Source organism: Pectobacterium peruviense, assembly GCF_002847345.1.
Classification (GTDB): Bacteria; Pseudomonadota; Gammaproteobacteria; order Enterobacterales; family Enterobacteriaceae; genus Pectobacterium; species Pectobacterium peruviense.
This window is the reverse complement of record NZ_LXFV01000010.1, coordinates 57,672-115,342: the sequence shown is the minus strand read 5'-3', so window position 1 is coordinate 115,342 and position 57,671 is coordinate 57,672. Positions and strand designations below refer to the sequence as shown.

At 52.6% G+C, this 57,671-nt stretch carries 48 protein-coding genes (2 of these 48 cut by a window edge); 31 read left to right on the top strand and 17 right to left on the bottom strand.

Annotated elements, in window-relative coordinates:
* A protein-coding gene (nfuA, locus tag A0G03_RS09085) for a Fe-S biogenesis protein NfuA (protein WP_048262834.1) crosses the window boundary here: on the bottom strand, positions 1–100 show its start. The gene continues 476 nt to the left of window position 1, outside the view; 100 of the gene's 576 nt are visible here — the first part of the coding sequence; it begins with the start codon at positions 98–100; its stop codon lies off the left edge, out of view.
* A 60-nt stretch (positions 101–160) separates the two neighbouring features.
* A complete protein-coding gene (gene gntX, locus A0G03_RS09080; protein WP_048262832.1) occupies positions 161–862 on the bottom strand; it encodes a DNA utilization protein GntX in 702 nt (233 codons plus the stop codon).
* 102 nt (positions 863–964) lie between these two features.
* On the opposite strand from gntX, the gene bioH reads away from it, so the two are divergent.
* The 9 genes from bioH (at position 965) to A0G03_RS09035 (ending at position 11,673) form a co-directional block, all read left to right on the top strand.
* Positions 965–1,732 (top strand): pimeloyl-ACP methyl ester esterase BioH, encoded by a 768-nt coding sequence (gene bioH / locus A0G03_RS09075; protein ID WP_048262830.1) that lies wholly within the window; start codon positions 965–967, stop codon positions 1,730–1,732.
* Between the two features lie 305 nt (positions 1,733–2,037).
* On the top strand, positions 2,038–5,148 hold the full coding sequence (gene acrD / locus A0G03_RS09070) for a multidrug efflux RND transporter permease AcrD (protein WP_048262829.1): 3,111 nt from the start codon (positions 2,038–2,040) through the stop codon (positions 5,146–5,148).
* A gap of 323 nt (positions 5,149–5,471) precedes the next feature.
* Positions 5,472–5,951, top strand: coding sequence for an Hcp family type VI secretion system effector (locus A0G03_RS09065; protein WP_048262828.1), 480 nt, complete (start codon positions 5,472–5,474; stop codon positions 5,949–5,951).
* Between the two features lie 30 nt (positions 5,952–5,981).
* Positions 5,982–6,683 (top strand): hypothetical protein, encoded by a 702-nt coding sequence (locus A0G03_RS09060; RefSeq protein ID WP_048262827.1) that lies wholly within the window; start codon positions 5,982–5,984, stop codon positions 6,681–6,683.
* Between the two features lie 60 nt (positions 6,684–6,743).
* On the top strand, positions 6,744–7,082 hold the full coding sequence (locus tag A0G03_RS09055) for a hypothetical protein (protein WP_241771520.1): 339 nt from the start codon (positions 6,744–6,746) through the stop codon (positions 7,080–7,082).
* 288 nt (positions 7,083–7,370) lie between these two features.
* A complete protein-coding gene (locus A0G03_RS09050) occupies positions 7,371–9,116 on the top strand; it encodes an alkaline phosphatase (RefSeq protein WP_048262822.1) in 1,746 nt (581 codons plus the stop codon).
* Between the two features lie 12 nt (positions 9,117–9,128).
* On the top strand, positions 9,129–9,608 hold the full coding sequence (locus A0G03_RS09045) for a hypothetical protein (RefSeq protein WP_048262821.1): 480 nt from the start codon (positions 9,129–9,131) through the stop codon (positions 9,606–9,608).
* An 8-nt stretch (positions 9,609–9,616) separates the two neighbouring features.
* Positions 9,617–10,309, top strand: coding sequence for an ABC transporter ATP-binding protein (locus tag A0G03_RS09040; RefSeq protein WP_048262819.1), 693 nt, complete (start codon positions 9,617–9,619; stop codon positions 10,307–10,309).
* Positions 10,306–11,673, top strand: coding sequence for an FtsX-like permease family protein (locus A0G03_RS09035; RefSeq protein WP_048262817.1), 1,368 nt, complete (start codon positions 10,306–10,308; stop codon positions 11,671–11,673). Before A0G03_RS09040 ends, A0G03_RS09035 begins: the two co-directional genes overlap by 4 nt.
* Positions 11,674–11,815: 142 nt before the next feature.
* On the opposite strand, the gene A0G03_RS09030 is transcribed toward A0G03_RS09035, so the two are convergent.
* The 5 genes from A0G03_RS09030 to A0G03_RS09010 form a co-directional block, all read right to left on the bottom strand.
* Complete coding sequence (locus A0G03_RS09030; RefSeq protein ID WP_048262815.1) at positions 11,816–12,865, bottom strand: asparaginase; 1,050 nt, start codon at positions 12,863–12,865, stop codon at positions 11,816–11,818.
* 300 nt (positions 12,866–13,165) lie between these two features.
* Positions 13,166–14,002 (bottom strand): 5-dehydro-4-deoxy-D-glucuronate isomerase, encoded by an 837-nt coding sequence (gene kduI, locus A0G03_RS09025; RefSeq protein WP_048262813.1) that lies wholly within the window; start codon positions 14,000–14,002, stop codon positions 13,166–13,168.
* An 11-nt stretch (positions 14,003–14,013) separates the two neighbouring features.
* Complete coding sequence (gene kdgT / locus A0G03_RS09020; protein WP_048262811.1) at positions 14,014–14,970, bottom strand: 2-keto-3-deoxygluconate transporter; 957 nt, start codon at positions 14,968–14,970, stop codon at positions 14,014–14,016.
* Positions 14,971–15,331: 361 nt separating this feature from the next.
* On the bottom strand, positions 15,332–16,120 hold the full coding sequence (locus A0G03_RS09015) for an IclR family transcriptional regulator (protein WP_048262808.1): 789 nt from the start codon (positions 16,118–16,120) through the stop codon (positions 15,332–15,334).
* Positions 16,121–16,347: 227 nt separating this feature from the next.
* A complete protein-coding gene (locus tag A0G03_RS09010; protein ID WP_048262806.1) occupies positions 16,348–18,681 on the bottom strand; it encodes a Tex family protein in 2,334 nt (777 codons plus the stop codon).
* A 350-nt stretch (positions 18,682–19,031) separates the two neighbouring features.
* On the opposite strand from A0G03_RS09010, the gene A0G03_RS09005 reads away from it, so the two are divergent.
* The gene (locus A0G03_RS09005; protein WP_048262804.1) at positions 19,032–20,315 is read left to right on the top strand and encodes a citrate synthase; all 1,284 of its coding nucleotides are present in this window, start codon (positions 19,032–19,034) and stop codon (positions 20,313–20,315) included.
* Between the two features lie 93 nt (positions 20,316–20,408).
* On the opposite strand, the gene A0G03_RS09000 is transcribed toward A0G03_RS09005, so the two are convergent.
* Positions 20,409–22,076, bottom strand: a complete 1,668-nt coding sequence (locus A0G03_RS09000) for a methyl-accepting chemotaxis protein (RefSeq protein WP_048262802.1) — start codon at positions 22,074–22,076, stop codon at positions 20,409–20,411.
* Positions 22,077–22,531: 455 nt separating this feature from the next.
* Positions 22,532–24,247, bottom strand: a complete 1,716-nt coding sequence (olsF, locus tag A0G03_RS08995; protein WP_048262800.1) for a bifunctional ornithine lipid synthase OlsF — start codon at positions 24,245–24,247, stop codon at positions 22,532–22,534.
* A gap of 174 nt (positions 24,248–24,421) precedes the next feature.
* Between olsF and greB the strand changes: the two genes are divergently transcribed.
* Positions 24,422–24,901, top strand: coding sequence for a transcription elongation factor GreB (gene greB, locus A0G03_RS08990; protein WP_048262798.1), 480 nt, complete (start codon positions 24,422–24,424; stop codon positions 24,899–24,901).
* 68 nt (positions 24,902–24,969) lie between these two features.
* Here greB and A0G03_RS08985 read toward each other — a convergent pair whose 3' ends face one another.
* A complete protein-coding gene (locus tag A0G03_RS08985) occupies positions 24,970–25,851 on the bottom strand; it encodes an HpcH/HpaI aldolase/citrate lyase family protein (protein WP_048262796.1) in 882 nt (293 codons plus the stop codon).
* Positions 25,852–26,101: 250 nt separating this feature from the next.
* Here A0G03_RS08985 and A0G03_RS08980 point away from each other — a divergent pair, with 250 nt between their 5' ends.
* The 8 genes from A0G03_RS08980 to A0G03_RS08945 all read left to right on the top strand — a co-directional run bounded on the left by A0G03_RS08980 (position 26,102) and on the right by A0G03_RS08945 (position 36,891).
* On the top strand, positions 26,102–28,003 hold the full coding sequence (locus tag A0G03_RS08980; protein WP_080965270.1) for an IucA/IucC family protein: 1,902 nt from the start codon (positions 26,102–26,104) through the stop codon (positions 28,001–28,003).
* Positions 28,004–28,084: 81 nt separating this feature from the next.
* Positions 28,085–30,307, top strand: coding sequence for a TonB-dependent receptor (locus A0G03_RS08975; RefSeq protein WP_048262794.1), 2,223 nt, complete (start codon positions 28,085–28,087; stop codon positions 30,305–30,307).
* A gap of 41 nt (positions 30,308–30,348) precedes the next feature.
* On the top strand, positions 30,349–31,752 hold the full coding sequence (locus A0G03_RS08970; protein ID WP_048262792.1) for a Y4yA family PLP-dependent enzyme: 1,404 nt from the start codon (positions 30,349–30,351) through the stop codon (positions 31,750–31,752).
* A gap of 13 nt (positions 31,753–31,765) precedes the next feature.
* The gene (locus A0G03_RS08965; RefSeq protein WP_048262789.1) at positions 31,766–32,782 is read left to right on the top strand and encodes a PLP-dependent cysteine synthase family protein; all 1,017 of its coding nucleotides are present in this window, start codon (positions 31,766–31,768) and stop codon (positions 32,780–32,782) included.
* A 10-nt stretch (positions 32,783–32,792) separates the two neighbouring features.
* A complete protein-coding gene (locus A0G03_RS08960; RefSeq protein ID WP_048262788.1) occupies positions 32,793–33,950 on the top strand; it encodes an NAD/NADP-dependent octopine/nopaline dehydrogenase family protein in 1,158 nt (385 codons plus the stop codon).
* A 73-nt stretch (positions 33,951–34,023) separates the two neighbouring features.
* Positions 34,024–35,274 carry an MFS transporter gene (locus A0G03_RS08955; protein ID WP_048262786.1) on the top strand — a complete coding sequence of 417 codons (1,251 nt, stop codon included), beginning with the start codon at positions 34,024–34,026 and terminating at the stop codon, positions 35,272–35,274.
* Entirely contained in the window at positions 35,267–36,418 is a 1,152-nt protein-coding gene (locus A0G03_RS08950; RefSeq protein WP_053075326.1) for an ABC transporter substrate-binding protein, read from the top strand. Before A0G03_RS08955 ends, A0G03_RS08950 begins: the two co-directional genes overlap by 8 nt.
* Positions 36,419–36,480: 62 nt before the next feature.
* The gene (locus tag A0G03_RS08945; protein WP_048262784.1) at positions 36,481–36,891 is read left to right on the top strand and encodes a ParB N-terminal domain-containing protein; all 411 of its coding nucleotides are present in this window, start codon (positions 36,481–36,483) and stop codon (positions 36,889–36,891) included.
* On the opposite strand, the gene A0G03_RS21865 is transcribed toward A0G03_RS08945, so the two are convergent.
* Positions 36,888–37,046, bottom strand: a complete 159-nt coding sequence (locus tag A0G03_RS21865) for a hypothetical protein (protein WP_157860055.1) — start codon at positions 37,044–37,046, stop codon at positions 36,888–36,890. The two genes, A0G03_RS08945 and A0G03_RS21865, sit on opposite strands and share 4 nt — an antisense overlap.
* A 177-nt stretch (positions 37,047–37,223) precedes the next feature.
* Here A0G03_RS21865 and ompR point away from each other — a divergent pair, with 177 nt between their 5' ends.
* On the top strand, positions 37,224–37,943 hold the full coding sequence (gene ompR / locus A0G03_RS08935) for an osmolarity response regulator transcription factor OmpR (RefSeq protein ID WP_005969424.1): 720 nt from the start codon (positions 37,224–37,226) through the stop codon (positions 37,941–37,943).
* The gene (envZ, locus tag A0G03_RS08930) at positions 37,940–39,301 is read left to right on the top strand and encodes a two-component system sensor histidine kinase EnvZ (protein WP_048262782.1); all 1,362 of its coding nucleotides are present in this window, start codon (positions 37,940–37,942) and stop codon (positions 39,299–39,301) included. The genes ompR and envZ overlap by 4 nt, the downstream gene beginning before the upstream one ends.
* A gap of 385 nt (positions 39,302–39,686) precedes the next feature.
* Here envZ and pckA read toward each other — a convergent pair whose 3' ends face one another.
* From pckA to A0G03_RS08905, 5 genes are all read right to left on the bottom strand, one after another.
* A complete protein-coding gene (pckA, locus tag A0G03_RS08925) occupies positions 39,687–41,306 on the bottom strand; it encodes a phosphoenolpyruvate carboxykinase (ATP) (protein WP_048262780.1) in 1,620 nt (539 codons plus the stop codon).
* Between the two features lie 197 nt (positions 41,307–41,503).
* Entirely contained in the window at positions 41,504–42,373 is an 870-nt protein-coding gene (gene hslO / locus A0G03_RS08920; protein ID WP_048262778.1) for an Hsp33 family molecular chaperone HslO, read from the bottom strand.
* Positions 42,374–42,399: 26 nt separating this feature from the next.
* Positions 42,400–42,810, bottom strand: coding sequence for a ribosome-associated heat shock protein Hsp15 (gene hslR, locus A0G03_RS08915; RefSeq protein WP_048262777.1), 411 nt, complete (start codon positions 42,808–42,810; stop codon positions 42,400–42,402).
* Positions 42,811–42,926: 116 nt separating this feature from the next.
* The gene (gene yrfG / locus A0G03_RS08910) at positions 42,927–43,613 is read right to left on the bottom strand and encodes a GMP/IMP nucleotidase (protein WP_048262775.1); all 687 of its coding nucleotides are present in this window, start codon (positions 43,611–43,613) and stop codon (positions 42,927–42,929) included.
* Between the two features lie 117 nt (positions 43,614–43,730).
* Positions 43,731–45,878 (bottom strand): intracellular growth attenuator family protein, encoded by a 2,148-nt coding sequence (locus A0G03_RS08905; RefSeq protein ID WP_048262772.1) that lies wholly within the window; start codon positions 45,876–45,878, stop codon positions 43,731–43,733.
* Positions 45,879–46,315: 437 nt separating this feature from the next.
* Between A0G03_RS08905 and nudE the strand changes: the two genes are divergently transcribed.
* Together nudE and A0G03_RS08890 are read left to right on the top strand one after the other, a co-directional pair.
* Positions 46,316–46,873: an ADP compounds hydrolase NudE gene (gene nudE / locus A0G03_RS08895; protein WP_048262770.1), complete on the top strand. Its 558-nt coding sequence runs from the start codon at positions 46,316–46,318 to the stop codon at positions 46,871–46,873.
* A gap of 232 nt (positions 46,874–47,105) precedes the next feature.
* The gene (locus A0G03_RS08890) at positions 47,106–48,530 is read left to right on the top strand and encodes a DUF1593 domain-containing protein (protein ID WP_080965269.1); all 1,425 of its coding nucleotides are present in this window, start codon (positions 47,106–47,108) and stop codon (positions 48,528–48,530) included.
* 128 nt (positions 48,531–48,658) lie between these two features.
* Here the strand turns inward: A0G03_RS08890 and mrcA are convergent, their stop codons facing one another.
* Positions 48,659–51,214, bottom strand: a complete 2,556-nt coding sequence (gene mrcA / locus A0G03_RS08885; RefSeq protein ID WP_048262768.1) for a peptidoglycan glycosyltransferase/peptidoglycan DD-transpeptidase MrcA — start codon at positions 51,212–51,214, stop codon at positions 48,659–48,661.
* A gap of 111 nt (positions 51,215–51,325) precedes the next feature.
* Between mrcA and pilM the strand changes: the two genes are divergently transcribed.
* The 8 genes from pilM to A0G03_RS08845 form a co-directional block, all read left to right on the top strand.
* Positions 51,326–52,177: a type IV pilus biogenesis protein PilM gene (pilM, locus tag A0G03_RS08880; protein WP_048262766.1), complete on the top strand. Its 852-nt coding sequence runs from the start codon at positions 51,326–51,328 to the stop codon at positions 52,175–52,177.
* 2 nt (positions 52,178–52,179) lie between these two features.
* Entirely contained in the window at positions 52,180–52,749 is a 570-nt protein-coding gene (locus tag A0G03_RS08875) for a PilN domain-containing protein (protein WP_048262764.1), read from the top strand.
* The gene (locus A0G03_RS08870; protein ID WP_048262762.1) at positions 52,742–53,329 is read left to right on the top strand and encodes a hypothetical protein; all 588 of its coding nucleotides are present in this window, start codon (positions 52,742–52,744) and stop codon (positions 53,327–53,329) included. Before A0G03_RS08875 ends, A0G03_RS08870 begins: the two co-directional genes overlap by 8 nt.
* Positions 53,326–53,715 (top strand): DNA utilization family protein, encoded by a 390-nt coding sequence (locus A0G03_RS08865; protein WP_048262758.1) that lies wholly within the window; start codon positions 53,326–53,328, stop codon positions 53,713–53,715. Before A0G03_RS08870 ends, A0G03_RS08865 begins: the two co-directional genes overlap by 4 nt.
* 90 nt (positions 53,716–53,805) lie before the next feature.
* Positions 53,806–55,080, top strand: coding sequence for a DNA uptake porin HofQ (gene hofQ / locus A0G03_RS08860; protein WP_080965268.1), 1,275 nt, complete (start codon positions 53,806–53,808; stop codon positions 55,078–55,080).
* 351 nt (positions 55,081–55,431) lie between these two features.
* The gene (aroK, locus tag A0G03_RS08855) at positions 55,432–55,953 is read left to right on the top strand and encodes a shikimate kinase AroK (RefSeq protein WP_048262755.1); all 522 of its coding nucleotides are present in this window, start codon (positions 55,432–55,434) and stop codon (positions 55,951–55,953) included.
* 51 nt (positions 55,954–56,004) lie between these two features.
* Positions 56,005–57,090: a 3-dehydroquinate synthase gene (aroB, locus tag A0G03_RS08850; RefSeq protein ID WP_048262752.1), complete on the top strand. Its 1,086-nt coding sequence runs from the start codon at positions 56,005–56,007 to the stop codon at positions 57,088–57,090.
* A gap of 150 nt (positions 57,091–57,240) precedes the next feature.
* On the top strand, positions 57,241–57,671 hold the 5' end (the start) of the coding sequence (locus A0G03_RS08845; RefSeq protein WP_048262750.1) for an SPOR domain-containing protein. 586 nt of this gene lie beyond the right edge of the window; 431 of the gene's 1,017 nt are visible here — the first part of the coding sequence; the start codon lies at positions 57,241–57,243; its stop codon lies beyond the right edge, outside the window.

Sequence of the window (57,671 nt, the reverse complement as noted above, 5' to 3'; positions counted from 1 at the left end):
TACCTGGATTGATGACAAATACGCGAATCTGTGTGCCTTCTTCCTGTTTTGCCAACAGTTTCAGGAAATGCTCCTGAGCAGCATCGGTAATACGGATCATAATAGTAAGCTCGATAGTTGACTGCACTTATCGGTTATAATACGCCCATCCTCCCCCCGACTACAAGGTTCGGCACAAACACCAGACTTGAACCCCCGCCGCGCCTTGAGCCAGCAATAGCCTGCTGATTTCGGCTGCGGTACTGCCCGTCGTGACCACGTCATCCAGTAACACCACTTGCTGTCCGGACAGCGATACGTCACAGGAAAATGCACCTCGCAGATTTCTTCGCCGCGCGCTGGCGCTGAGCGTTTGCTGTAACGGTGTGCGTCGCGTGCGCTGCAACTCGCGTGGATCGTAAGCGCAGTTCAGCCAGTGAGCGAGAGGGCGAGCGAGCAGTTCGGTCTGATTGAAACCACGATGCCACTGGCGATTTCGGTGCAGAGGAACGGTGAACAGGCGGTCGGGGCGGAATAGGGGTACTTGCCCAATGAGCTTTCGCTCGCGATAGGTCATCTGCCAGCGTAATAACAGCTGTCGTGCGAGTACGGCTGCCAGCTCGGTTTTACCGTTAAACTTGAAATGCTTAAGCAGTGTGTTGAACGGCGGTGCGTAGTCGCTGATAAAGGTCATCGATTGCCAGAACGGCGGATTTTTCAGGCAGCGTCCGCACTGACGCGTGGTGTCGCTTGCGGGCAAACCACAACGTGGGCAGCAGGTGGGCAAACGGGGAAAATGGCGCTGACAGTACGAGCAAATTCCCTGCTGGCTGCGATGAAGCGGCAATAAACATAGCCAGCAACGTGCGGCGATGGTTAACATATTTTTCCCTAAATACGGTGTCCCCTAAATAGGGGCTTTTCCCTGAAATATATTGACCCCTTCGTATGCGTGAAGGGGTTTCCTGAGGAAGGAAGATAACTGATGGCATCGTTGTATTGGCAGACCGAAGGCGCAGGAAATACGGATCTTGTGTTGCTGCACGGATGGGGATTGAATGCGCAGGTATGGCAAAGCATGGTTGTGCGACTCGCTCCGCATTTTCGTCTGCATCTGGTCGATCTGCCGGGCTATGGTAGAAGTCAGGAATTCGGGCCGATGTCGCTGAGTGATATGGCGAACATTGTGCTGACGCAGGCACCGGAACGTGCCGTCTGGCTGGGGTGGTCGCTGGGTGGATTGGTTGCCAGTCAAATTGCGCTGAGCGCTCCTTCGCGGGTGGAAAAGCTGATTACCGTGGCTTCGTCGCCCTGTTTCAGCGCACAGGAAGGCTGGCCGGGTATCAAGCCGGACGTATTACAGGGCTTTCAGCAGCAGCTCAGTGAAGATTTTCAGCGCACGGTCGAGCGGTTTCTGGCACTGCAAACGCTGGGAACGGAGAGCGCGCGGCAGGATGCAAGACTGCTAAAAAGTGTGGTACTGGAACAGCCGATGCCGTCAGTTGACGTGCTGAATGGCGGACTGGAAATCTTGCGTGAAGCGGATTTACGTCAGCCGTTAGTCGATTTGTCCGTGCCGCTCCTGCGGCTCTATGGTGCGTTAGACGGGCTGGTGCCGCGTAAGGTCGCGGGCTTGCTGGATGACCAATGGCCGAATTCGACGTCGGTGGTGGTGCCAAAGGCCGCGCATGCGCCGTTTATCTCGCATCCTGATGCCTTTACCGAGCAGGTGATCGCGTTCGCTCAGGCGTAGCCGACGATAATTTACATTTTCTCCTCAATTTCTCCACGATTTAGCCGACGCTGGCAGTTAAGGTAATTCAGCACCCTGTATGCATAATGTCGGTCGTTTCAAGATCGAGATACCGGGGCGACCACGGTGTGAGGCATCCCTACGGGAACCTCACACCGTGTTTCCCCCTAAATCCATGCTGAAGTGAGCAGCATTACCTTGTATGCAGGGTTTTCTCTGGGTTGAATGAACCCGATTCTGTTCGATTATAAGTAGGCTGCTCATGAAGCAGCCACATTAAAATATGGCTGAGGAGTGTAGAAGCGATGGCGAACTTTTTTGTCGACCGTCCTATTTTTGCGTGGGTGCTGGCTATCCTTCTCAGCCTGTGCGGTATGTTGGCGATCAAGTCATTACCGCTAGAACAGTACCCTGACCTGGCTCCGCCCAGCGTAAGGATCACGGCTAGCTACCCCGGCGCGTCGGCGCAGACGCTGGAAAATACCGTGACGCAGGTTATCGAGCAGAGTATGACCGGGCTGGATAACCTGATGTACATGTCCTCGGACAGCAGTAATACCGGGCAAGCCCGAATCATGCTGACCTTCGAAGCGGGCACCGATCCCGATGAAGCCCGTCAGCAGGTGCAAAATCAACTTCAATCCGCTACCCGTAAGCTGCCGCAGGAAGTGCAGCAGCAGGGCGTCACCGTAAGTAAAACTGGCGACACCAATATCCTGATGGTCGCGTTTGTCTCTACTGATGGCAGCATGGACAAGCAGGATATCTCCGATTATGTCGCGACGAATATTCAGGAGCCGATCAGCCGCATCAGTGGCGTGGGCGAGGTCGATTCCTACGGATCGCAGTATGCGATGCGCATCTGGTTGGATCCGGCCAAATTGATGGATTACTCGCTGACGACCAGCGACGTCGTACGGGCTATCGAATCGCAAAATAGTCAGGTCTCGGTAGGGCAAGTCGGCGGCGTACCGTCGGTGGATAATCAGGCGCTCAACGCCACGATCAACGCACAATCTCTGCTACAGACGCCGCAACAGTTCCGTGATATCACGCTGCGCGTCAATCAAGATGGCTCTGCCGTCACGCTGGCCAATGTTGCGGAAGTGGAACTCGGTGCCGAACGTTATGATTTTCTCAGCCGCTTTAACGGTCAGGCTGCATCTGGGCTGGGCGTTAAGTTAGCGTCTGGCGCTAACGAACTGGAAACTGACAAGCGCGTCAGAGAACGTATCGAAGAGTTGTCGCATTACTTTCCCCACGGGCTGGAAGCCAAAATTGCCTTCGAAACGTCCCCTTTTGTTAAAGCCTCCATTACTGATGTGGTGAAAACGCTATTTGAAGCGGTGCTGCTGGTCTTTTTGGTGATGTACCTGTTCTTGCAGAATTTCCGCGCCACGCTGATTCCCACGATTGCAGTACCGGTGGTGTTGCTCGGTACGTTTGCCGTGCTGTATGCCTTCGGCTTTAGCCTGAACACGCTGACGATGTTCGCGATGGTGCTGGCGATTGGCCTGCTGGTGGACGACGCCATCGTGGTGGTGGAGAACGTAGAGCGGGTGATGAGCGAAGAGGGACTCTCACCGCGGGAAGCGACGCGAAAATCGATGGGGCAGGTGCAGGGGGCGTTAGTCGGGATTGCGCTGGTGCTGTCCGCCGTGTTTGTGCCGATGGCCTTTTTTGGTGGTACCACGGGGGCGATTTACCGTCAGTTCTCCATCACGATTGTCACATCAATGATTCTGTCGGTGCTGGTGGCGATGATTCTGACGCCCGCACTGTGTGCGACGCTGCTCAAGCCGCTCGCCAAAGGCCAGCACCACGGTCGTAAAGGATTTTTCGGCTGGTTTAACCGGAGCTTTACCCGTACGTCGCTGGGCTATGAGCGTGGCGTCGGCAAGATATTGGTAAACAGCGGACGCTGGCTGCTGCTTTATATGGGCATCATCGGGATTATGGCTTTCCTGTTTTTCCGACTGCCAACCTCGTTTTTGCCACAGGAAGATCGGGGCGTGTTCACGACTCAGGTACAGCTTCCACCTGGGGCGACGCAGCAGCAGACCTTACAGGTGGTCAACAAGATTGAGCAGTATTACCTTACGCAGGAAAAGAACACCGTGACGTCCGTGTTTTCCACCATCGGCTCAGGGCCGGGCGGAAATGGGCAGAACGTGGCGCGGCTGTTTGTGAGTCTTAAAGACTGGAACGAACGCACCACGCCGGAGAGCAGTTCGTTTGCCGTCATCGAACGCGCCACCAAAGAATTTCGCAAGATCAAGGAAGCACGCGTGTTCGCCAGCAGCCCACCGTCTATTAATGGTTTAGGCAGCGCTGCGGGTTTCGCTATGCGGTTGCAGGATCTCGGTGGGCTGGGGCACGATGCGCTGATGGCCGCGCGGGATCAACTGCTGAATATGGCTGACAGTAACCGCGAACTGACGCGTGTGCGCCATAACGGTCTGGATGACAGTTCGCAACTGCGGATTCATATCGATCAGCGCAAAGCACAGGCGCTGGGTGTGTCGATAGACGACATTAACAGCACGCTGAAAACGGGCTGGGGGTCGACCTATGTGAATGACTTCCTTGACCGTGGCCGAGTGAAGAAAGTCTACGTGCAGGCGGCAGCGAAGTTCCGCATGCTGCCGGACGACATCAGTAAATGGTATGTGCGTAACAACAGCGGCGGTATGGTGCCGTTCAGCGCGTTTGCACAAACCGTCTGGGAAACCGGATCGCCGCGCCTTGAGCGCTACAACGGCTATTCGTCGCTGGAGATTGTCGGCGAGGCGACGCCGGGCGTCAGTACCGGTACGGCGATGAATATTATGGAATCGCTGGTGGAGAAGCTGCCGGAAGGCTTTGGGTTGGAATGGACGGGGATGTCCTTGCAGGAGCGCCTGAGCGGGGCGCAGGCTCCGGCGCTGTATGCGATTTCACTGCTGGTGGTGTTCTTGTGTCTGGCTGCACTGTATGAAAGTTGGACGGTGCCGTTCTCCGTCATGCTGGTAGTGCCGATGGGCGTACTTGGCGCGCTGGTGGCGACCTGGGCACGCGGTCTGGAAAATGACGTCTATTTTCAGGTTGGGCTACTGACGGTGGTCGGGTTATCGGCGAAGAACGCCATCCTGATTGTAGAATTCGCCAACGAGATGAATCAGAAAGGGAAGGATCTGGTTGAGGCCACGCTGGAGGCTTCCCGCCAGCGGCTGCGACCAATATTGATGACATCGCTGGCGTTTATCTTCGGCGTATTACCGATGGCGACCAGCAGCGGTGCAGGCTCAGCCAGCCAGCATGCGGTAGGAACGGGCGTGATCGGCGGCATGCTCGCCGCCACCTTCCTCGCCATCTTCTTCGTGCCGCTGTTCTTTGTCGTCGTGCGCCGCCGCTTTCCGTTGAAGGAGAAAGTATGATGGAGCTACAGTAGTTGCCTTCGTCATTAATAAAGACGAGTAATGCACTTATCTGACTACTCTCTTAACGGTGCGTGGTCAGACAACAATTTCATCGTCTGTGTGTGATGCAATTAACCTGAAACTGGTGAGTACATTCATTACAGCGTGCTACCAAATAAATATGTGTGAAATTATTTATTCCGTATTTCATAATCATGCGTATTAGATATACGGCTGCTAAGTAAAAGCAGTAATGATATTATCTTTGATCTCTAAAATAATTTATGATAAAAGTTTAGTTAGGATGTATTAACTTTCAAGGGAATGAATAGGAGTAGTAAATGGCTAGTGTTATCTATTTAAAAATTAACGGTGAGAGACAAGGCCTCATATCGGCAGGCGCATCCTCTGTAGATTCGATTGGCAATAAATATCAATCAGGGCATGAGGATGAAATTTTCATATATGAGTTAATGAATCAATTTACGCGACTGGAAAATGTATCTCTTCATCCTGTTGATATAAGAAAACCAATAGATAAATCCACGCCGCTTTTAGCCCAGGCTTTGAATGATAAAGAAAAATTAAATTGCGAATTTTTATTGTATAGAACGTCATCCTTAGGTGGGCATGAAGTTTTTTTTAAAATATCTTTAAAAGATGCGATCGTTAACGATATTCGTTATTTTTATCCCAACTCATTGACGGATAATGATGGTCAACCTCAGGAAAATGTATCATTTAAGTTTTCATCAATAACACTGGAGCATGTTATTGCTCGTACGAGTAGTTATATGCTGTGGAGTGATTCAATTTATTGATTTTTAGAAATCCAAGGACGGATAAAGTAAATGAGTAAGCGATCAGAAATATTGGATGTCAATCAGGTAATATCAGCGAAGTATGGTATCATTTACACCGAAATATTAGGTTGGGTAGATTTGGGGCATGCATCAGGTGATGACATCAGGCGTATTTTGTCTCAAATGGAATTAGGTGAAAGTAAACTCGATAAGTTTTATCATATTCGTTATGAACAAAACATGTTCGTTAAACGAAAGCTGGCAGGTACTGCTAAGTACAGTCTTTGGAAAATACGCCGAGGACGCTTACTATCTGAACGACATAGTATCGCTCTTGCTATGATGATGAGAACTGGCATGGCATTTGAAGGAATGCAAGATAGTTGGCCTTTTAGCTGGGCTACAGACAGTGGCTTTAGTGGAGAAGACCTTGTGTCCGATTTGCTTGGGTTTTATCGAGCAATCCATGGTAAAAATTATCTTTCGGACTTAAAACCTGTTAGCAAAAGTGAGTCAATTAAACGATGGGATTATTATGGCGCTATTGGCAACTTTAAGAATAAAGGGTTTAAGCCTTTGTTGTTTCCTGATCCATCAAAATCACCAAACGCGAGACCTTATCCAGGTGAATTACCCAGTTTTATGAAATCAGTGAAGCCATATTCAAATTTCGACTCTGGGGATGTTACCATTATCAATGACAGTGATTCTGGAATATATTTAAACGATAGGAGAGTGTATGGGAGTTAATAATAAAATCGTTTTTTTTTTACTTCCATAGCGATAATAGTATGTGTTTTTTTCAAATTATTGACTATTGATAGTATTTCTTACAAAAGAGAAAATTGGTTTTATGACTGTTTCTTCTCAATGGAAGTGATAAGGGAAGTTCCCCTTGTCTCCCAGAACTACGCTATAACTTATTCAGCCCGTGATGGTAACAAACCTGAGACGAACATACTGTTTTTTACGGGAGCGAGCGATCGGTTTGAGCTTGAAAAATACTTAATAGCTAAGCGGTTTGTGCCTGAAGTCATCGACGTTAATACGGTTCGTTGGCATTCGCCAGATTATAGTGAATATGATGTTTACCTGAGTTTTTACCCTGATAAAGAAGAAATTATCATGGCGGCAGTCAGCCTTGACTAGGGGCATTGAATATATATCCGCAATAATTAACGCTGTATGTGCGTTGGCTTTCCCGATTACCATCTTAGTGGGTATGATTGGTGCAGTTTGTGTGGATACGACCAGTGGAAACTGGAACGTGCACGTATGTGAAACTTATTCGCTGTGCTCATCCAGCGAGCTAACGCCTGTGCTTCGTCACCACGCCTTTGTAGCGTTTTTATTACAAATTTTGTATTTGAGTCATCAAACTGTAAAAAAAGGTAACTACGTTATGTCCTGCTAAACTACGCAACCAAGGACATAACAATGAAAGCTCGCTGGTTACTGCCTTTACTGATTTCTGCTGCGCTGCCAGGAATGGTGCAGGCTCAGGCCATTTATCCCATTGACCGCGCCACCATGTTGGCGGGCGGGAAATTCGATTTTAAAGTCGAGTTTGATGAAGTACTCAAGCCGGAAGATATTCGCATTCTGATCAACGGCAAAGATTACCAGCAGGTGCTGGGCAAAACGGCCTCATTTGTTGAGCGTGAAGATGGCGGCAACGTTTCCACTGTCTGGCTGCGAGACGTAAACCTGCCAGAAGCTGGCAAGTATGTGGTAGAAGCGGAAGCCAAAGGCAAAAAGACCCAGGTGAACTGGGACGTCTATTCAGCGTCTGGTACGCGTAAAGCCAAGAACGTCATTCTGTTCATCGGCGATGGCCTGTCCGTTGCGCACCGTACTGGCGCGCGCATCCTGTCTAAAGGGGTGACGGAAGGGAAAGCGGATGGTCGTCTGGCGATTGATGACCTGCAATATATGGCGTTTGGCGGTACTTCCAGTACTGACTCCATCGCGGCCGACAGCGCCAACACCATGAGTGCTTACATGACCGGTCACAAATCCGGTGTGAATGCGCTGGGTGTGTACGTCAGCCGTAGCAAAAATTCACTGGATCACCCGAAGCAAGAAACGTTGGGTGAACTGCTGACCCGTTCTACCAAGATGTCTGTCGGCGTGGTCAGCGATGCTGAACTTCAGGATGCCACGCCAGCCGCAGTCGTTTCTCACACTCGCCGTCGCGCGGATAAAGCCGAAATCGTCGAGATGTTCTACAACGTGCAGCCTACGGTCATGTTGGGCGGCGGTTCTGCCTACTTCCTGCCGAAAAGCACGCCGGGTTCAAAGCGTAAAGACGAAACCAACTACGTTGAGAAATTCCAGCAGGCGGGCTACTCACTGGTTACCGATGCGGATTCACTGAAGAAAAACGCGTCACAGGCCACCAAGCTGCTGGGGCTGTTCCACACCGGCAATATGGATGGTGTGATGGATCGCCGTTTCCTGAAAAACGACGTAGCCAAGAAATTCCCCAACCAGCCTGACCTGACTGAAATGACGCAGGCGGCGCTGGATGTGCTGTCCAAAAACAAAGACGGCTTCTTCCTGATGGTGGAATCTGCGCTGATCGACAAAGCGTCTCACCCGCTGGATTGGGAACGTGCGTTTACTAACACCATCATGCTGGATCAGTCTGTCGCGATCGCCAAGAAGTTCGTGGAGAAAAACCCAGATACGATGATTATCGTAACGGGCGACCATACGCACGGTCTGTCTATCATCGGTACAGTCGATGACAGCAAACCAGGCACTGAGATGCGTGAGAAAGTCGGCGTGTATGAAGACGCAGGCTATCCGAACTATAAAGACGACAACAAAGACGGCTACCCGGATGATTTGAACGTCTCTAAACGTCTGGCGGTGTTCTTCAACAACTACCCAGACTATTACGAAACGTTCCGTCCGAAGCTGGATGGTCAGTTCGTTCCTGCTATCAAGAACGAAAAAGATGAATACGTTGCTAACAAAGCCTACGAGAAAGTGCCGGGTGCGGTGTTCCGTGAAGGGATCCTGCCACGTTCTTCCGACACGGGCGTTCATGCCGTTGATGATATGGTGATTCAGGCTAGTGGCCCGGGTGCAGAGCGCATTCGTGGTTACATGGAAAACACCGATCTGTTCCGCGTGATTGTTGATGCACTGGCGGTGAAACCGCAAGACAAGAAGTAATCCTACGACGCTATGAATAATGCGAAATGTAGCAAAGCGGGGGCAACCCCGCTTTTATTCTCTTGGCTGCGTGCGGTGCTGATGCTCCTCCTCCTCGGTGGTATCGCCCCAGTGAAAGCCGCGCAGTCTGAACTCTCCTTCGATAAGCTGTATGCCTCTTACGGTGTGCTGGGTCTGGAATTCTCCAATGACGTCAAAGCACTCTCCGGTAAACGGGTAAAGATGCACGGCTTTATGGCACCGCCGCTCAAGGCTGAGTCACAATTCTTTGTATTAACTAAAATGCCGATGGCGCTCTGTCCCTTCTGCTCGTCTGATGCGGACTGGCCCGAAGATATTGTCGTCGTCTATCTCGCCAAACGTCAGACCTTCGTACAGAACAACACCATGATTGAGGTGGAAGGTGTGCTGGAGCATGGATCGTGGACCGATCCTGAAACGGGTTTTGTCAGCCTGCTGCGACTGCGTGAAGCCACGTTCGATACCCTTTAGGAGCGCTGATGGCTGAGTTATTGATTCAACACCTGAGTGTGACCTTCCCCGATACGTCAGAGGCCGTGCTGGATATTCCCGCGCTGTCGATTCGTTCTGGCGAACGGGTGGCCGTGATGGGGCCTTCTGGCTCCGGTAAGACCACGTTGGTGAATGCCATTACTGGCATGGATCACAGCGGAACGGGTCAGGTGCAGTGGGAAAAGCAGGACATTTGGCAGTTGAAAGAAGCGGAACGCGACCGCTGGCGGGCAAAACATATCGGGCTGGTGATGCAGGATTTCCACCTTTTTCCCGGCCTGAATGCGATAGAGAACGTCTTGCTGCCCGCGCAGTTTCACTACTGGCGGATACCTGCATCGCTCAGGCAGCGGGCGGGAGATTTGCTGGCACAAGTCGGACTGGATACGGGAAAACGTCCGGTTGAGGTGTTATCACGCGGCGAGAAGCAGCGGGTTGCGGTCGCGAGAGCCTTGCTGAGAAATCCAGATATCATTGTCGCCGATGAACCGACGGCGAGTTTGGACGCACAGAGCGGTGAGCAGATCGCTGATCTGCTGGTGACGCTGGCGCGCGAGAGTCGTGCGACGCTCATTGCCATCACGCACGATGCACGTTTGGCATCGCAGATGTCGCGCTGTATTCAACTGGAAAAAGGACGCCTCGTGGCGGACACTCTGTATCAGGAGGATCGTGCATGATTCCATGGCGTCTTATCTGGGTAGACTGGCGTCGGCTCTGGCCGGGCGTGCTGGTTGTCGTATTGCTGATCGCGATGGCGACAGCGTTAAGTATTTCGGTGAGTTTGCAGGAAAGAGCATTGCGCATGGGCAGTGCCAAAGCGGCCGATCGTTTCGATTTGGTGATTGGTGCGCCGGGAAGCGAAACGCAACTGGTGCTGTCGTCCGTGTTCCTGCAACCGTCTGCATTGACGTTGATTCCTGCGCAGGTGTTGACGGATTTGGAGAAGAACCCGCTGGTCGCGTGGGCGGCTCCGGTCGCGTTCGGTGATTTCTATCAGGGGATGCCGATTATCGGCACCACGCCGCCTCTGGTCACGGATAACGGCAAGCGACAGCTCACCGCCGGACGCGTGTTCAACGACGGCTTTGAAGCGGTAGTCGGCGCGCAAACGGGGCTGACGGTGGGGAGTAAATTTAGCCCTATTCATGGTCAGGTGGGAACGGAAGGGGCGCACGCGCACGATGACGTTAGCTACACCGTTGTCGGTGTGTTACCTGCTGACGGCAGTGCGTGGGATAAAGCGATTCTGGTGCCGGTAAATGCCGTGTGGCGAGTGCACGGGATCCATCCACCGCATGATGCAGATGATGCGCATCACGATGAACATGACGGGCATACGCATGATGAAACCGCACATGCGGAAGGCGACCAACATGCCGATGAACATCACAATGAAGCCCATCCAACTGAAGATGGCGATCATCATGATGATATCGCGCATCCGGCTGCGGCAGCACATGATGACGATCATAGTGATGCGGAAGCACATGAGCACAAACACCAGGCGGGATTGCCTGCGATTGTCGTGAAACCGAAAACGATCGCTGGCGCTTATCAACTGCGCTCGCTGTATCGCAGCAACACGACGCTGGCCGTGTTCCCCGGTGAAGTGTTGGTGAGGCTCTATTCGATGCTGGGCGATATTCGTGAACTGCTGACTTACATCTCGCTAGGGACGCAGGGATTGGTGGGGGTCGCTGTTGCGATGGTGGCGGTTATCCACCTGCGGCAGCGGCAGAAACAGATCGGTGCACTCCGTGCATTTGGCGCACCGCGCTACGGCATTTTTACGCTGATTTGGAGCGGGCTGATGTCACTGGTGAGCGTTGGCGTGCTAGTGGGTGTCGGTCTGGGCTACCTTGCTGCACAGGCTATTGCTGTGGTGATGAGCGAGAAAAGCGGTTTTGTCCTGCCGGTGACGCTGGAATGGGAAGATATCCACTTCGTCCTGCTCCTGTTGCTGGTTGCCGCTGTTGTCCTCACCATTCCGGCCATGCTGTCTTATCGTCAGTCTCCGGCAACGGCACTGCGAGGGGAATAAGTGTGTAGCAGGTAATTGCGGCGTGCACCGTCGGAAATGACGGTGCACGTGTGCATCCATACTGAAACTAATACGTTGTTTTAAAAGGTATCTCGCAGATTGGCGCTGCGGGATACCCCCATTATTACGGTTTACTCTGCTCTTACTGCTCGAAATAGGTGCGGATTTTTTCGATGTCGTCGCCGTTAGATAACGCCAGCGAAAGCAGAATGCGTGCTTTTTGCGGGTTGTAGAATCCGCTGCCGATTGCCCCGTCTTTCTTCTTATCGGTTACATAGCCGCTGCCGGTACGCGTACTGATCACTACCGGAATGCCTTTCGCTACCGCTTTCTTGATGTCTTCTTTGATTCGTGTAGGCGTCGCGCCGTTGCCGCTACCCGCGATAATGATGCCTTTTGCGCCCTGTTCAATGGCGGCATTCAGCAGACCACTGTCTTGATCCTGATAGCCGTAGAGAATGTCGACCTTCGCCAGAGTTTCTTTATTGCTTACGTCAAAGAATGGTTTGTTCTCAGGGGCAGCAGGCTGGTAAAAGAAGCGCGGAACGCCGCCGTAGAATGCGCCCAGATAGCCTTGTTCATTGGCTTTGAACGTGTCCAGCGCCGTGGCATTGGTTTTGGTGGTGTAGAATGCGGAGCCGATGCGATCGTTCAGCAACACCAGCGCGCCGCGTTTTTCCGCGTTCCTGCTGGTTGCCAGCGTGACGGCTTCCAGCAGGTTCATAGGACCATCCGCGCTGATGGCAGTGGCGGGACGCATTGCGCCGACGACAACCACCGGTTTCTCGCTTTTTACCGTCAGATCCAAGAAGAACGCGGTCTCTTCCAACGTGTCGGTGCCGTGAGTAATGACGACGCCGTGCGTATTTGAATCGCTTAGCTGTTTGTTAATCGCTTTGGATAGTTTTAACAGGATCGCTTGATCGATATTTCCGCTGGCGGTATTGGCGATCTGCTCGCCTGTCACCGTAGCGACATCGGCAATAGGCGGTACCGCGTTCAATAATTCCTGGATGCCGATAGCGCCCGCTTTATAACCTGTCGTCGCCGTATTGGATTCTGCCTTTCCGGCAATAGTGCCGCCAGTCGCGTAGATAGTGACGCCAGGTTTGACGTCATCGGCCAGCAGTGCATGAGATGACAGCATCAGGCAAGCGGCAGTGATAGTGCGGGTGATAAATGAGAGTTGCATTTGCAGGTCCTTGTTTTTTGGTATGGGAATACAAGAACAAAAGCAACTTCTGTACCAATGTTAACTCATCTGTTAGTCAGCTAATTAATTGCGGATAGTCTTTGGTTTGGTGCACGGCGTGGGGCGCTGGCGGCTGTATTGCACCGCAATGGTGAAGGCTGCGGCATCGACGTGGAATGAGCGGTGCTGCTAAACGACAGGACGGCTCCGTGCCGGTAGAACGGGATTACTGAAACCAGATAAAGAAACAGGGTGAACGGGATTCACCCTGATTTACTCTATCGACACAATGCCAGAGGCTTAGCGTAAATCCCGCATCGCGATATGGTCCATATCGTCAAACGTCAGATTTTCGCCGATCATGCCCCAAATAAAGGCGTAGTTTTTAGTGCCGACGCCAGTGTGAATCGACCAGCTTGGGGAGATAACTGCCTGTTCGTTATGCATCACCAGATGACGCGTTTCATGCGGCTCGCCCATCATATGGAAAATAATGGTGTCTTCCGCCATATCAAAATAGAAGTAAACTTCCATTCTGCGTTCATGAGTATGCGTCGGCATTGAATTCCAGTTGCTGCCTTCCGCCAGACGCGTTAACCCCATGCTCAACTGGCAGGTTTCCACCACTTCCGGCACCAGATATTTGCAAATCGTCCGTTTGTTGCAGGTCGTGACGTCTCCCAACGGTGCTTTGATGGCGTCATCTTGTGTGATAATGCGTGTCGGGTAAACGGCATGAGCCGGTGCGCTGTTGTAGTACAGTTTTGCTGGTTTAGCCTTGTCCAGACTACTAAATGCTAAGGCTTTGGCTCCTTTGCCGACATAGAGCGCTTCCTCGTTGCCAACCTGGTAGCTTGTGCCGTCGATAACGATTTTTGCCGGGCCGCCGATATTGATCAGCCCCAGTTCGCGCCGCTCAAGAAAATAGTTCACGCCAAACTGTTTGCCGATACCGTCATCAAACGTTATCTCGCCATCTACTGGCATAATCCCACCCACAACAATGCGGTCAATGTGGCTGTAAGTCATGGTGTAGTGGTTTGGCGTGAAGATTTTCTCAATGAGAAATTTCTTTCTCAGCTCGGTAGTATCAAGCGTTTTCGCATGTTCACTGTGTACACTCTGTCGTACGTCCATTCTGTTACCTTCTATGCGTGTTTAGGTGAAAAGCGTTTTGCCCATAATGCCGTAATGATGGGCACCAATACTGACGTCACAATGACGCTGGTGGCGACTAACGCTGTCGCCTGTTGAGCGACTGGCGCGAACTCTGGAGCCATATTCGCGATCAGAAGGGGAGTGGCGACGGCGGCACCTGCGCTGCTGGATGCGGCCACGCCTGCGGTTCCATTACCGCCGCCGATAAATTTATCCGCGATAATCAATGGAATACCGGTAACAATAATCACCAATACGCCGAGGAAGATACCTGCGAAGCCCGTTTGGAGGATCACCGATAAGTTAATGGTGTTGCCTAGCGCAAAGGCGAAGAAAGGGATCAGCGTTTGTACTGAATTGCCGAACAGCTTTCTCAAGTCCGGGTCCAGGTTGCCCAGCGTAAAACCAATCAGGAAAGGCAGTACGGCACCGACAAATAACTGAGGTTCAAAAGTAGCGATACCGCTGGCACCCAGAATGACCATCGTCATCAACGGACCCGATTCCAGAGACATCAGCACGAAGGCACCGGCTTCTTCTTTCGAACCGTATTGGTTCATCAATGCGGCGTACAAACCACCGTTAGTCATGTCCATTGCTGCGACCAGCGCAAGAACGGAGATCCCAGCCAGCAAACCATTTTGGATACCGTCTCCTGGCAAGAATGTACCCGCGAACAGTGCAACAACCCAGGCCGTAGCGAGTTTTGTCACTACCAGAACGCCTGATTTTTTCAGCATCGTTCCTGTCGCTTTAAGCTCAATGGATGCGCCCATGCAGAAAAACCAGACTGCCAGAATAGGGATAGTACCAGTAATAAGACCGTTGCTGAAAGAACCTAAATATTTCCCAGCCCCCGGCGTAAAGGTATTACAGAACGCGCCCAAAAAGAGCGGGACCAGCATTAATCCCCCAGGGATTTTATCAATAGCTTGTTTGATTTTCATAAAATTTCTCATCGTAAAAATAGGAATATGTTCAGCCCACCGTCAATAAAGACAGAGAGATTGTTTGTATAAAGTAATAAACAGAGGGGAATAATAACTAAGGTGTTATTACCCAATTTAATTAATTATTGAAGATGGTCATCCTTATTATAAAGTTGATCGTTAATGTTTTTCTTAACCGTAATGTTTATGCGTTCTTTCTGTATTTTGGTGATGGAAAGCCTTCCCGTAATGCTTGGCTAGCTTTTACAGGTAATTATATCGTGACGTATCCGTCACGCTGATATTTTCATGACTATTGCTATGCGAATTTCAATTAATTATGAATTGAAATTCACCATGTCTATTTAAGTGAAATATATTATTTAATATCAATATTCCGACTGTTGATATGTGCGGTGATAGCTTTGCTGGTTTTAATCAGGCTTGCCAGATGCTTCTCTTTTTTTCCGTTAGCATATTGCGATTGCATACCGTTAACGCCGATAGCAGCAATGACGTCGCCATTTTGGTTAAAAATCGGCGCGGCCATGCAGCAGATTTCTTCTATATCTTCGCCGTCGTCTATTGCCCAGCCCTGTTCCTTGACGGTTTTCAGGTGTTGCAGGAAATCTTCTTTATTGGTAATCGTCCGGGGTGTTAAATACTCAAAGGTACAATCGGCAATCAACGATTCAATTCTTTCCTGCGGCAACCAAGCCACGAGCACTTTTCCCAGAGACATACGGTTAAATACAATTTTCTTCCCTTCCCAGGATGTTTTTACGATGGCCTTGGGCGATTCCACTTTACTCAGGAAGAAACCGTTGTCGCCGTCCATAATACCAAGATGGCAGGTCAACTCTGTCTCTTTGACCAGCTCATGCATAAAGTTAATGGTGTCTTTACGCAGGTCAATATTCTTTATTACCAGACCGCCCAGCTCAAATAGTCTCAGCCCCAAAACATAACGTCCATCAGCGCGCTGGCGTAACAGTTGCGTTACCACTAGCACTTCCAATAGATGATGTACGCTGCTTTTGGGTATAGACAAATCAGTGCAAATTTCAGTGAAGCTGGCTTCGTCACGTTTGGCAATGTAGTCAATAACCATCACTAAACGGACTGCTGCTGGCGCTTTACTGTGTTCGAGCTGTCGGAATATATTCATGTTGTTCTATATGTAAAACCACGGTTTCCTATATAGAACAATAATAACGCAACGGTAATTTATTTACCTAGATACAGATCACAAATTAATCGTAAATTGATTGAGTATTTCAATATAAATGAAACTGAGTTTTATTAGGGAAACAGAATAGCGATATTTTGGCAGGAAAGATCCCTGAACTCGTTTTCACAAGGTCAGGGATCTTTTAAATAATGACAGAACGGTGATTAACGTTTTTTAAATGCCGCGGCTAGGGCGTCGCCCATCGCGCTATTGCCTGAGGTTGGTGCGCTGGCCGGACGAGGACGTGATTTACCGGCTGGCTGACGCTGTGAGGTATTGCTATCACCACGTGTATTGCCACCGCCACGACGTGATGCAGTGTCGCCCGGCTGTTCATCAAGTCGCATGGTCAGCGCGATACGCTTACGTTGCAGATCTACTTCCATCACTTTCACTTTCACGATGTCGCCAGCTTTCACCACTTTATGTGGATCGTCGACGAAATGATCGGCCAGTGATGAAATGTGTACCAAGCCATCCTGATGGACACCGATATCGACAAACGCGCCAAAGTTGGTGACGTTGGTGACCGCACCTTCCAGAATCATGCCCGGTAGCAGATCTTTCAAGGTTTCTACGCCATCAGCGAAGCTAGCTGTTTTGAATTCAGGACGCGGATCGCGACCCGGTTTTTCCAGCTCTTTGATGATGTCAGTCACCGTCGGTACGCCGAAACGTTCATCGGTGAAATCCGATGGTTTCAGGTTACGCAGCGCGGTTGGATTCCCCATTAACTCCTGCAACGCCTGTTCGGTCGCGGCCAGAATGCGCTCCACGATCGGATAGGCTTCAGGGTGAACGGTAGAGGCATCCAGTGGGTTATTGCCGTGGTTGATACGCAGGAAGCCCGCACACTGTTCAAAGGCTTTTGGCCCCAGACGGCTGACTTTCAGCAGCTGTTCGCGGTTGTGGAAGCGGCCATTCTCATCACGCCAGGTCACAATATTTTGCGCCATCATGCGCGTCAGCCCTGCAACACGTGTTAACAGCGCCACGGACGCGGTATTCAGGTCAACGCCGACGGCGTTTACGCAGTCCTCGACCACCGCATCCAGTTTCTTCGCGAGCTGGCTCTGGCTCACGTCATGCTGATACTGGCCAACACCGATGGATTTTGGATCGATCTTCACCAGTTCCGCCAGCGGATCCTGCAAACGACGGGCGATAGATACCGCACCGCGCAGTGACACATCCAGATCGGGGAATTCCAGCGCAGCCAGTTCGGACGCAGAGTACACCGACGCACCGGCCTCACTGACGATCACTTTCTGCGCGTTGATATCTGGGAACTGTTTTTGTGTGTCGAGGAAGAAGCGCTCGGTTTCACGCGATGCGGTGCCGTTACCAATCGCCACCAGCTCAACCTGATGTTTGAGGCACAGTGCGGCGATGATCGGAGCGGCTTTCGCTGCCTGACCGGTATGCGGATAAATGGTGTCGGTCGCGACCAGCTTGCCAGTGGCATCCACTACCGCGACTTTTACGCCCGTACGCAGACCCGGATCGAGACCCATGGTGGCGCGCATGCCCGCAGGCGCGGCCATCAGCAGGTCATGCATGTTACGGGCAAAGACGTTGATCGCTTCGTCTTCGGCCTTTTCACGCACGCTGCCCATTAACTCGGTTTCAAGGTGCAGCAGCACTTTGATGCGCCACGTCCAGCTAATGACGGTGCGTCGCCAGCTGTCTGCTGCCGCATTGCCTAGCCGCAGATTCAGATGGTCGATAATAATCTGTTCGCAGTAACTCTCACGCGGGGCTTCTTCGTGCTGTGGATCGGCGTTCAACGCCAGTTGTAATACGCCTTCGTTACGCCCACGGAACATTGCCAGAGCGCGGTGTGAAGGCACCTGAGCAATCGGTTCGTGATGATCGAAATAGTCGCGGAACTTCGCGCCTTCTTCTTCTTTTCCTTCTACGACGCGGGAAACCAGATGCGCGTTTTTCCACAGATAATGACGCACTTTTGCCAGCAGCGTTGCGTCTTCGGCAAAGCGTTCCATCAGGATGTAACGTGCGCCGTCCAGCGCCGCCTTCACGTCTGCCACGCCTTTCTCTGCATCGACATAGGTCTGTGCCGTCAGCTCCGGCTCCTGGCTTGGGTCTTGCCAGAGGCCGTCGGCCAACGGCTCCAGACCGGCTTCAATCGCGATTTGTCCACGCGTGCGGCGTTTAGGTTTATACGGCAGGTAGAGATCTTCCAGCTCGGTTTTGCTCAGCGTGCCGTTAATGGCGGTAGCGAGCTGTGCGGTTAACTTCCCCTGCTCGTCGATGGATTTCAGAATAGTCTGGCGCCGATCTTCCAGCTCACGCAGGTAACCGAGGCGCGTTTCGAGCTGGCGCAGTTGGGTGTCATCCAGCCCGCCGGTCACTTCTTTACGGTAACGGGCGATAAAAGGGACGGTATTTCCTTCGTCCAGCAGGCGGACTGCGGCGTCTACCTGCTCCGTGCGCGCCTGCAATTCGCTGGCGATAAGTTGGCTTAATGAATCATTCATAGGTCTGATATCAGTCGTCATCAAGTTAGTGGAGTAAATAAGTAGTGGAATAAATAAGTCGTAGAGTAAACCAGTGAGGACAGTTATACGGATTGAGCGTGCAAAATGCCAGCCGCCACTGTCTGGAAAGCGAGGACGATAACGATGCTATTCTGCGCAACAATCTTTATCTAAATCAATATTCCGTCAGATTCTTGCAACCCACTTACGATTTTAGCGTATGAAATACGTTGGCTTGTTTCTTTATAAATTGAGTGTCGTTTTAATCTGGGCGTGTAGCACGGGATTACCTATCCAAAGCCCGTGAGAGCGGACGGGACAACATCATTATTCGGGCAGGAGAAAGGTTCATGACAGTCAGAACGTCCACGTTGACGGCAGAAGGGCAGGCAAGTATTGCGCTGGAAATGCGTTCCGGCGTACTGGGGAAAGCGGCTGTGGATATTCGTCCACTCGGTGAACACGGGTTGTGCAGCTATGACCCCGGTTTTGCCAATACGGCAGGATGTGAGTCGGCGATTACCTATATTGATGCAGCGAATAGCGTGCTGCTGCATCGTGGCTTCCCTGTCGAACAGCTTGCCGAGCAGTGCGACTTTACTGAGGTCTGTTACATCCTGCTGCACGGCGATGCGCCTTCACCGGAGGCGTACGCGAAATTTGCTGACAACATCACCCGTCATACACTGGTTCATGAGCAAATTGCCCGGATGTTCAGCGGCTTTCGTCGTGATTCCCATCCGATGGCGCTGATGTGTGCAGTCGTTGGCGCGCTGGCCGCGTTCTATCACGATGTCCTGGATATCGATAACGCGGAACACCGCGAGCTGGCGGCGGTGCGACTGCTGTCGAAAATGCCGACGCTGGCTGCGATGTGCTACAAATATTCCATTGAGCAGCCGTCCGTATATCCTCGCAATTCTCTCTCTTATACCGGCAACTTCCTGCACATGCTGTTTTCGATTCCAGCAGAGAAGTATGAAGTGAATCCGGTGTTGGAACGGGCGATGAACCGCATCCTGATTCTGCATGCCGATCACGGTCAATGCCCGTCCACCATGGCGGTTAGAGCGTCTGGTTCTTCCGGCGCGAACCCGTTTGCCTGCATTGCGGCTGGACTGGCGTCGATGTGGGGGCCGCTGCACGGCGGGGCGAATGAAGCCTGCATGCGCATGCTGGAAGAGATTAAAACGGTTGACCGCATTCCTGAGTTTGTTCGGCGTGCGAAAGACCGTTGTGATTCATTCCGTCTGATGGGATTTGGTAACTCGATCTATCAGCATTTCGATCCACGCGCGGCGATTCTGCGCAAAACCTGTTACGAAGTGCTGAATGAATTGGGCACGGAAGACAGCCTGTTACAGGTGGCGATGGAGCTGGAACATATCGCCATGACCGATGCGTATTTTCTGGAGAATAAACTCTACCCGAGCGTCGATTTCTATACCTCCGTCATCCTGAAAGCGATGGGGCTGCCGCCGTCGATGTTTACCGTCATTTCTACCGTTGGCAGGACGATTGGTTGGGTCGCGCATTGGGATGAAATGCACAAGCAGCAGGAAATCAGCATCTATCGCCCACGCCAAATTTATACCGGACAGCCGCGTCGGGACTATTCTTCTCCGAAGGGATAATACCTTTTAAAAGGAATAATGCTTCTCACATAAAGGACGAATACGATTGCCCCTGATGCCTAGTGCTGCGGCATCAGGGGCAGGGGAAATACGTTAGAATTTTTCCCAGTTATCCTGCGTGTTGCCGACCGGAGCAAGCGCTAAGCGGGTTGGTTGCGCTTTCTTCGCCATCGGCGCGGGGCGTGCTGTTGGCGTGCCGCGCAGGTGGAAATGGTTCATGAGCGTCACCAGATGGGATGACTGTTCGCGCAAGCTGGTTGCCGCATTGGCGGACTCTTCAACCAGCGTCGCGTTCTGCTGGGTGACCTGATCGAGCTGGTTCACTGCATCATGGATTTGTGAAATGCCGGATTCTTGCTCCTGCGTGGTCGTTCCGATCTCGCTGATTAAATCCGCCACACTGCGCGCCTGACGTACCAGTTCATCAATGGTGCTGCCAGTGTCTTCGACCAGACGATTCCCTGCTTCTACTTTCTCGACGCTGGTGTTGATCAGTACGGCGATCTCTTTGGCCGCGGAGGCGGAGCGCTGTGCCAGTGAACGGACTTCCCCTGCTACTACGGCGAAACCGCGACCTTGTTCGCCAGCACGAGCGGCTTCGACCGCCGCATTCAGCGCCAGAATATTGGTCTGGAAAGCGATGCCATCAATGACGCTAATGATGTCTCGGATTTTGTGCGAACTGGTGGAGATCTCTTTCATCGTAATAACCATGTCTCCGAGCGCCTCGCCGCCTTTCGTTGCTGTTTCGCTGGTTTGGCTGGCGAGACGGGTGGCGTTGCGCACGGTATCTGCATTCTGACGAATTGCCTGACTCATCTGCTCCATAGACGCGGCGGTTTGCTGCAAACTGGCGGCTTGTTCTTCCGTGCGTTGGCTGAGATTTTCGCTGCCTGCCTCGATTTGGCTAGAGCCAGAAGCGATAGCTTCGCTGCTCTGCCGTACCTGTTCGACGATATCGCCTAGGTTATGACTCATGTGATGCATGGTGGCTAGCAGGCTGCTGTGGTCGTCTGGTTTGATGTTGATATCGACAGCCAGATCGCCATCGGCTACCTGCCGGGCAATGTGGGTCGCATAAAGTGGTTCACCACCCAGCTGGTTTTTTAACGTGCGGGTAATTAGCCATGCTACGACGGCGGCCATTGCTGTGGCGGCAAGGGAGAGAACCAGCATGATGACGCTGCCGGATTGCGCGCTATGCTGTGCGTGGCTGACAATCTCGTTGGTATCCTGCTGTTGCGAGGCCATCATCGCGTCCAGCACTTTGAACAGTGCGTTTTGCGCAGGTTGCATCTCATTAAGAATAATGGTGTTACCCTGCAGACGCAGTTGTGGATCGGTGGATTGCACCAGCTCCATGGCTTTCAAAAAGGCGGCAAGGTACGGCGGGCGGGTGTCTTGAAACTGCTTCAACAGCGCGCTGGTTGCTTCGGTATCCAGCTGTTGCCCCAGCTTTTTCAAATTGGCGGTATTGCGGGCAATTTGCTCATCGACGAACTGCTTTTCCTGCTTGATTTGTGCAGGGTCGGTGCTGATCGCGATGTTACGGATCAGACGAGCATTGGCATCAAAACCGGCTTTAACCTCTTGAATAAGTAGCATGTTGGCTAACGTGGTGCCGGAAAGCCGGTTGATGTCGTTACCCAGCCCAACCAACTGGAGTCGTCCGAAGAATGCCACCAGCAAACTGATGATGATAACCAGAGTAAATCCCATACCCAACATGTTACCGAGTTTGATTCTGTTCAGCATATTCATAAACATCCTTAATTTTTTGACATGCTACGAAGGCATAACGGAGGGGGCTTGCTATCGTAACCGATGCAAGTAATGACAAGGTTTTATTGCTGTGTTTTGCATTTTCGGGATACATCGATAACTCCCGGATTTAAAAACTTATAGATAAGAATATCTTTAATATTGGCAGAAAAAGCGTTCAGTTGATCACGTAAATTACCGAGAGAGGGATTTCGTATGAAATGTGTGATCTGAGAGGCAAAATGCGGATTTTTACGACATTGGCTAACGGTGATGAGAGAGGCGAAGGGAAGTGGTAACACAGGTTACTTAAGCCTGTTTTTAGGAGAAACACGGGGATGAGGTTCCCGCAGGGAAACCTCGCCCCGTGGTCGCTCCGTGTATCTCGGTTCTGAAGCGATTGGCACGAAGGGGAGTGGTGCGTTAGCTAATGAACAAGCTAACACACCGATCAATCAAGAGGCTTTATCACTGACAAAAGGGGCGATATAGCGCTGATAGCGTGATTCTTTCAACTGTTGCAGGTCGACAAGCACCAGACCGTCGATGCAGTTATTGAAATCGGGATCGATGCCGAAGTCGATAAACCGCACGCCTCCCGGTTCACACAGCTCCGAATACTGCTTGTAGAGCGTCGGGATGGCGCATCCCATATTGCTGAGCATGCTTTTCAACCGCGTGAGATCTTGCTGGTAGTCCGTTCCTTCAAACTGTTTCAGTACGTCAGGCAGCGATGCCGGATAAGGGCGGCGCGACGTTGCCAGCGGCTGATCGGGCGTGAAGTGCAGGCGATAAAAGGCGACCAGCAAATCGCGTGCATGCGGTGGCAACGTGCCGGAAAGCGATACGGGGCCGAACAGATAGCGGTGTCCTGGATAACGCGCCAGATAGGCACCAATGCCCAGCCAGAGATAATCTAGCCCGCGTTTACCCCAGTATTTAGGTTGAATAAAGCTGCGTCCTAGCTCAATGCCTGATGCCAGGATCGGATCCATTTCGTCGCCGTACTGGAACAGACTGTGACTATAAAGCCCACTTTTCCCTTTTTCGGCGATCAGGTTTGCCGTCGAAACGAAGCGATAGGCACCCACAATCTCCAGTTCTCGGTCGTCCCACAGGATCAGGTGCAGGTAGTCATCATCATAGCTGTCTAGATCGCGGCGTTGACCGGAGCCTTCGCCCACCGCTCGGAAGGCGATTTCGCGCAGGCGTCCGAGTTCACGCAACAGCGGCACATAATCTTCTTCACCGCGACGATACAGATAGACCACTTTGCCATCCGGCGTGGTGCCCAGCGTTTCACACGCTGACAGCGCGCGTTTCAGCAGCACGCGGTCTTCGGCCAGCGCAATGGGTTTTTCACCGGCAAAGCAGCCGGGCTTTCCTTGTCCCAATCGATAAACGTGACGCCGGAAGCGAGCTGCCAGATCGTTGGCATTCCATTCACCCTGGCTCCAGGACGCATAAGGAATTCTGGCCCCGATACGCAGCTTGAGCGTTTGCCCGCGCTGGCCGAACATTTCTCTGACCAGCAGGAGGGTGGACAGCGGGCGATAAACCATGGAGGAGAGATAGAACAGTGTACTATTGCGTCCGCCGATATGGATGGGCACTACGGGCGCACGCGCTTTGCTGGCCATGCGGATAAATCCGTTGTGCCAATGACCATCACGAATACCTTGCAGGCTGACGCGTGAAACCTCGCCTGCCGGGAATACGATGATCGCGCCGTCGCCTTCCAGATGTTGCTGGATGGCGCTGATTTGCTGGCGTTTGGTACGGTTATTGAAGTTATCGACGGAAAAAAACAGATTTTTGAGCGGGGCGACATAAGAGAGCAGTTGGCTGGCGACGATACGGACATCGGGCCTGACGCTGGCGACGGTGCGCAATAACGCCAGACCGTCCAGCGAGCCAATCGGGTGGTTGGCAACCAGCACCACTGGCCCTTGGCTGGGGATATTTTCTAAATCCCCCTCGACCATTTCACAATTGAAGTTGAAGTAATCAAGAATCTGTTCGACTAGATCCAATCCTTTCAAATACGGGTAACGCCGCGCAAATTGCTGCATTTCATTTTCAAATAGCAGAGAACGCAAAACTGTTTTCTGCCAAGGTGGCGTATGGCGATGCGGGACAAGATCTTGCAGAATGGCGTCTAAGCTAAACATAAATCGTTCTCCGTAGCTCTCCGTGGCTAAAAGTACGGGATAGAAATGACATATTTATGTCTGTTGATAGATTATTAGCCAAAATTGTAAATCTGTGTAATGAACGCGCGATTTTTTGCACGCGGATATATTGAAGAGCGGCATACGCGCTAAGAGCCTAACGGGGTTACTGACTTGAAAACCAATCTGATTACCCGCGAGGGCTATGACAAACTGCGGGTAGAGCATGAGCATCTCTGGAATGTAAAGCGCCCGGAAATTACCAAAATCGTTTCCTGGGCTGCTAGCCTGGGAGATCGCTCGGAAAATGCGGACTACACCTACAATAAGCGTTTATTACGCCAGATCGATCGCCGTGTGCGCTATCTGAGAAAGTGTCTGGCGGAATTGAAAATCGTTGATTATTCACCGCAGCAGGATGGCAGCGTATTTTTTGGTGCCTGGGTCGAGATCGAAAATGAGCAAGGTGACGTGAAGCGCTTGCGGATTGTCGGTCCAGATGAGATCTATGGCGACAGCAAAGACTATATTTCGATCGATTCCCCGATGGCACGCGCGATGCTGAAAAAAGCGGTTGATGAAGAATTCACCGTGAACACGCCAGATGGCCCACGCGAGTGGTTCGTCAATGCGATTGATTACGTTAAATCATGAGCGTAGCCCGGCTCACACCGGGCAGATGCATCGCTGACGTGAAAAACGCGACGTCGCCTGGAACAGGTTTAGCCATCCGAATTTTGTGCTCGCAAGAGCTGTCTGGCCTGCTCAATGACAGGTAAGTCCACCATCTCGCCGTTTATCTGGAAAGCGTAGCTGTGTTCGGCCGCTTTCAAAACCTGCTTTGCCCAGTCTATTTTGCTACGATCTGCCGTGAAAGCCTGCTGAACGGTATCGATCTGTGAGGGATGGATACAGAGTTTGGCCGAGAAGCCGAGCGAGCGTGCATGTAGTGCGTCAGCTAGCACTCGGTCATGATGCGTGAAATCGGGATTAACGCAGTCTATTGGCGGCGGTAAATCAGCCAGTCTGGACGCCAGTACAATACGGCTTCTGGCATACAGCAATGCGTGCAGGGATTGATCGCAATGGATGTCGAGTGAGAAATCCAATGAACCAAATGCCACCCTTTCTACACCTGCGTCACAAATTTCTTCCGCATTATGTAATCCCCGAGCAGTCTCAATAATCGCAATAATATTCACATTTTCCAATCTATTACGATTTATCATTTCCCTCGCTTCATTCAGCATTGCTGCTGACTCTATTTTTGGTAAGACAATTTCCTGTGTGGCTATTTCATGTCTCGCTGCGGTTTTATTTCTTAATCTCGCCTTGTTACTGAGTCTATTTATAAAGTCGACATCTTGACTGAATTCCGGTGATCCAAATTTATTTAAACGTATATATTTTTTGCAATTTATTTCAGAGACGGAGGTATCATTTTCATACCATTGGATAATATTTTCTCTGGCCTGGTTTTTTTCATCAGGATGAACAGCATCTTCCAGATCAAATATCACGGCATCAGCTCCACAGCGGATGGCATGTTGAAAGCGATGAGGCGAATTTCCAGGCACGAAGAGGTAGGTCTTAGCGTGTTCCATGCTGTTCTCCTTTGCTTATTTCATTGATTAAAAATGAATTTATAGAAATGTAACTAATTAATTGCGAATAAGAATGATACCTATTTACATTGACGTTAGTGATATGCTAGCTTTCCGTTCATTATTTTTCAATCTATCAATCACGACATTTTTATTAAGTTTCGGGATGTGTTAACCCGCGATCTAATGACACCCTTTTATACGTTACAGCAATCCATTCTTACTTGTTTTATCGGTATAGGGAGTGATTATGAATATCAAGGCAGACGCAGTTGAACACAGGGATATACGGAATATTCCAGATGGTTTTCTCTCTGATTATTCAAATAAAAATGCGTTAAGGCGATTGATTCGCTGCTTTTTCGCTGAAGGGATTTTGAATAAATATAACCTGATATTTACTGAGGTTAATTCCGGTCGTGCAACATTTTCTTTGCGCGGAAACAACGGTGAATTGAAGTTTGATGATATTTATTCGGCCCCGGCAAACACTTATATTAATAATGGAAATATTTATCACATTAATTCCCAAGGGACGTCTTTTCCCGTCACTGACCACGCACAGTTGATTGATTTACTCCGCGAGAGTTTTGATTTCCATCCCGAAGAAAGCGGCATTAATGGCCTGAAAAAAGATGTCGGCAACAGTGTCCGTAATGATACCAACGCCCGGCGTTATCGTAGCCAATGGCGTGCTGAGGTGGCTGATGCCATGCGGCAGGATGGGCAGGAATGTTTCACGCAGTGGCTGCGTCGGCAGCGAAGCATTCGCGATGCCGCGATGTTGCTCGACCAGTGGGGATCGCTGGAAGGGCATCCCTATTATCCCACCTGGAAATCCCGTCCGGGCCTGAGTGACGAAGATGTCCAACTGCTGTCGCCAGAATTCAATGCTCGTGTGCCGCTGCGTATTACCGCGCTGCGCCGTGATATGGCGTATGTGGAATGCATGCCGCACGTCGATGATTTTCATCAGTGGTTTGCTCAGGCGTTCCCCGCGCTCTGGCAGGACTGGAAGCAGCGCTTGAATCAACAAGGGTTGGATGAGACGCAGTGGCTTCCGCTGCCAATCCACAGCTGGCATCTGGAAAACTGGGTGAAATCCCATTACGCGGATGAGATTGCCGAAGGGATTTTACTCACCGACGGCCCCGATCTCATCACGCTGCCGGGGATGTCGTTCCGCACCGTCTTGCCCGTTGAGCCACCTTCTTCTCCTTTCATCAAGCTGCCTGTCGCCATCTGGATGACCAGCGAAATGCGTAGCCTACAGGCAAAATCGATCCACATGGGGCCGCGCATTAGCACCATTATCGAAGCGATCCTGGCGCAGGAAGGCGGGTTCGAGCAGCGGCTGGAGTTTTTCCGCGAAGAGGCCGCATTCCACTACAAACATGCGGTGCATCAGGATGACGCAGTGGGCAAACACCTCTCTGTCGTCTTCCGCGATGCGCGCGCCTATGAACGCTCCGACGGTGCGCTGCCCGTCACCGTCGCCACGCTGTTTACGGCGCTGCCTCACCGCGACCAACCATTATTCACCGAGCTGGTTACGCTGTCCGGGCTTGGCGCAGAAGCGTGGTTCCGTCAATACGTGCGCGCTGTGACCCGTCCTGTCATCGCTATCTATCTGCTGTACGGCATCGGGCTGGAAGCACACCAGCAGAACAGCCAGATCCTCTTCTCGCCTGAAGGCGTCGCGCAGGGGTTATTAATTCGTGATTTCGGCGACGGACGTACCTACGCACCGCTGCTGAGTCAGCGCGGCTATCACCTGCAACCTTACGTCTGGCCCGGCATTCTGCCCACGGTATTTGAAGGCGATATCGAGCCGGTGCGGATGTTTGTCGTCGATGCCTGTTTTGTCAGTCACCTGCACGAATTGGCACTGGCACTCAGCGCGGAATATGGCTTTGCCGATGCCCGACTGTGGCAGGTGATGAAAGAGGAAACCGCCGCGGCGTTTGACGCAGTGAAATCGCGCGTTGATGGCGATGTGTGGCAGACCGAGCGTGACATGTTTTTGACCCAGCCTTGGTATACGCGCTCGCTGTTGCGCATGCATATCCAGGAATACCGCGACTACCGGATTCAGCACGGCCTGAGCAACCCCTTCCTCACGGAAGGAGAAGAAACTCGCGTCGAGCCGTGATGTATGGCGATGCTCCTGCCTTACAGGCTAAAAACGGGAGCATCTTTTTCAGTCCTCATTTTGAGATGGATAACTTTGTTGATGAACGCCAGGAAGAACTTCACGCCGTCTACCGGAAAGCACCATTTTCCCATTCCCTCTACGTTGGGCGTCGCCATAACGGCGGCAATCGCTATGCTGAGTGGAATCGCGATACCCGTGCAGGCGGCAACGGGAGAACGCGATGATTCCACCATCGTGGTGGAAGCCAAAGACGCCGAGGCTGTGCGGGGGCTGGTGGCGGGCGGTATGTCGGCGCGATCGTCCAGTACCGGGCTGCTGGGCAAAAAGGATGTCATGGATACGCCGTTTAACGTCAGCAACATGACCTCATCGTTTATTGAAAACAAACAGGCACAGACGCTGGGGCAGGTAGTGGCACATGACGCCTCGGTGCGGGTGAGCAGTTCTCAGGGCGGTCTGCTGGATTCTTACTACATCCGCGGTTTCCCACTCAACGAAGGAAACCTGAGCGACATTGCCATGAACGGCGTCTACGGTGTTGCGCCCAACTATCAGTTGATGACCGACTACATTGAGCGAGTGGAAGTCCTGAAAGGACCGTCGGCGCTGCTGTATGGGCTGTCCCCGAACAGCAGCGTGGGTGGTGTGATTAACGCCGTCACTAAACGCCCGACCACCGTCGGTAACCTGACTCGCCTCACCACCAGCTGGCAGTCTGATTCCCAATTCACGCAGCATGCGGATATTTCCCGCGTTTATGCGTTGGACAATAACAATCTGCTCGGCGTGCGTTTTAACGGCAACTATGGCTACGGCGACACGGTGTGGGACGGCAGCGACAAGCGCACACAGGTCGGCGCACTTGGGCTGGATTTCTCATCAGAACGTTTCCGTGCCACGTTGGATCTCATCACTCAGCACCTGAAAACGCGTGCGCCGTCTCGCCCTTATTCGTTCGCGGCGGGGGTGACGGTGCCTGATGCACCAGATGGCAACACCAACATTTCTCAGCCGTGGGGCTTCTGGCATTCCAAAGATCAGTCGGTGTTGCTGCATACCGAATACGATCTGGCGGATAACGTCACCTGGTTTACCGATCTGGGCGGTTCCAGCGCGCACGTGAGCCGACTGTCGGAGCAGGTGCCGCAGGTTACGAATAACAATGGTGATGTAACCAGAATAGGAAACAGTACCTCTTATCTTGTGAATTACCGTGCTGCTGTGAGTCGTTATAACTTGGCTACGGGCATTAGAGCTGATGTGGAAACGGGCTCGGTGACACACAAATTATCAGCCCAAACCAGTTATTACAGAGATCGTCACGCGACATCGAGCGAAATTGGTCCAGACCTCAATACGAATATCTATAACCCCGTATATATGTCCCCCGTTGACATTGCTGCACCAGCAACGATTAGCAAACGTTCTTCCACCGCGCTGTCGGGTATCGCGTTGGCGGATACGCTCGGCTTCTGGAACGATGCGCTGCAGATCACAGGTGGGCTGCGTTATCAGCAGATCAAGTCGGATAACTTTGTTCCCGGCAATAGCGCACCTTCATCGTCTTACGACAAAAATGCGATAACGCCGATGGTGGGTGTAGTTGTTAAGCCCTGGCAGCACGTCTCGCTCTATGCCAACTACATTGAGGGGCTGAGCAAAGGGGATATCGCGCCAGCGAATGCAAGTAATCCGGGGCAGGTACTTGCTCCGTATAAGAGCAAACAGTATGAAGCCGGGGTGAAAGTGGATGCGCTGGGAACGATCTCTACGCTGAGCGTTTTCCAGATCACCAAGCCAAGCGGCGCACTGGTTAACGGTACGGGTAGTGAGTTTGTTACAGCTAACGAGCAGCGCAATCGGGGTATCGAACTGGATGTGGTTGGTTCACCGCGGGAGGATCTGCGTCTGACCGGCGGCGTGATGCTGCTGGATGCCGAGCTGACCAAAAGCGTGACGCCGGGTGCGCAGGGCAAGCGCGCGCCGGGCACGTCGCGTTTTCAGGCTAACGCCGGGGTGGAATATGACCTGCCGTTCCTGCGCGATCTTACGCTGAACGCCAACGTCATCCATAACGGGAAGCAGAACGTCAACACCATCAATACCCAGTCTATTCCTTCCTGGACCACCGTTGATTTCGGCGCACGTTACAAGACGCGAATCTATAACGCCCCTACCACGTTCCGTGCCGATGTCCTTAACGCCTTTGACCGTAATTACTGGTCTGGCGTGACGTCATTCAGCACGGTATCGCAAGGAACGCCGCGGACGCTGATGCTATCCGTGGCGGTTGATTTCTAAGGATAGGTATTTTTCAGGAACCGAACGTTAAGGAGATAGCGATGAGCAACCTGTTTAGCTTTGCCGCAGTGTCTTCCCCCGCTGTCACGCAGGCCCACTGGCCTGAGAGACTGACGCCTTATCTGGATAGTGAGATTGAGCAGTTCCTTTTCAACTCGCCACAAAGGCTGTCATGGCTGGTTGAGCAGTATGGGTCGCCATTGAATATTGTCTGGCCGCACACTGTTGCCAACAATATCGAGGCATTGCGAACCGTGTTGCAGCGTCACGATGTGGACTGCCGCCTGTACTACGGCGCGAAGGTGAACAAATCGCCGGGGCTGGTACAGGCGGCTGTCAACGCGGGCATCGGCGTGGATGTCTCCAGCTTGCAGGAACTGAAAGATGCGCTGCGGGCTGGCTGCGACGGCACGCGGCTGTGCGCCACTGGCCCGGCAAAGACGCGCGAGTTTCTGACTGAGCTGGTTCATCACCGTGCGCTCATCGTGCTGGATTCGCCGGAAGAGTTCGACGACGTGCTGGCGCTGACGGCGTTGTTGCGCGTGACGAAATCGGTGCGGGTACTGCTGCGCTATCGCCCATCGTTCACACAGGCCAGCCGTTTTGGCATGCTGGCCGATGAGGTCATGCTCTGTCTGGAGACGTTAAGCGCCAGACAGGATGTGCTTCATCTTGAAGGCTTCCACTTCCATCTGGGCGGCTATGCTCCCGATACCCGCGTGGCCGCATTGGCTGAGCTGTTGCCATTACTGGAGCGGGCGCGGTCACGGGGTTTGCAGCCCGCGATGATTGATATCGGTGGCGGATTGCCGATTCAATATCTTTCGGCTTCTCGCTATCAGGCATATTTGGCGGAGCAGAATGAGGCGGATTACCGCCACGGTCAGGTGCCGACCTCGTTTTACCCGTACGGCGGCGAGCGCTCGGCATCCGACTATCTTGAGGCATTTTTGTCAGCCTCAATTGGGCAGCATTGCGTGGCGGACATACTGAAACAGTATGGCCTGATTCTGGCGATTGAGCCGGGGCGCAGTCTGGCCGACCAAAGTGCGATTACCGTATTTCGCGTCACACGTACGCGCCGCCAGCCGGATGGCAACCACGTCGTGTTTGTCGAAGGCAGCAGCTTCAGCGCGTGCGAAACCTGGTTTAACTCTGAGTTTTTGATTGATCCTCTGCATGTTTTTTCCGTCAAAAAAGACACACGTCCGACGCCGGGTAAAGCCTGGATCGCCGGACACAGCTGTCTGGACGACGATGTCATTACGAACCGATTGATTCATTTTCAAACCGTGCCGCAGCCAGGCGACTTACTGATTTACGCGAATACGGCGGGATACCAGATGGACCTGCTGGAGAACGCGTTTCATCGGCATCCGCTGCCTGCGCGCCTGTGCGCTTTCAAAGGTAAGAAAGGTGAGCTGATTTTTTCCAGTGATAACTGAATGGAGCAGAACCATGATCCTGAATAAAGTAACTGATTTGATTGGTAATACGCCCGTTATACAAATTCCCGTCCCCTATGGGGATACGCGTTTGTTTTTAAAAGTGGAGAAGAACAACCCCGGCGGCAGCATGAAGGATCGCATGGCGAGAAACATGATTGTCGCCGGACTGAAGTCAGGAAAAATTCGTCCCGGCGGCACGATTGTCGAGTCATCATCGGGTAATACCGGTATCGGGCTGGCGCTGGCGTCGATTGAATACGGTCTGCGCTTTATCGCCGTGGTCGATCATCATGCGGCACAAGACAAGATTGCCATCATGCGCGCGCTCGGCGCGGAAATTCGCTACGTCTCCGGCGACTACGGCGAAGATGAAGTGGCGGTGGTGGAGCGCCAGCGTATGGCGGCACAGCTGGCGGAGGAAATTCCCGGCGCGGTGTTTATGAACCAGTCGGATAACGCGGCGAATGCGGGCGGCTATGCCGATTTTGTCCGCGAGTTGTTCAGCCAGATTGGCAAGATTGACGCGTTTGTCGGCTGCGTAGGCACGGGCGGATCGATGACCGGCATTTCGCACGGCCTGAAAGTCCATAACCCGGATATTGCGACCATTGCCGTTGAGCCGGTTGGTTCTATCGTCTTTGGCCACCCCGGTAAGCCCTACTATCAGTCCGGCACCGGTACGCCAGCAGGGGACACCGTGGGGCTGGTACTGGATTACAGCTGCATCGACTATGGCGAACAGGTTTCAGATGCACAAGCGTTTGAAACGGCACGCTATGTTGCACGGAATTACGGGCTATTGGTCGGTGGCTCAACGGGTGGGGTGATCTATAAAGCGCTGGAATTGATCTATCAAGATCGTATCGGCGGCAACGTCGTACTGGCGATCGCCGACGGCGGTGAAAAATACCTGCACACGGTGTTTAACGAAGAGTGGCTGGCGGCGCGTAACCTCACGGATAGCAGTGTGTGGCACGACCTGGATCGCTGGCTGGGCAACGCGATTTCTCTGGAGCAGGCAAGCTAAGGAGTCAAGGATGCGCGAAACGCTAAGCGGGCAGCCGCTTAACGTGGTGATTTGCGGGGCCGGTAAAACCGGCCATCTCGCCACGGTACTGTTTAAGCAACTGCCGGACGTCAAGGTGACGCTACTCGGCAGCCATCCCCGTCTGCCGGAAGCCTACCAGCAGCACGGTAAACGGCTACACGCGCTGCCGCCGGATGGTGAAACGCTGACCGCCACGCCGGACGGCGTGACCTGCGACCCGGCGGAAGCCTGCCGCGACGCCGACGTCGTGATTATCACCGTTCCCGCCAACTTCCGCGCCGATCTTCTGGCACGGATCGTTCCCCATTTGCCCACCGATAAGCCGGTCTATATTGGTGCGATCCCCGGTTTTTGTGGTTTTGACTGGCTGGCCGAACGTGAACTAGCTGTGCGGCCGAATGCGGTGATTTGGGGAATGAAGGACGTCGCGCACATTGCGTTTGATTTAGTGCCGGGCCGGTCGATCAAGATGGGCGGCGAAAAGGCCACGCTGTATGTCGCCACGCATCGGCGCGAAACCGCTACAAGCCAGCAGGCGCTGATGGCGCTGTTGCAACGGCTCTATTCTGCGCCCGTGGTGCTGTTGCCGGATTATCTGGAGATCACGCTGACGCCGGGTAACCCGATTATGCACAGTGCCGTAATTTATGGCCTGATCGGCCCTTACGGTCAGTGGCATGCCCGATCGTTCCCTCAATCGCTGTGCTGGTGGAATGATTGCCCTGAACTTGGGGCATATTATCTGGAACGTATGGATGAAGAGAATCAGCGGCTGTGTGCGGCGCTGGAGACGCGGCTCGGCGTGCGGCTGAATTCGGTACTGCCGCTCAAGCAGGAGATTATCGATGCCTATGGCGATCAGATTGCTGATGCGCACACGATGCTCTCCGTGTTGCGTACCAACCAGGCCTACCACGGCATCGGTCTGCCGTTGCGAAAGCATAACGCTGGCGGGTACGTGTTTGATACTCAGCACCGCGTGTTTCAGGAGGATATCGCCTACGGCCTGAGCCTGTTAGTGACCCTTGCGGAGAATTTGGCGGTTAGCGTTCCGTACATTGAAGAGGTTTATCGGTGGTGCAGCGATTACATGGGCGTGTCCACGCAGAACCGTCCCGACTATTTCCCGCCGCACGGGTTGAGATGATGGGATTGGGCAAAATGATGACAGTGGCTGAATTAAGACAGGATGACACCGTGGAACCAGAAGGAATTGACGCATGCGCTTGACCGGACAGGTCGCGTTCATCATCCACTTTATGTTTGTTGTACAACTGGTGGCGATGGGAGCGATGGAGATGAGCGGGCCGTTTTGGCCGCTGCATCTGGAAAGCATGTCGTCCGGTGCTGAACTGAGTGTCGCGGGGATTGCCGTCTACGTCGGGCCGATGTTGGGGATTATGCTGACCAGCGCCTTCTGGGGACGGATGGGCGATCGCTTGGGCAACAAAGCCATGATGGTCCGCGCACTGTTCGGGCTGGCCTTGACCCAACTTGGGCTGGCGTGGGCAAATGATATCTGGACGATAGTTGCGCTGCGTTTTATTCAGGGTGCCTGTGCGGGTTATATTGCGCCCGCGCAGGCGTATGGCGTCGCGGTGGTCAGTCCGTTACAGCGCACGCGGCTATTTGCCTGGCTTCAGGTTTCTACCAACGTGGGATCGCTGCTGGGCGCGATTGTCGGTGGGCTGATTCTCGATTATCTGAACTTCTTCTGGATCAACCTGAGTGCCGCGATCCTGTGCGCGCTGTGTGGCATCACCGTAGCGCTGTTCCTGCCGCATGTTACCCCCGTGACTCCTGCCGTTCCGACCGCGGAGGCTCAGGAGAAAAACATTCCCCGCAAACGGCTCTGGGCGCTGTCGCCGATTCCCGCCCTGTTGCTGATTTCTGGCCTGTTGCTGACCAGCCGCATGATTCCGCAAACGCCGTTTTCCCTCTACATGGACGACTTCTTTCAGGTAGATAAGTGGGTTATCGGTCTGTGTTATGGCTTGCAGGCGACCGGGGTGATCGTCTCTGCGTCATTGTGGGCGCGCTATTTTGAAGACCTCTCGCTGTCGCAGACGCTGAGCCGCCTATGTGTGGTCATGCTGGCCTGCGCCATCGTGACATTGACCGCTGCCACGATGCTGAATATTGCGATTTTCATCCCGCTTTATTTCCTGTGGGGTGTGCTGCTTGGGGCTACCACGCCGGTTCTGATGGCGCTGATTTCGCGTGCGGCGGGTGCAGGGCAGCAGGGTTATATACTCGGCGTGGCGCAAAGCGTCAGCCAATTTGCCTCGATTCTTGGCATTTCTTTGGGCGGATTAGTTCTCTATTCCCCCGGACTACGTTCGCTATTCTTCTGCGTTGGCGCCGCGTATCTGGTGACCTTACTGGTCGCTCTGATGCTGCTACGACGTTTGCGGATACAGGCGGAAAAACATGACTCTCTCTCGACGAAGGGAAATATCGAAAATGTTTAATCGTTGGAAGCGGCAGTGTCGCCGTCCGTTATTCCTGAGTGTGCTGCTGATGGCATTCCTGTCGCCGCTGGCGGGACAGGCTGCGCAAACGTCAACCATCGTCAAGGATGTGTTGGGGCGCGAAGTGAGAGTCAACACGCCAGTGCAGCGCGTGATGCTGGGTGAAGGGCGTCAGCTTTATCTGGTCGCCATGCTCGACAAAGAAGATCCGGCGAAAAGAATTGTTGCCTGGCGGCGCGATCTGATTCAGTCCGATCCCGCAACGTGGCACCAATATCGCGATCGTTTCCCTCAACTGGCGACGATCCCGACGTTTGACGGTACGGAGAAAGGCACGTTTGACGTGGAGCAGGCGGTGTCACTGAAGCCGGACGTCATCATTATGAACATTGAGGCGCAGCGGGCGATTGTCGATGCGGGTTACGACCGGATATTGGACAGCGTCGGGATCCCGATCGTCTACGTTGATTTCCGCTATCACCCGCTGGAAAACACCGCGCCAACCATGCGCCTGCTCGGCACGCTGTTTAATCAGGAAGCGCGTGCCGAAGCCTTTCTCGCATTCCGTGAGGCGCAGCTAAAACGCGTTTCCGACGTGTTGGCAGCGAAACACCCGCGTTCTCCGCGCGTGTTCATTGAGCGACTAGGAGGCTACACCGATGAGTGCTGCCTGACGTTTGGTCGGGATAACTTCGGTAAGTTCGTGCAGTTGGCTGGTGGCGACAACGTGGCCGCGAAAAACGCGCCGAATACTTTCATGCAAATGCATCCAGAACAGGTGATTGTGGAAAACCCAGAAATCGTGGTGATCACCAGCGGCAACTTTGAAGCCTTCGTGCCCGGCGGCCGCTGGATTGGGTTAGGGCCGGGGCAGGATATGACGGAAGGGCGCAAGCGGCTTGAATGGTTTCTGGGGCGTCCGGCCTATACCAACACCATCGCCAAACAGAAACGTGCGTTCCATGCCATTTGGCATCAGTTTTACAACGGCCCTTATGATTTCATCGCGATTCAGCAACTGGCTGAGTGGTTTCACCCAGACTTATTCCGCGATCTCAACGCGGATGACACCTTCCGCCAGCTTCATCAGCAGTTTTTACCGGTTGACTACCAGCCGGGCTACTTCGTCAGTCTTGCGCCGTAAATGAGAGGCAGCGCTGGCGTCATGTCGGCGCTGCACGTAACCGTTACGTCAGGAGGTGGAGAATGTTTGAAAGTATGACCTACCATATTGCCCTTACGCCCGTGCAGTTCCTGTTGCCCTCGGAAAATGTCGATATGTCGAACGTGGAATGTCTGATGGAGGATATCTGTCGCTGTGGCTGCTGGACGACGCCTGTGCCGATAGAGAAAGAGACGGGGATTATCATGGACGGCAACCATCGGTTACGTGCTGCCACCGAGCTGGGATTAAAGCATATTCCTTGTGCGCTGCTTGATTATGACGATCCCCGCGTGTCCGTTTACCACTGGAAGACTGGGCAGCCTTTTTGCAAGAATCTGATCATGCAGACGATTGTGACGGAAAAGTGCCTGTTTCCCTACAAAACGACGCGCCACCTTTTCCTGCCCGCACTGCCATCGGTGAGTGTTGTGCTTGATGAACTCATGCGCTAATCACGCTCCTGCGTTAACCGCTTCACGCTGTCGTCCTGAGTCTGGGCGGCAGCACCCGCTGCTTCTCTTTTCTCCTGCTTTTGCCGCCCCAGTGCCTTTTTATTGGCGGCGGCGTTACTATAATCTTCGTAAACAACAATCTTCGCTAACCACAACCTGCATAAATCGCCGATGATTTTATGCCTGACAGGCACAGGAAATGATTGATTACACGAATTTTAATATGCTTTGTAACAATTTCGCCTAGAATGTATACCAGAAACGACTGTCAGTAATTCGTGTGTTTCTGAACAATAGCAGCGTCGGCGCTATTACGCCTTTGGAGAAAGAGAATGCAAGAAAACTATAAAATTCTGGTTGTAGATGACGATATGCGTTTGCGTGCGCTGTTAGAACGTTATTTGACCGAACAGGGTTTTCAGGTACGTAGCGTAGCGAATGCTGAACAGATGGACCGTTTGCTGACCCGAGAATCCTTTCACCTCATGGTGCTGGACCTCATGTTGCCGGGCGAGGATGGGTTGTCCATCTGCCGTCGTTTGCGCAGCCAGAGCAACCCGATGCCGATCATTATGGTGACGGCGAAAGGGGAAGAAGTGGACCGTATCGTTGGGTTGGAAATTGGCGCGGACGATTATATTCCTAAACCTTTCAACCCGCGTGAACTGCTGGCTCGTATCCGTGCCGTGCTGCGTCGTCAGGCGAATGAACTGCCGGGTGCGCCATCGCAGGAAGAAGCCATTATCGCGTTTGGTAAGTTCAAGCTGAATCTGGGCACGCGCGAAATGTTCCGTGATGATGAACCGATGCCGTTAACCAGCGGTGAATTTGCTGTGCTTAAGGCGCTGGTAAGCCATCCGCGTGAACCGCTGTCTCGCGATAAGTTGATGAATCTGGCTCGTGGTCGCGAATACAGTGCGATGGAGCGTTCCATCGACGTACAAATTTCTCGCCTGCGTCGCATGGTGGAAGAGGATCCGGCGCACCCGCGTTATATCCAAACCGTGTGGGGTCTTGGCTACGTATTTGTCCCGGACGGCAGTAAGGCATGATGCAATGGCGCTTTTCTCCGCGCAGCTCATTTGCACGGACGTTGCTGCTGATTGTCACGTTATTGTTTGTCAGTTTGGTCACCACCTATCTGGTGGTGCTCAACTTCGCTATTCTGCCGAGTTTGCAGCAATTTAATAAGGTGCTGGCATACGAAGTAAGAATGCTGATGACGGACAGTCTGCAACTGGAAGATGGCTCCACGCTTGAGGTGCCACCTGCGTTCCGGCGTGAGATTTATCGCGAATTGGGTATATCGCTGTACACCAATGCTGCGGCGGAGGAAAGCGGCCTGCGTTGGGCACAGCACTACAAATTTCTGAGTGATCAGATGGCGCAGCAGCTGGGCGGCCCAACGGATGTGCGGGTTGAAGTCAGCAAAAACACGCCGGTAGTGTGGCTGAAAACCTGGCTGTCACCGGATATCTGGGTACGCGTTCCCCTCACTGAAATTCATCAGGGCGATTTCTCGCCGCTTTTCCGCTATACGCTGGCGATTATGTTGCTGGTGATTGGCGGCGCATGGCTATTTATTCGGGTGCAAAACCGACCGCTGGTTGAGCTGGAGCATGCGGCTTTGCAGGTCGGTAAAGGCATTATTCCGCCGCCGCTGCGGGAATATGGCGCGTCTGAAGTGCGTTCTGTGACGCGCGCCTTTAACCAGATGGCCTCTGGCGTGAAGCTGCTGGCCGATGATCGCACGCTGCTGATGGCGGGCGTCAGTCATGACTTGCGTACGCCGCTGACGCGCATTCGTCTGGCGACCGAAATGATGGGCAAGGAAGATGACTATCTGGCGGAGTCGATCAATAAGGACATTGAAGAGTGTAATGCGATTATTGAGCAGTTCCTCGACTACCTGCGTACCGGTCAGGAAATGCAGACGGAAGTCGCCGATCTGAACGCCATTATGGGTGAAGTGGTGGCGTCCGAGAGCGGCTATGAACGTCAGATTGACAGCGATTTTGCTACTGGTGAGCTGCTGTTGCGCATCAGTTCGCTCTCGATAAAACGTGCGGCGCTGAATCTGGTGGTGAATGCGGCGCGTTACGGTAACGGCTGGATCAAAGTCAGTACCGGACGTGAGCTACAGCGCGTGTGGTTCCAAGTAGAAGATGACGGGGAAGGCATCGCGGCCGATCAATTACAGCACTTGTTCCAGCCATTTGTTCGCGGCGACAGCGCACGAACCACCAGCGGAACAGGGCTAGGCTTGGCGATTGTGCAGCGTATTATCGATGCACATAATGGCGTGCTGGATGTTGGCACGAGCGAACGCGGTGGGCTCTGTGTCCGCGCGTATTTGCCGCTGCTATCGGAAGCCTCGGTAGCGGATAACGGTGCTGCAAAAGAGTCATAAGCCTAATGCCGATCGTTTAAGAACCGAGATACACGGAGCGACCACGGGGCGAGGTGTCCCTGCGGGAACCTCATCCCCGTGTTTCTCCTAAAATGAGGTTTAGACTACCAGCGTTAGTCATAAGCCTCTTCTTAAGTTCTACAATAGAAAAAGGCGCGGAATCTGCGCCTTTTGAGGTCACGAATAAAGTCCGCCGCGCGGTAGTAACGGATAGATCGTAAAGACGCTGTGAACACATCCCTGTGCGCTCGGCTTGCGCCATCCTTGGCGCAAACGCTTTACTCTTCTATTCCGTTACTACCGTTTTCGTTTGGCAAATAGATTTTTCGACGGCCTGAAGGCGCGGAATCCGCGCCTTTTTTACATACATTTGCTGGCGAGCGGTTTACCGCTTCGGTCCTGCTTTCACCAGCGCGGCACCTGCTGGTGCATCGGTGTATTTATCGAAGTTGGTGATAAAGCGTTGGGCCAGATCGTCTGCTTTTTCCTGCCACTGTTCGATGCTCGCATAGGTATCACGTGGGTCGAGAATGTCAGGGTTGACGCCGGGCAGCGAGGTCGGGATTGCCAAATCGAAGACCGGCAGCGTCTGCATTTCTGCATCATCAATGCTGCCATTCAGAATGGCGTCAATGATCCCTCGCGTATCCTTGATTGAGATACGTTTGCCGCTGCCGTTCCAGCCAGTGTTCACCAGATAGGCTTGTGCGCCTGCCGCCTTCATACGTTTCACCAGCACTTCTGCGTATTGCGTTGGGTGCAGCATTAGGAATGCCGCGCCAAAGCAGGCGGAGAAGGTTGGTGTTGGTTCCGTCACGCCGCGCTCAGTTCCCGCCAGTTTGGCCGTAAAGCCAGACAGGAAGTGATATTGCGTCTGATCGGATGTCAGGCGAGAAACGGGTGGCAACACGCCGAATGCGTCCGCCGTCAGGAAGATCACTTTGGTTGCGTGACCCGCTTTGGAGACCGGTTTAACGATATTGTGGATATGGTAGATCGGGTAAGAGACGCGGGTATTCTCGGTTTTGGAACCATCGTTAAAGTCTACGTTGCCGTCTGCCAGCACCGTGACGTTTTCCAGCAGCGCATCGCGTTTGATGGCACCGTAAATATCCGGCTCCGCTTCTTTGGATAGTTTGATGGTCTTGGCATAGCAGCCGCCTTCAAAGTTGAAGACGCCGTCGTCGTCCCAGCCGTGCTCGTCATCGCCAATCAACTGGCGTTTCGGATCGGTAGAAAGCGTGGTTTTACCCGTACCGGACAGGCCGAAGAAGACCGCCACATCGCCTTTTTCGCCGACGTTTGCCGAGCAGTGCATCGAGGCGATGCCTTTCAACGGCAGCAGGTAGTTCATGATGGAGAACATCCCTTTCTTCATTTCGCCACCGTACCAGGTGCCGCCAATCAGCTGGATGCGCTCTGTCAGGTTGAACGCGACAAAGTTCTCAGAGTTCAGCCCCTGTTCCTGCCAGTTCGGATTAGTGCATTTTGCACCGTTCATCACGATGAAATCTGGTTCAAAACCTTCCAGTTCTTCATCGCTCGGACGGATAAACATGTTTTTGACGAAATGCGCCTGCCAGGCCACTTCGGTCACGAAACGCACGCTGAGGCGGCTGTCTGGATTAGCACCGCAGAAGGCATCGATGATGAACAACCGCTTGCCAGACAGCTGCGTGGTGACGAGTTCTTTCAGATGCGTCCAGGTTTCCTGGCTCAATGGCTGGTTATCGTTCTTACCTTTTCCTTGATCGGACCACCACACGGTGTCGCGGGTAACGTCATCGCGCACGATGTATTTGTCTTTCGGGGAACGGCCGGTAAAGATGCCGGTATCAACGGCTACTGCACCCAGTTGGGTTTCGATGCCGCGTTCATAGCCTTGTAGGGTAGGGGAGCGTTCTTCTTTAAAAAGCAGTTCATAGCTGGGATTGTAGACAATATCGCGGACATCATGGATTCCATAAGCAGCCAGGGCTTGCGGGGTAATACCGTTGATCTGCATGTTGCTACTCCTCAAGTTATAGTCGTACTACTAAACATTGTAGGGAGTGAGCTTATTTTAACCGCGATAGCAATCATAAAATTAAATAAATTCATTAATAACTTTGCTTATTTAGGGTGTTTGAAAAATAATCACGGCGGTTTACAGGTGGGGAAATAAGCAAAATAAAACGGGTACTGTCGTACCCGTTAAAAAGATTAATGCAACAGATTTCCTGATGAGTCGTGCCGAATAGCACGGATGTCCAGTGAATTAAACAGGTAGTGTGTGCCACAATAATCACAGTGCATATCGATTTCACCGTCCTGCTCGATCATCTCATTGATCTCCTGATCGGACAGCGTCATTAATGCATCAGCGCAACGATCGCGCGAACAGTGACACTGGAATTCGACATCTTGCGGTTCATATACCGTAACCTCTTCCTGATGGTAAAGGCGGTACAGCACCTCGTTGGCAGGTAGGGTAAACAGCTCCTCGGCTTTGACTGTCGTGGTGAGCTGGGCCAGATGATCAAAATCATTCCGGTCAGTATCCTGCGCAGGTAGTACCTGTAGCAGCATGCCAGCGGCGACCGGATTGCCTTCGTGCTGTCCGGTACGGATAAACAGCCGCGTCGGCAACTGTTCGGACTGCTGGAAATAGCTTTCCAGACATTCAGCAACGGTTTCACCTTCTAAGCCAACGACGCCTTGATAACGTTCGCCGTCGGTCGGCGTAATCGTAATGACCAGATAGCCATTGCCGACCATCTCTTTCAGCGAACTGCCCGGCGTGATATCCCCTTGCAGACGGGCAACGCCGCGCATCTGCTGCTGGTGGTTACCGTTAATCACTGCCAGTTTCAGTGGGCCATCGCCCTGAAGCTGCACGGTAATATCGCCGCTGAATTTCAGCGTTGCCGTCAGCAGGCTGGTAGCAACCAGCATCTCGCCCAGCAGTGTTTGCACCGCTTCTGGATAGTCGTGGTTGGTCAAAATACGTTGATACGTCTCGTTAACTGTCACCAATTCGCCACGGACGGCATAATTCTCAAACAGATAACGATGTAGTTGGTCGTGAGCCATAATATTTTCTCGTCTTAATACGGCGATTAGTCTTGATCGCTGTATTTAAATTTAATCAGATCGCGTCGCTCTTTTTTATCCGGGCGGCGATCGGGATGTGGCATCGTCAGCGCATTCATTTTCCGCGCCTGTGCCACCTTTTCTCGTTTCTCTATGCTTGCAGCCGTTTCCTGATACAGCGCCTGCGCCTCTGTCGCACTTCTGCGCTGGCCGCTGACGGCCACAATGATCACGGTGCGTTCATCATTTCCCTGACGCAGTTTAATCTCGGCATTCAGCTCGACCTGTTTGCTCGGTTTACCGCGTTGCCCGTTATAGTGCACTTTGCCGCCGTCGATCATCTCGCGGGCGATTGCTCGGGTTTTATAGAAACGGGCGGCCCAGAGCCATTTGTCCAGACGAACGGCGTCGTCAGCCTGCTCAGTAACTTTCGCCATAAATCCCCTGATTACCCTCATGCCGATCGTTTAAGGATCGCGTTACTGGGGGAAACATGGCGCGAGGCATCCCTGCGGGAACCTCATCACCGTGTTTCCCCCTCAGGCCACCTGCATTACCCTGCGTTAACGGAGTGACGCAGGGCTGGTAGGAATGCAAGATAGTCATTCATTGACGGGTGTTGCAGGAATGCCTTTTCCTGCTGGCCGGAGTCTGGATTACGTACGCCCAGACAGTAATGGATGCCGAATGTTTTCGCGGCATCCAGAATCGGCTCGCTGTCATCCACGAAGAGCGTTCTGTCGGGGTTGAAGCCAGTTTGCTGCTGTACGGCCTGCCACAAACGCTGATTCTCTTTCGGATACCCATAAGTATGGGTGGAAAGCAATAAATCAAGGTGTTGATCCAGCCCCGTGTGTTCGATTTTCACAGCCAGACTGTGTGGATGCGCATTGGTCAGCAGAATCGTCTCCTTACCGCACTCGCGCAGCGCCGCTAAAAACGGCGTGGTGTCATCGCGTAATCGGGCCTGCGTGCCGATATCTGTCGTCATTTGATAGATATCCAGATCGAGACGTTCTGACCAGTAATCGAAGCAATACCAGTTTAGCGTGTGCTGAACCGCCTGATACTCTTGCTTGATAAGCTGATGTGCCTGCTCAAGGCTGATTCGGCGTTTTTCACTGAGCGACTGCGGCACCAGTTGAAGCCAGAAATAGCTGTCAAACGCCAGATCGAGCAGCGTGCCATCCATATCCAGTATCACGGTGTCGATGTCGTGCCAGTTAACGTGGGGATTCATAACGACTCCAGATGTCGCGTCGTGCTATAGGAGGGAGAAGCAGGAGACGCGCGATGCAATAGTGACAAGAAACCGATTCCGCTAGGTTAGCATAACCGCCGAAAGGGCACGACGCTGTTAGCGGGGTAGCAGGGGGCGGTGATCTGGGAACGAATCGGCCATTATATTGAAGCGTGAGGCGTAATAACGCTGAATATCGGTAACCCGTTTCTGGCTTTTATGCATTTTAATCCCGGTCAGAACCGCATTAATGATAAACGTCGCGGAAAAGAGCAGCAGCAGCAGGCAACTGCCGAGATAGCGCCAGACGGTAATGACATCGGGTTCGCTATGCAGGCTGATGTGCTGCGTTCCGTTAGCATCGGTATTGAGCTGGGTGATGACGCCCGCGGCATTAAACGGCGTATGCAGCAGCATGGCTGAAAGCCGCTGAAGCTCCTGCCACTGATCCGATGGACGATATTCATTGAGCGGCATCGGCGGGAGCGGATAGTTAACGAACTGCCGACCTTCGTCGCTGCGAATCAGGAATCCACCGGGAGGCGGGCTGTTCAGCGACTCTGTCGCGTTATTGATTTCCTGATAGAAGAATTGATCGGTGGAACTGTTGACCAATGACTCCAGCGTTTCTGCGCTAACGGCGGGCAGCACGACATTCATGCCTTTTAGCTTGCCGGAATCGGCGTCTCTTACCAGCGTATTCCAATTTTTGACGTCGCTCAGATTCACCAGCGCATTTTTAAGGCGAGAGCAATCGTTTTCCTGTTTACACAAATCTTGTGTTCTCAGAACGACTTCAGCGAAGTTCTTCAACAAAATCAGTCCTGATTTCTGGATCGTGGACGCTAATTGAGAATTGACCTGACCTTCTTTTTCCGCTTGCGGATGAAGTTGACTGTTGACGGATTTAAGCAAAGCGGAGGCTTTTTCAATGGTTTCAGACTCTGGTAATGGCAACGGCGCGGCTTTGTTCCAGTAAATGGCGGAGCAGTCGAAAGGGCTGAACGCGTAGGACGACGGCGCTGAGACGGGATGAACTCCTGCAGGCACATAGCACATACCATTACCGCGAACGGCCAGCGTGTCGCCAATACGGAGCTGGGCTTTTTCCAGATCGCTGACCTGCATTACCTCAATTCGCTGTGCGCCTTGAAGCCAGGCCAGACTGAGTTTTAACGGCAGTTCAAGCTGTACGTTAGTGACCAACAAAATCAGACTGAGCAGCGAACCCGCAGCCAGCAGCAGATTTCTGCCCCAGCGCTGTAGCGGGAAATTTTTCACTTCATCATGCAGTGAAAGGTGCTCTCCCTGACGGATCACCTGACGGTTGAGATAGATATCTACGTCCGTTTTTCGACCCAGATCCTGCGTGATATAGGGCTGCCAGTGGGGCGGGTAGATCAGATCGATATTGCCAAGAGAGATATTGCCGAGCGGGCCCTGATTAGATTCGCCAAACAATCCTAAACCTTGCGGCGTGCCGTGGAGGCAATGTACATCCCGCAATTCCTGTGCGGACGGAGACCGGAAAAGCTGCCACAAACTCCAGCCTGCTAACAATGATGCGGCGCCGATCAGCCAGGGGAGCAGGGCAATGGGGCTATTCAGGCTAATGAACAGAAGTAGAAAGGACAGGCAGAGCACGGCCGTTTCTTTCAACCCTCGGGAATGGTGCATTGCGTGTTCTTCACGCGTTTCTTTGCGGATGGTGACCAGCTCCGCATGTTCATTGCCTTCCTGACGGATGGAAGCATTTGGCACAGGGATTTCAGCTGGCAACGGAGCCAGCGGACGATCGTCAAGGCATTCGGTTAGCGAGTGTCCGTTCAGAGATATAACCAGCGGGATCGAGCGTGTCTTAATCAGTTCGACGGTATTGTTTTCGGTGATGAACTGTTCCCAACTGGGTGGCAGATGAATTTCTTGTGTATCAATGTAGTAGCGCCACTTATTCTGAACATCGGTGCTCAGGCCGTAACGTGTAATCGTATGGGTGATGGGATAAACCCGATTACTTTGCAGGGAACGCGGTAATTTTGGCTGTGCATTGGGAGTATCAAGCGGCGTGGTTTGCTGGCTATTTTCTTGAGCCAGATAACGCTCTACGGCGATCCGCTCATCTTCAGTTAACCGACGGGGAAGCGATTGCGAAACGGGTAAGGGTGGCGCGGACAGGAAACGGCGCCGCATACGGTAGCCGACAAGACCTCCGATAACGATCAGACAGGCAAGCAATATCGCCAATATGGTAAATATTGTGCTCATGTCATCTCCATTCCAAAACGCGATGCTCCCTGTTCTTGTCGGAGTTTAACAAAATTATACAATCGATGATAACCCGTATGGCATTGTTTTCTTAGATTAATAACGTAATTGTGAATAGAATTAATCGCATAAGGCGATGATAGTAACAAGCAAAAAATGTCTCTTGAATGAGGATAATCCTATTTTTTTTAAGTTATTGACTTTTGGCGGTGGTTTCTCATACAGGATGTATCTTGCATGTTGCTCACACGTAAATTCATCGTCACGATAGTTGCAGCGAAGGTGACTGTTAACGCACAATGTGAACAGAATCAAAAAAGAATATTTACGATCTCTTCTTATTCAACAGCATGTCGTATTCAGGTTACAGTAAAAGTAATCTCTTCATGCGCGTTGGGCTAAGGTGCCGTTCTGGTCGTAACTCTCTGGGGGCATCAATGAGTCATAACCTGCAAAAACCTAAAATCCTCAAGGTGGAAACGATAGCGCGTTCGCGCTTGTTTAACGTTGAATCCGTCGATCTTGAATTTAGCAACGGGGTACGCCGGGTTTATGAGCGGATGCGTTCAAGTGGTCGGCAGGCGGTGATGATTGTCCCGATCATTGATGATGAACTGCTGTTAATCCGCGAATACGCCGTTGGCATTGAAGAATACGAGCTGGGGTTTCCCAAAGGGCTGATCGATCCCGGTGAAACGATCTTTGAAGCGGCTAACCGTGAACTGATGGAAGAAGTCGGTTTTGGCGCTGAAAAGCTGGAATTGCTAGCGACGTTAACCATGGCGCCTTCCTATTTTTCCAGCCAGATGAATATTGTGGTGGCGCGCGGGCTGTATCCACAGAGCCTGGAAGGCGATGAACCGGAGCCGATGCCGCAAGTCCGCTGGTCAGTGGATAACATGTTGTCGCTGCTGCAAGAGCCTGATTTCCGTGAAGCGCGTAATGTCAGTGCGCTGTTTCTGGCACACGATTGGCTGCGTCGCACACCCCGCTAATTTCCTGTGGCGTAACGGAAAACGTACGCCTTTTCCGGTGATGTTGGTCACACATCCTTTTTTAGTTCGTTGTCGTGACAGGTGCAGGCGTCTATAACGTCTGCACAGGGCGTGACTGAATTAATTAAGGCGAACCTGCCGTGGATAGCAAAACTTGCTATTCACGGCGGGTTTTTTTGTTTTTTAGCCCTGGATAAATAAGCAAAACGACACTGACACAAAGGGGAAAATGATGAATATACCGAAGGGGATAATACGAACGCCGTTGATGTTGCTGGCGCTGATGAGCACGCTGCTATTTCCTGCACTGGGTCTGACTGCAGAAACCGTACCAGAGAAAACCCGGATACTTATCCTGACGGACATTGGCAATGAGCCGGATGATTCGCAGTCTTTGGTGCGCTTCCTGCTCTACAGTAATGAATTCGATGTCGAGGGGATTGTGGCAACCACGTCAACCTGGCTGCGGGATAAGGTCAATCCAGAGATGATTATGCAGCGACTTGATGCCTACGAGCAGGTGCTGCCCAATCTGCGCCAGCATGCGTCCGGCTACCCGTCTGCGGACGCATTGCGTCAGGTTGTCAGATCGGGTCGTGCCGGATTTGGCATGGACGCTGTTGGCGATAATAAAGCAACGGCAGCGTCTAAGTTGATTATTCAGGCGGTGGACAAACAGGATGCTCGCCCGCTGTGGATCACGGTATGGGGCGGCGCAGTCGATTTGGCACAGGCTCTTCATGACGTACGCGACACTCGCTCACTGGAACAGGTAGCGGCATTTATCAGTAAGATTCGCGTGTATGCGATCTCCGATCAGGATAATACCGGTGCCTGGATTCGGGCGAATTTCCCGACGCTGCGCTACATCACCAGTATCCATGCCTGGAATGATTATTTTCTCTCTACCTGGATTGGCATGTCCTCGTCGTTTGCAGAAGGCAGCGATATGAGTCAGGTGAATAACGAATGGCTGAGCAAACATATCCGCAGCAAAGGTCCACTCGGCGCGGTCTATCCTGCGATTGAATATACGATGGAAGGGGATACGCCCTCGTTCCTCTACCTGATTCAAAACGGACTTGGCGATCCAGAGCATTCGGAATATGGCAGTTGGGGAGGTCGCTATGCGGCTATCGTTCCGGGCGATACCAGCGGACTTCGCGTCAGCACGTCCGATCAGGTTATGAGCAATAATGGCAAAATGTACCGCACCTCCTCGGCCACAATCTGGCGCTGGCGCGAAGCATTCCAGAATGATTTTGCCGCTCGCATGGATTGGACGTTAACGAAAGGGAATAACAAGGCTAATCATAATCCTGACGTGGTACTGAATGGTCAGGCCGGGCGTTCCATTGTGACGATCGGTGTGAAAGCGGGTGAGACGGTGACGCTATCTGCCGACGGTTCGCACGACCGCGATGGCGACAAGGTGAATTATACTTGGTGGCAATATAAGGAACCTACGGCCACGGCGATCGGCGTACATTTTGCGCCAGAAGTGAAGCTGGTTAATGAGTCAGGCATGCAAACGCAGTTTGTCGCCCCAGAAGTCAAAACGCCGACGCCTTTCCATATCATTTTGCAGGCGAAAGACGAGGGAACGCCGAATCTGTTTTCCTATCGTCGGGCGATTGTCACCGTGATGCCGAAGTGATGCGATGTGAAAGAAGAAGGGCTTGATAGCCGATAGCTTAGCTAACTGGCCAAAAGGGAATCGTGTTGAATTTGCAATAAAAAATGGCCTTCCGTTAGGAAGGCCATCAATGAACGTAATGCCGGATATCAGAATAGCTCTTCGCTTTGTCCGTTATCCATCAGTGTGGTGCCGACTTCATGCACTTCATATTCTTTCGGCTGTGTACCGTCAATGAAGTACTCGGAACGGCTGTTCCCGCCACCGTTAGACAGCTTACCGCTGCTGCGGTCAATGACCACGCTGACGACGCCTGGCGGCGGCGTTAGCGGTTGCTCAGGTACGCCATCCAGTGCGGCTTTCATAAAGTCATCCCACGCTGGTTGCGCCGATTTCGCACCGCCTTCATAACCGGAGATCTGATCTTTGATCGCACCAGATGCACTGCTGGCTCCTAGATCGCGGCGGTGATCGTCAAAGCCAATCCAGACTGAAGTCACCAGATTCGGGCCATAGCCAGAGAACCATGCGTCTTTAGAACTGTTCGTTGTACCGGTTTTACCGCCGATATCATGACGCTTTAAATCACGACCCGCACGCCAGCCTGTTCCCATCCAACCCGGTTCGCCAAAGACGTTACTGTTCAGTGCGTCTTTAATTAGGAAAGACAGCGGCGTGTTGATCACGTGCGGTGCATAAGGCTGCGCTGCGCTTTGCTGTGCGGCCTCTGGTGTAACAGGCTCCAACTCTGGCTGCGGCAGACCTAACGGCGGTGCTTCGTTTGACGTGGCAACATCTTCAACATTCGTGTTTGCTAAGACTGGAGAACGTGGCGTATCACCGTAGACCAGCGGTAGATTACAGGTATCGCAGACCACTTTTGGCGTCGCGGTAAAGACCGTCCCGCTCACTTCGTTCTCTATCTTGCTAATCAGATAGGGATCGACCAGATAGCCGCCGTTTGCCATGACGGCATAACCACGTACGACCTGTAGCGGCGTAAACGAGGCGGCACCCAGCGCCAGCGATTCGGTATGAACGATATTCTGTGCCGGGAAACCGAAGCGTTGCAGGTACTCCGCCGCATAGTCCACGCCCATCGCACGCATAGCACGTACCATTACCACGTTTTTGGATTGACCCAGTCCCTGACGTAAGCGGATCGGACCGTCATAGGTCGCCGGGGAGTTTTTCGGCCGCCAGTCAGATCCTGCTCCAGCATCCCAACGGGTGATCGGGACGTCGTTCAGAATCGTTGCTAGCGTTAAACCCTTGTCCATCGCCGCGGTGTACAGGAATGGTTTGATGTTGGAACCAATCTGACGCAGTGCCTGTGTCGCGCGGTTGAATTTGCTTTGGTTAAAGTCAAAGCCGCCAACCAGCGCCTCTATGGCACCGTTTTTCGGGTTAAGCGAGACGATAGCGGAGTTGACGTCCGGCACCTGTGCCAGCCACCAGTCATCGTTCACTTTGCGCACCCAAACCTGCTGACCTGCTTGTACCACGTCCGTTACGCGCTTCGGCGTTGGCCCTTGCTGCGTATCGGAACGGTATGCGCGTGCCCAGCGCATGCCCGCCATCGGCAGGGCAACATTGCTGCCGTCAGACAGGATCGCAATCGCGTTGTCTGCCGTTGTGCTGGTGACGATGGCCGGATAGAGCGGCCCGTAGACTGGTAGCGCTTTCAGGGCAGCCATCATCTTCGTCTGATCCCAGACGCCTTCACCCACTTTCCACAGCACTTTGCTTGGGCCGCGGTAACCGTGGCGCATGTCATAGGCGAGGATGTTATTACGCAATGCGTCCTGCGCGGCAGTTTGCAATTTTTTGGTGACGGTCGTGTAGACCTTATAACCGTCGTTATACGCATCTTCGCCGTAGCGTTTGACCATCTCCTGCCGCGCCATTTCTGCGACATACGGCGCGGAGAACGAAATTTCAGGCGCGTGGTAATTCGCGACCAGTTTTTCGTTACGTGCCGCATCGTACTGCGACTGCGTGATGTAGTTTTCATCCTTCATACGCGCAAGCACGACGTTGCGACGGGCAACGGCACGATCGTAGGAGTAGAGCGGGTTGAACGTCGATGGAGCCTTCGGTAAGCCAGCGATCATCGCTATTTCGCTTAGCGTCAACTGGTCAACAGGGCGGCCAAAGTAAACCTGCGCCGCCGCGCCAACGCCATAGGCGCGATAGCCGAGGTAAATCTTATTCAGATAGAGCTCAAGGATTTCATCCTTGGTCAGCAACTGCTCAATACGGATAGCTAAAAACACTTCCTTGATCTTACGAGTCAGGGTGCGTTCCGGGCTCAGGAAGAAGTTTCTGGCGAGCTGTTGCGTAATGGTACTCGCCCCTTGAGAGGCGTGACCAGACGTGAGCGCGATAGACGCGGCGCGGATAATCCCGACGGGATCGACACCGTGGTGATCATAGAAGCGGCTGTCTTCGGTCGCGATAAAGGCATGTACCAACTCAGGAGGAACTTGGTTCAGTTTGAGCGGGATACGACGTTTTTCACCAAACTGCGCGATCAGCTCGCCATCGGCGCTGTAGACCTGCATCGGCGTTTGAAGCCGAACGTCTTTCAGCGCGGCAACATCGGGCAGTTGGGGTTCGATATAGCGGTACAAACCATATATCGAGGCAGCTCCCAGCAGAATGCAAGAGACTGCAAGGATGAATAGATACTTTACGAACTTCACCTGGGATTTTCCATTCAGTAGCGTTTGGACAGTTTATAAACAATCGGGCGCTAGTATAAAGATAACCCAGCACTGTGGATACGTTTATTGGATAAGGAAATCGGGTTGAACATGGCTTATCACATCTGGCGGGTTGGGTTAGATATACAAAACGGCTTCATGCGTGCGCTGGCGGTTCAGCGTCGCCGCTATGGCTGGCAGCTTCGTCACTGGTGGCAATGTCCGCTACCAGATGACACGTTGCGCTCAGGTAGTTTACACCATACTGAGGCGCTTTGTGAGGCCTTACGAAAATGGCGTCGTTTACTGCCTGGACACATTTCGCTACGGGTGGGTTTTCCTGTTCAACTGACTTTGCAACAGCATCTCCCTATGCCCGATCGGCGTTTACAGGAGCCGGAGCGCAGCCTCTATATTGAAACTATAGCGGCTCGCAAGCTGCCGATCGGCAGCGAGTCGCTGGCGATAGACTATCGGGGAGACCCGCAGATGCAGGGTTCGCTGCTGGTGACGGCTGCACGGCGACAGGAGATCGATAATTGGCTGGCATGTCTGAATCACGCGGGATTGCACCCTGATGTTCTTGAGATCTCAACGTGTGCGCTTCGGGTAATGGCGCAGCGAGCAGAGCTTGAATCTAACCGTCTGTTTCTGCACCGCCTGTTGGATAGTTGGCTGTGGGTATCCCCGCTCAACCATGCTTTCCACTCAGGTGTGATACTCCTTGATGAGCTGAAGGATGAGGCTGATATCTTATCGCTTGTAAGCACTCGCTATCAGCATGATGTCGACAACATAGCCTATTACTCTAGTGTCTCGCCCGATTTACCCTGCCAACTGAGCGACGTACTACAGCCGTGGTCGCCGTTAACGGCGTTTAACCACATGCAGCCGCCGCTGCCTAGCTTCCCCTCGGCTTTTGCGATCGCGGGTGGGCTGGCATTGCGTCCTGAGGATGTTTAACCATGCTGCTGATTAATCTTTTACCTTGGCGTAAAACTCAGATGCGTCAGCGGGCACGTCGTTGGTTAGGGCTGCTGTGCTTCCAGACGGGGTTGATGTTGTGCCTTATCGCGGCGATGTATCTACTTTGGCAGCACAGACAGCAACGTGTGCAGGATGTGTTCAATTCGGTGCTGGCGCAACAGCAGCAACTGACGGCGTTGTATCAGCAGACCCACCAGGCGCGAGAAACGCTACGTCGCTATCAGGCGCAAGAACGCGCTGAGGCGATAGTCCAGCATGACAACCGTCGTAACCTCCATGTATTAGGGCAACTTGCCAGTATGATGCCCACGCGTCTGTGGCTGACGGAAATAGCTGACCGTGGATCGCACCTGTTACTTTCTGGAATGAGTGAGAACCACCACGATATCATTACGTTACAGTATGTATTGTCGCGCCATGCTTCAGTCGAACGTGTACAACTGCTGCATGCATCCCGGGAGCGTGGTGTGAATACGGGTTTACGTTTTTCCTTTCAGGCTGACTGGCGTGGTACGACCGATCTTTCACAGGGAGAAGTCCATGAGTAATCAATCAGTTGTGACTGATATTGTGCTGAACTGGCCGAGGCTCATTAATAAACCATTATGGCAGCAGCTCTTTCTCCAATGGGCGTTTGTTGCCGCTGCTGGACTGCTATCAGGTTGGTTCCTCATCGGCGAAGTACGGAGAGCTGTTATTGGCATAGAAACGCAAACCGTTCAGGTGCGTCTGGATATACAGGAGGTGCAACAAAAGCTAGACGCGATGCCGCCGTTGTCGATGTTACGCACGCAATTAGCGGAGAAAACCGCGCAAGTCGTTCCCTTTCAGCCCGACAGGTTGGCACAGCTTATCGTCGAGCCTTTATCGCAGGCTGGTGCTTCGCTGCTGTCCTGGCAACCCACGCTGCGTGACGCAGGTGAACCTCATCATGACCGCTGGCAGTTGGCATTTAGCGCCGATTACACGGGCGTGTTGCAGGTGCTTCGTAAGTTGACGGGGTTGCCTTATGTACTGCGAATCGCGCAACTGACCGTAAAGCCTGATACCGCTCAAACGGAGCCATTATTAGGAATGCCACGGTTACAGGTTGAGCTATCGCTAATCAGGCCAGAGGGTGCGCCATGAGTCATATCACGCTTCGTACCGCTTTGATGCTGCTCTTCGTAACGCATAGCGTGCAGGCAGAAAAGCTCGCAGAACGCGCAGAACGCATAGACCCTTTTCATCCTTTGGCTACTGTGCGTTGTTTACCTTCGGCGACATTGCCACCGTGGCAGCTAAAAGGCGTGATTGGCTCTGGCGAGCGTTGGATTGGTTGGCTCGCGCAGCCAGAGGCTGTTGGGTGGATCCGGCTGGCAAGTGGCGAGACGATCCCGCCAGGAAACTGGTTGGTCAGTCAACTGGATAAATCAGGAGCCAAATTGGTTCCGATGGTGGGTGAGGCTGGCTGTGACGGCCTGCCAGATGAGATGTTGCTGGCTTCTCCGTTTATCAATAAGCGAGCGGAATAGGTGAAGTCTCTCTGGTGACACGTATTTTGAAAGTCGTTTTTTGACAACGATTTTTTTGGACAAGAGTGTATCTCGATAACAAGGACGATGATGAATATGAGGATGTTATGTCGGGTAGTGGCGTGGAGCTGTCTGTTGCTTCTCAGCGTGCCGTATCAGGCCAGTGCGGAGAGCGCGGTATCGATGGCATTTGAGGACTCACCGATACCTCGCGTGTTACAGGCATTAGCCGATCACCAGCAGCTCAATGTGGTGATCGCGCCGGGTGTGACGGGGAATCTCAGCTTGAGGCTGGCAGATATTCCCTGGCAGCAGGCGTTGGATATTGTTTTACGTATGGGGAGGCTCAGCGTAGAGCGCAACGGTAACGTGCTGCTGGTTTTCCCTGCTGACCATCTTGAGTCCTTGCAGAAAGAACGGGACGAACGCGTAGCGGAACAGGCACAGAAATTGCCGCTGCGTAATCTTGCTGTTGCCTTGCAGTATGCTGATGCCGCGGAAGTGGCGGCTAGCGTTCAGGCTCAACGTGGGACGCTACTTTCTACGCGTGGCAGCGTAACCGTGGACAAACGCACGAATACCTTATTGATTCGCGATACGGAAGACGCGCTGTCACAGCTCGAACCGTGGGTGAAAGAGCTCGATCTGCCGTTAGCGCAGGTACAACTGGCGGCGCATATTGTCACCATCAGCAGTGAGCACCTGCAGGCATTGGGTGTTAACTGGGGGCTGGGTGAAGGGGACGCGACAAACAAAGCGCTCAGGCTGAATAATTTTAATGTTGGCCTGCCTGTGGATACACCAGCGGTAAATGTGGGGTTCCATCTGGCGCGGTTGAACGGTCGCTTGCTGGATCTGGAATTAATGGCCCTGGAGCAGGAAAATGAGGTCGAGATTATTGCCAGTCCTCGACTCTTTACCGCACATCAGCAAACCGCCAGTATTAAACAAGGGACGGAAATTCCGTATCAGGTCTCCAGCGGTGCCAGCGGGTCGACGTCTATCGAATTCAAAGAGGCGGTATTAGGCATGGAAGTTACGCCTGACATTCTGCGTGCTGGACGCATTACGCTGAACCTGAAAATCAGTCAAAACATGCCGGGACAGACGATTAAGCAAGGTGATAACGGCGAAGCGTTAGCGATCGATAAACAGGAAATCCAAACTCAGGTGACGGTCGCTGATGGAGAAACCATCGTATTAGGCGGCATTTTCCAGCAGCAAAAGAAGAACAACGACAGAAAGGTGCCAATATTGAGTGAGGTTCCCGTATTTGGTCATCTGTTCAGAAACCATACTGAGCAGCATACGCGACGAGAATTGGTCATTTTCATTACACCAACGCTGATCCCTGCATCATTATGAGTAAACCCAGGCTCGCTCTGATGTTATGCGGTGTTTTTCGCTCGGATAGGGAGCAATATTTTGTCACGTTTGGCGCTTATGAGTTTGACGCTGCGGCGGATTTAGCTTACAAGGGTTAGCGAATTGAGCACTGAAGTGTTGTTCCACCGAAAATGTCGATAAAACATACTACATTGACCACCTGTGGTCGGTGTGACATTTTATTCGGTTGCCAAACTACCCTGAGTCTTGAGATAATTTTTTGTCTGATTCTCGCACTATCGCTCATGAGGTTTCAGTTTAGGTCCCGCCGCTGGGTTAATTGGCGGGGCGGGTTATCATTAACGAATTGTCTTAGTAATACCAAAAAACATGGCAGAGAAACGCAATATCTTTCTGGTTGGGCCTATGGGTGCCGGCAAAAGCACTATTGGCCGTCAATTAGCTCAGCAACTCAATATGGAGTTTTTCGACTCCGATCAAGAAATTGAGCGACGCACTGGGGCTGATGTGGGCTGGGTATTCGATGTGGAAGGCGAAGACGGCTTCCGCGATCGTGAAGAGAAAGTCATTAATGAATTGACGGAAAAGCAAGGCATCGTACTGGCGACAGGCGGTGGCTCAGTCAAATCACGTGAGACGCGCAATCGTCTTTCCGCGCGCGGCGTTGTCGTTTATTTGGAAACGACAATCGAGAAACAGCTGGCCCGCACGCAGCGTGATAAGAAGCGTCCGTTACTTCAGGTTGAAACCCCTCCACGTGAAGTATTGGAAGCGTTGGCGAAAGAGCGGAACCCGCTTTATGAAGAAATCGCTGACGTTACCATTCGGACTGACGAGCAAAGTGCCAAGGTCGTTGCTAACCAGATTATCAATATGCTGGAAAGTAACTAAGAGCATACCTTATCCGCATTGAGCGGATTCTGAACGGGTTGTTTAACGAGCATGGAAAGAATTACCGTAACACTTGGGGAACGTAGTTACCCCATTACGATAGCTGCCGGATTGTTTGATGATTCGGCTTCTTTTATGCCGTTGAAAGCGGGGGATCAGGCCATGCTGGTGACGAACCAGACATTGGCCCCTCTGTATCTTGACCGTGTTCGTGGTGTGCTGGAAAAAAATGGCGTGCATGTCGATCAGGTTATTTTACCTGATGGCGAGCAGTACAAATCGCTGACCGTCTTGGATCAGGTATTTACCGCGCTGCTGGCGAAGCCGCATGGTCGTGATACGACAATTGTTGCTTTGGGTGGTGGTGTCATCGGCGATTTAGCCGGTTTTGCCGCAGCCAGTTATCAGCGTGGCGTCCGATTCATTCAGGTGCCGACAACGCTGTTATCGCAGGTAGATTCTTCCGTCGGTGGTAAAACCGCCGTCAATCACCCGTTGGGTAAAAACATGATCGGGGCGTTCTACCAGCCCGTATCGGTTGTGATCGATCTGGACTGCCTGAAATCTTTACCGGCACGGGAATTGTCATCCGGGCTAGCGGAAGTGATCAAGTACGGCATTATTCTGGATCGCGATTTCTTTCTTTGGCTTGAAGAAAACATTGAGGCAGTGCGTGAGCTACAGCATGACGCGCTGGCTTACTGCATTCGACGCTGCTGTGAAATTAAAGCCGCAGTGGTGGCAGCCGATGAACGTGAAAGTGGCATGCGCGCGTTGCTCAATCTGGGCCATACTTACGGGCATGCTATTGAAGCTGAAATGGGCTACGGTAACTGGCTTCATGGCGAAGCGGTTGCGGCAGGCATGGTGATGGCTGCACATACGGCACGTCGCCTCGGACAGTTCTCCGATTCGGACGTCGAACGTATCAAGTCTCTGTTGGTTCGCGCTGGCCTGCCAGTGAACGGTCCGACGCAAATGACGCCTGAAGCCTATCTTCCCCACATGATGCGTGACAAGAAAGTGCTGGCGGGTGAGTTACGTCTGGTGCTTCCAACGGCAATTGGTCAATCCGAAGTCCGTGGTGGCGTCGCGCATGACATGGTGTTGGCCTCGATAGCAGATTGCTTGGCCTGATGCGTAATGCTATGCCAGTTATGAAACAGAAGTATTAACGACAGACACGCCCTGATGGGTTATGGTTAATAAAATACAATGCGTTACGATTCAATGATTCGCCTTGGCGACCGCGCGGCGGATTCGAGCTTTTTAGTGGGGAGATGTTAAATGGATGAGTTCAAGCCGGAAGATGAGCTGAAGCCAGATACCAGTGACCGTCGACCTACTCGTCAGCAAAAAAGCAGCAACTTCGCAGTACCGAAAATCGCGCTTTCCAGACAGCACCTGATGATTGGCATCGGGATTGTGGTACTGGTGCTGCTGATCGTGGGTATTGGTTCTGCTTTGCAGGCACCTTCTCAGCCACAAACGTCACAGACGCAGAATCAAGCGGGTGGAGAGCGAAATATCGATCTCTCTTCATCGTCCCCCATGACGCAAAGTGCGCAGCCTGCCTCACAGGGTGAGAGCCCTACTGCGGTATCTGGCGATGCCAGTCATGGTCAAACACCAGCGCAGACGTCTTCTCAAGTGCCGATGTCGCCTCAAACATTAAGTGCTCCACCGATTTCCGGTACGCCAACGGATGCGCAGGTTCA

Excerpts from the sequence above, each read along its gene's own strand:
- gntX (WP_048262832.1), bottom strand. The coding sequence starts at position 862 with ATGTTAACCATCGCCGCACGTTGCTGGCTATGTTTATTGCCGCTTCAT.
- bioH (WP_048262830.1), top strand. The coding sequence starts at position 965 with ATGGCATCGTTGTATTGGCAGACCGAAGGCGCAGGAAATACGGATCTT.
- acrD (WP_048262829.1), top strand. The coding sequence starts at position 2,038 with ATGGCGAACTTTTTTGTCGACCGTCCTATTTTTGCGTGGGTGCTGGCT.
- A0G03_RS09065 (WP_048262828.1), top strand. The coding sequence starts at position 5,472 with ATGGCTAGTGTTATCTATTTAAAAATTAACGGTGAGAGACAAGGCCTC.
- A0G03_RS09060 (WP_048262827.1), top strand. The coding sequence starts at position 5,982 with ATGAGTAAGCGATCAGAAATATTGGATGTCAATCAGGTAATATCAGCG.
- A0G03_RS09050 (WP_048262822.1), top strand. The coding sequence starts at position 7,371 with ATGAAAGCTCGCTGGTTACTGCCTTTACTGATTTCTGCTGCGCTGCCA.
- A0G03_RS09045 (WP_048262821.1), top strand. The coding sequence starts at position 9,129 with ATGAATAATGCGAAATGTAGCAAAGCGGGGGCAACCCCGCTTTTATTC.
- A0G03_RS09040 (WP_048262819.1), top strand. The coding sequence starts at position 9,617 with ATGGCTGAGTTATTGATTCAACACCTGAGTGTGACCTTCCCCGATACG.
- A0G03_RS09035 (WP_048262817.1), top strand. The coding sequence starts at position 10,306 with ATGATTCCATGGCGTCTTATCTGGGTAGACTGGCGTCGGCTCTGGCCG.
- A0G03_RS09030 (WP_048262815.1), bottom strand. The coding sequence starts at position 12,865 with ATGCAACTCTCATTTATCACCCGCACTATCACTGCCGCTTGCCTGATG.
- kduI (WP_048262813.1), bottom strand. The coding sequence starts at position 14,002 with ATGGACGTACGACAGAGTGTACACAGTGAACATGCGAAAACGCTTGAT.
- kdgT (WP_048262811.1), bottom strand. The coding sequence starts at position 14,970 with ATGAAAATCAAACAAGCTATTGATAAAATCCCTGGGGGATTAATGCTG.
- A0G03_RS09015 (WP_048262808.1), bottom strand. The coding sequence starts at position 16,120 with ATGAATATATTCCGACAGCTCGAACACAGTAAAGCGCCAGCAGCAGTC.
- A0G03_RS09010 (WP_048262806.1), bottom strand. The coding sequence starts at position 18,681 with ATGAATGATTCATTAAGCCAACTTATCGCCAGCGAATTGCAGGCGCGC.
- A0G03_RS09005 (WP_048262804.1), top strand. The coding sequence starts at position 19,032 with ATGACAGTCAGAACGTCCACGTTGACGGCAGAAGGGCAGGCAAGTATT.
- A0G03_RS09000 (WP_048262802.1), bottom strand. The coding sequence starts at position 22,076 with ATGAATATGCTGAACAGAATCAAACTCGGTAACATGTTGGGTATGGGA.
- olsF (WP_048262800.1), bottom strand. The coding sequence starts at position 24,247 with ATGTTTAGCTTAGACGCCATTCTGCAAGATCTTGTCCCGCATCGCCAT.
- A0G03_RS08985 (WP_048262796.1), bottom strand. The coding sequence starts at position 25,851 with ATGGAACACGCTAAGACCTACCTCTTCGTGCCTGGAAATTCGCCTCAT.
- A0G03_RS08980 (WP_080965270.1), top strand. The coding sequence starts at position 26,102 with ATGAATATCAAGGCAGACGCAGTTGAACACAGGGATATACGGAATATT.
- A0G03_RS08975 (WP_048262794.1), top strand. The coding sequence starts at position 28,085 with ATGAACGCCAGGAAGAACTTCACGCCGTCTACCGGAAAGCACCATTTT.
- A0G03_RS08970 (WP_048262792.1), top strand. The coding sequence starts at position 30,349 with ATGAGCAACCTGTTTAGCTTTGCCGCAGTGTCTTCCCCCGCTGTCACG.
- A0G03_RS08965 (WP_048262789.1), top strand. The coding sequence starts at position 31,766 with ATGATCCTGAATAAAGTAACTGATTTGATTGGTAATACGCCCGTTATA.
- A0G03_RS08960 (WP_048262788.1), top strand. The coding sequence starts at position 32,793 with ATGCGCGAAACGCTAAGCGGGCAGCCGCTTAACGTGGTGATTTGCGGG.
- A0G03_RS08955 (WP_048262786.1), top strand. The coding sequence starts at position 34,024 with ATGCGCTTGACCGGACAGGTCGCGTTCATCATCCACTTTATGTTTGTT.
- A0G03_RS08950 (WP_053075326.1), top strand. The coding sequence starts at position 35,267 with ATGTTTAATCGTTGGAAGCGGCAGTGTCGCCGTCCGTTATTCCTGAGT.
- A0G03_RS08945 (WP_048262784.1), top strand. The coding sequence starts at position 36,481 with ATGTTTGAAAGTATGACCTACCATATTGCCCTTACGCCCGTGCAGTTC.
- ompR (WP_005969424.1), top strand. The coding sequence starts at position 37,224 with ATGCAAGAAAACTATAAAATTCTGGTTGTAGATGACGATATGCGTTTG.
- envZ (WP_048262782.1), top strand. The coding sequence starts at position 37,940 with ATGATGCAATGGCGCTTTTCTCCGCGCAGCTCATTTGCACGGACGTTG.
- pckA (WP_048262780.1), bottom strand. The coding sequence starts at position 41,306 with ATGCAGATCAACGGTATTACCCCGCAAGCCCTGGCTGCTTATGGAATC.
- hslO (WP_048262778.1), bottom strand. The coding sequence starts at position 42,373 with ATGGCTCACGACCAACTACATCGTTATCTGTTTGAGAATTATGCCGTC.
- hslR (WP_048262777.1), bottom strand. The coding sequence starts at position 42,810 with ATGGCGAAAGTTACTGAGCAGGCTGACGACGCCGTTCGTCTGGACAAA.
- yrfG (WP_048262775.1), bottom strand. The coding sequence starts at position 43,613 with ATGAATCCCCACGTTAACTGGCACGACATCGACACCGTGATACTGGAT.
- A0G03_RS08905 (WP_048262772.1), bottom strand. The coding sequence starts at position 45,878 with ATGAGCACAATATTTACCATATTGGCGATATTGCTTGCCTGTCTGATC.
- nudE (WP_048262770.1), top strand. The coding sequence starts at position 46,316 with ATGAGTCATAACCTGCAAAAACCTAAAATCCTCAAGGTGGAAACGATA.
- A0G03_RS08890 (WP_080965269.1), top strand. The coding sequence starts at position 47,106 with ATGAATATACCGAAGGGGATAATACGAACGCCGTTGATGTTGCTGGCG.
- pilM (WP_048262766.1), top strand. The coding sequence starts at position 51,326 with ATGGCTTATCACATCTGGCGGGTTGGGTTAGATATACAAAACGGCTTC.
- A0G03_RS08875 (WP_048262764.1), top strand. The coding sequence starts at position 52,180 with ATGCTGCTGATTAATCTTTTACCTTGGCGTAAAACTCAGATGCGTCAG.
- A0G03_RS08870 (WP_048262762.1), top strand. The coding sequence starts at position 52,742 with ATGAGTAATCAATCAGTTGTGACTGATATTGTGCTGAACTGGCCGAGG.
- A0G03_RS08865 (WP_048262758.1), top strand. The coding sequence starts at position 53,326 with ATGAGTCATATCACGCTTCGTACCGCTTTGATGCTGCTCTTCGTAACG.
- hofQ (WP_080965268.1), top strand. The coding sequence starts at position 53,806 with ATGAATATGAGGATGTTATGTCGGGTAGTGGCGTGGAGCTGTCTGTTG.
- aroK (WP_048262755.1), top strand. The coding sequence starts at position 55,432 with ATGGCAGAGAAACGCAATATCTTTCTGGTTGGGCCTATGGGTGCCGGC.
- aroB (WP_048262752.1), top strand. The coding sequence starts at position 56,005 with ATGGAAAGAATTACCGTAACACTTGGGGAACGTAGTTACCCCATTACG.